General features: G+C 65.0%; 57 protein-coding genes (1 of these 57 running past the window's edge). 33 read left to right on the top strand and 24 right to left on the bottom strand.

Annotated features, from left to right (window positions below):
* The 3 genes from ACT6VE_RS18830 to ACT6VE_RS18820 all read left to right on the top strand — a co-directional run.
* Positions 1-910, top strand: partial view of an ROK family transcriptional regulator gene (locus ACT6VE_RS18830; RefSeq protein ID WP_444800051.1) — the 3' portion only. Its footprint begins 320 nt before the window's first position; only the last 910 of its 1,230 coding nucleotides appear in the window; its start codon lies beyond the left edge, outside the window; the stop codon is at positions 908-910.
* Positions 911-1,339 (top strand): RbsD/FucU family protein, encoded by a 429-nt coding sequence (locus tag ACT6VE_RS18825; RefSeq protein ID WP_444800050.1) that lies wholly within the window; start codon positions 911-913, stop codon positions 1,337-1,339.
* Between the two features lie 372 nt (positions 1,340-1,711).
* Positions 1,712-2,476, top strand: coding sequence for a type 1 glutamine amidotransferase (locus ACT6VE_RS18820; RefSeq protein ID WP_444800049.1), 765 nt, complete (start codon positions 1,712-1,714; stop codon positions 2,474-2,476).
* Here the strand turns inward: ACT6VE_RS18820 and pdxR are convergent.
* Positions 2,473-3,873 (bottom strand): MocR-like pyridoxine biosynthesis transcription factor PdxR, encoded by a 1,401-nt coding sequence (pdxR, locus tag ACT6VE_RS18815; protein ID WP_444800048.1) that lies wholly within the window; start codon positions 3,871-3,873, stop codon positions 2,473-2,475. The two genes, ACT6VE_RS18820 and pdxR, sit on opposite strands and share 4 nt — an antisense overlap.
* A 69-nt stretch (positions 3,874-3,942) precedes the next feature.
* Between pdxR and ACT6VE_RS18810 the strand changes: the two genes are divergently transcribed.
* The 5 genes from ACT6VE_RS18810 to ACT6VE_RS18790 all read left to right on the top strand — a co-directional run bounded on the left by ACT6VE_RS18810 (position 3,943) and on the right by ACT6VE_RS18790 (position 8,117).
* Positions 3,943-4,665 (top strand): pyridoxamine 5'-phosphate oxidase family protein, encoded by a 723-nt coding sequence (locus tag ACT6VE_RS18810; RefSeq protein WP_444800047.1) that lies wholly within the window; start codon positions 3,943-3,945, stop codon positions 4,663-4,665.
* A 632-nt stretch (positions 4,666-5,297) separates the two neighbouring features.
* On the top strand, positions 5,298-6,113 hold the full coding sequence (locus ACT6VE_RS18805; RefSeq protein WP_444800046.1) for a bestrophin-like domain: 816 nt from the start codon (positions 5,298-5,300) through the stop codon (positions 6,111-6,113).
* A gap of 11 nt (positions 6,114-6,124) precedes the next feature.
* Positions 6,125-6,736 carry a class I SAM-dependent methyltransferase gene (locus ACT6VE_RS18800; protein WP_444800045.1) on the top strand — a complete coding sequence of 204 codons (612 nt, stop codon included), beginning with the start codon at positions 6,125-6,127 and terminating at the stop codon, positions 6,734-6,736.
* A 291-nt stretch (positions 6,737-7,027) separates the two neighbouring features.
* Positions 7,028-7,774, top strand: a complete 747-nt coding sequence (locus tag ACT6VE_RS18795) for a F0F1 ATP synthase subunit A (protein WP_069060340.1) — start codon at positions 7,028-7,030, stop codon at positions 7,772-7,774.
* A 115-nt stretch (positions 7,775-7,889) separates the two neighbouring features.
* The gene (locus ACT6VE_RS18790) at positions 7,890-8,117 is read left to right on the top strand and encodes a flagellar basal body rod protein (protein WP_444800044.1); all 228 of its coding nucleotides are present in this window, start codon (positions 7,890-7,892) and stop codon (positions 8,115-8,117) included.
* Between the two features lie 146 nt (positions 8,118-8,263).
* On the opposite strand, the gene lepA is transcribed toward ACT6VE_RS18790, so the two are convergent.
* Both lepA and ACT6VE_RS18780 read right to left on the bottom strand, forming a co-directional pair.
* The gene (lepA, locus tag ACT6VE_RS18785; RefSeq protein WP_257949426.1) at positions 8,264-10,096 is read right to left on the bottom strand and encodes a translation elongation factor 4; all 1,833 of its coding nucleotides are present in this window, start codon (positions 10,094-10,096) and stop codon (positions 8,264-8,266) included.
* Between the two features lie 61 nt (positions 10,097-10,157).
* A complete protein-coding gene (locus ACT6VE_RS18780) occupies positions 10,158-11,408 on the bottom strand; it encodes an MFS transporter (RefSeq protein WP_444800043.1) in 1,251 nt (416 codons plus the stop codon).
* A gap of 143 nt (positions 11,409-11,551) precedes the next feature.
* Between ACT6VE_RS18780 and ACT6VE_RS18775 the strand changes: the two genes are divergently transcribed.
* Positions 11,552-12,130: a helix-turn-helix domain-containing protein gene (locus tag ACT6VE_RS18775; RefSeq protein ID WP_444800042.1), complete on the top strand. Its 579-nt coding sequence runs from the start codon at positions 11,552-11,554 to the stop codon at positions 12,128-12,130.
* A gap of 14 nt (positions 12,131-12,144) precedes the next feature.
* Positions 12,145-12,672 carry a GNAT family N-acetyltransferase gene (locus tag ACT6VE_RS18770; RefSeq protein ID WP_444800041.1) on the top strand — a complete coding sequence of 176 codons (528 nt, stop codon included), beginning with the start codon at positions 12,145-12,147 and terminating at the stop codon, positions 12,670-12,672.
* A 215-nt stretch (positions 12,673-12,887) separates the two neighbouring features.
* Here the strand turns inward: ACT6VE_RS18770 and ACT6VE_RS18765 are convergent, their stop codons facing one another.
* The gene (locus tag ACT6VE_RS18765; protein WP_069060333.1) at positions 12,888-13,874 is read right to left on the bottom strand and encodes a Gfo/Idh/MocA family protein; all 987 of its coding nucleotides are present in this window, start codon (positions 13,872-13,874) and stop codon (positions 12,888-12,890) included.
* A 160-nt stretch (positions 13,875-14,034) separates the two neighbouring features.
* On the opposite strand from ACT6VE_RS18765, the gene ACT6VE_RS18760 reads away from it, so the two are divergent.
* Both ACT6VE_RS18760 and ACT6VE_RS18755 read left to right on the top strand, forming a co-directional pair.
* A complete protein-coding gene (locus ACT6VE_RS18760; RefSeq protein ID WP_444800040.1) occupies positions 14,035-14,991 on the top strand; it encodes an aldo/keto reductase in 957 nt (318 codons plus the stop codon).
* A complete protein-coding gene (locus tag ACT6VE_RS18755) occupies positions 14,988-15,431 on the top strand; it encodes a GNAT family N-acetyltransferase (RefSeq protein ID WP_444800039.1) in 444 nt (147 codons plus the stop codon). The genes ACT6VE_RS18760 and ACT6VE_RS18755 overlap by 4 nt, the downstream gene beginning before the upstream one ends.
* Positions 15,432-15,676: 245 nt before the next feature.
* Here the strand turns inward: ACT6VE_RS18755 and ACT6VE_RS18750 are convergent, their stop codons facing one another.
* A complete protein-coding gene (locus ACT6VE_RS18750) occupies positions 15,677-16,567 on the bottom strand; it encodes a LysR substrate-binding domain-containing protein (protein ID WP_444800038.1) in 891 nt (296 codons plus the stop codon).
* Positions 16,568-16,703: 136 nt separating this feature from the next.
* Here ACT6VE_RS18750 and ACT6VE_RS18745 point away from each other — a divergent pair, with 136 nt between their 5' ends.
* Entirely contained in the window at positions 16,704-17,702 is a 999-nt protein-coding gene (locus ACT6VE_RS18745) for an aldo/keto reductase (RefSeq protein WP_444800037.1), read from the top strand.
* 242 nt (positions 17,703-17,944) lie between these two features.
* Here the strand turns inward: ACT6VE_RS18745 and ACT6VE_RS18740 are convergent, their stop codons facing one another.
* A complete protein-coding gene (locus ACT6VE_RS18740; protein ID WP_444800036.1) occupies positions 17,945-18,562 on the bottom strand; it encodes a transglutaminase-like cysteine peptidase in 618 nt (205 codons plus the stop codon).
* Between the two features lie 116 nt (positions 18,563-18,678).
* On the bottom strand, positions 18,679-19,491 hold the full coding sequence (locus tag ACT6VE_RS18735; RefSeq protein WP_444800035.1) for an alpha/beta hydrolase: 813 nt from the start codon (positions 19,489-19,491) through the stop codon (positions 18,679-18,681).
* Positions 19,492-19,713: 222 nt separating this feature from the next.
* Here ACT6VE_RS18735 and infC point away from each other — a divergent pair, with 222 nt between their 5' ends.
* The 5 genes from infC (at position 19,714) to pheT (ending at position 24,931) form a co-directional block, all read left to right on the top strand.
* Positions 19,714-20,250: a translation initiation factor IF-3 gene (gene infC, locus ACT6VE_RS18730; protein WP_444800192.1), complete on the top strand. Its 537-nt coding sequence runs from the start codon at positions 19,714-19,716 to the stop codon at positions 20,248-20,250.
* Between the two features lie 226 nt (positions 20,251-20,476).
* A complete protein-coding gene (gene rpmI / locus ACT6VE_RS18725) occupies positions 20,477-20,680 on the top strand; it encodes a 50S ribosomal protein L35 (RefSeq protein ID WP_444800034.1) in 204 nt (67 codons plus the stop codon).
* A gap of 40 nt (positions 20,681-20,720) precedes the next feature.
* Positions 20,721-21,125 (top strand): 50S ribosomal protein L20, encoded by a 405-nt coding sequence (rplT, locus tag ACT6VE_RS18720; protein ID WP_444800033.1) that lies wholly within the window; start codon positions 20,721-20,723, stop codon positions 21,123-21,125.
* A gap of 271 nt (positions 21,126-21,396) precedes the next feature.
* Complete coding sequence (gene pheS, locus ACT6VE_RS18715; RefSeq protein ID WP_444800032.1) at positions 21,397-22,482, top strand: phenylalanine--tRNA ligase subunit alpha; 1,086 nt, start codon at positions 21,397-21,399, stop codon at positions 22,480-22,482.
* 22 nt (positions 22,483-22,504) lie between these two features.
* On the top strand, positions 22,505-24,931 hold the full coding sequence (pheT, locus tag ACT6VE_RS18710; protein WP_444800031.1) for a phenylalanine--tRNA ligase subunit beta: 2,427 nt from the start codon (positions 22,505-22,507) through the stop codon (positions 24,929-24,931).
* Between the two features lie 256 nt (positions 24,932-25,187).
* Here pheT and mbfA read toward each other — a convergent pair whose 3' ends face one another.
* The gene (gene mbfA, locus ACT6VE_RS18705) at positions 25,188-26,171 is read right to left on the bottom strand and encodes an iron exporter MbfA (RefSeq protein ID WP_444800030.1); all 984 of its coding nucleotides are present in this window, start codon (positions 26,169-26,171) and stop codon (positions 25,188-25,190) included.
* A 118-nt stretch (positions 26,172-26,289) separates the two neighbouring features.
* Between mbfA and ACT6VE_RS18700 the strand changes: the two genes are divergently transcribed.
* Together ACT6VE_RS18700 and ACT6VE_RS18695 are read left to right on the top strand one after the other, a co-directional pair.
* Positions 26,290-27,114: a lipo-like protein gene (locus tag ACT6VE_RS18700; RefSeq protein ID WP_444800029.1), complete on the top strand. Its 825-nt coding sequence runs from the start codon at positions 26,290-26,292 to the stop codon at positions 27,112-27,114.
* Positions 27,115-27,184: 70 nt separating this feature from the next.
* The gene (locus ACT6VE_RS18695) at positions 27,185-27,652 is read left to right on the top strand and encodes a group III truncated hemoglobin (RefSeq protein ID WP_444800028.1); all 468 of its coding nucleotides are present in this window, start codon (positions 27,185-27,187) and stop codon (positions 27,650-27,652) included.
* 30 nt (positions 27,653-27,682) lie between these two features.
* On the opposite strand, the gene ACT6VE_RS18690 is transcribed toward ACT6VE_RS18695, so the two are convergent.
* From ACT6VE_RS18690 to ACT6VE_RS18675, 4 genes are all read right to left on the bottom strand, one after another.
* A complete protein-coding gene (locus ACT6VE_RS18690) occupies positions 27,683-28,345 on the bottom strand; it encodes an OmpA family protein (RefSeq protein WP_444800027.1) in 663 nt (220 codons plus the stop codon).
* A gap of 80 nt (positions 28,346-28,425) precedes the next feature.
* A complete protein-coding gene (locus ACT6VE_RS18685; RefSeq protein ID WP_444800026.1) occupies positions 28,426-29,316 on the bottom strand; it encodes an EamA family transporter in 891 nt (296 codons plus the stop codon).
* 256 nt (positions 29,317-29,572) lie between these two features.
* Entirely contained in the window at positions 29,573-30,598 is a 1,026-nt protein-coding gene (locus ACT6VE_RS18680) for a histone deacetylase family protein (protein ID WP_444800025.1), read from the bottom strand.
* A gap of 368 nt (positions 30,599-30,966) precedes the next feature.
* The gene (locus tag ACT6VE_RS18675; RefSeq protein WP_444800024.1) at positions 30,967-31,377 is read right to left on the bottom strand and encodes a hypothetical protein; all 411 of its coding nucleotides are present in this window, start codon (positions 31,375-31,377) and stop codon (positions 30,967-30,969) included.
* A 127-nt stretch (positions 31,378-31,504) separates the two neighbouring features.
* Here ACT6VE_RS18675 and ACT6VE_RS18670 point away from each other — a divergent pair, with 127 nt between their 5' ends.
* Entirely contained in the window at positions 31,505-32,305 is an 801-nt protein-coding gene (locus tag ACT6VE_RS18670) for an MmyB family transcriptional regulator (protein ID WP_444800023.1), read from the top strand.
* On the opposite strand, the gene ACT6VE_RS18665 is transcribed toward ACT6VE_RS18670, so the two are convergent.
* Positions 32,263-32,652, bottom strand: a complete 390-nt coding sequence (locus ACT6VE_RS18665; protein ID WP_444800022.1) for a GtrA family protein — start codon at positions 32,650-32,652, stop codon at positions 32,263-32,265. The two genes, ACT6VE_RS18670 and ACT6VE_RS18665, sit on opposite strands and share 43 nt — an antisense overlap.
* Entirely contained in the window at positions 32,649-33,647 is a 999-nt protein-coding gene (locus ACT6VE_RS18660; protein ID WP_444800021.1) for a glycosyltransferase, read from the bottom strand. Before ACT6VE_RS18660 ends, ACT6VE_RS18665 begins: the two co-directional genes overlap by 4 nt.
* 179 nt (positions 33,648-33,826) lie before the next feature.
* Between ACT6VE_RS18660 and ACT6VE_RS18655 the strand changes: the two genes are divergently transcribed.
* The 3 genes from ACT6VE_RS18655 (at position 33,827) to ACT6VE_RS18645 (ending at position 37,877) form a co-directional block, all read left to right on the top strand.
* Positions 33,827-35,593 (top strand): hypothetical protein, encoded by a 1,767-nt coding sequence (locus tag ACT6VE_RS18655; RefSeq protein ID WP_444800191.1) that lies wholly within the window; start codon positions 33,827-33,829, stop codon positions 35,591-35,593.
* A gap of 102 nt (positions 35,594-35,695) precedes the next feature.
* Positions 35,696-37,279, top strand: a complete 1,584-nt coding sequence (gene xseA, locus ACT6VE_RS18650) for an exodeoxyribonuclease VII large subunit (protein WP_444800020.1) — start codon at positions 35,696-35,698, stop codon at positions 37,277-37,279.
* Between the two features lie 7 nt (positions 37,280-37,286).
* On the top strand, positions 37,287-37,877 hold the full coding sequence (locus ACT6VE_RS18645; protein WP_444800019.1) for an NAD(P)H-dependent oxidoreductase: 591 nt from the start codon (positions 37,287-37,289) through the stop codon (positions 37,875-37,877).
* Here the strand turns inward: ACT6VE_RS18645 and ACT6VE_RS18640 are convergent, their stop codons facing one another.
* The gene (locus ACT6VE_RS18640; protein WP_444800018.1) at positions 37,878-38,360 is read right to left on the bottom strand and encodes a MarR family winged helix-turn-helix transcriptional regulator; all 483 of its coding nucleotides are present in this window, start codon (positions 38,358-38,360) and stop codon (positions 37,878-37,880) included.
* A gap of 83 nt (positions 38,361-38,443) precedes the next feature.
* Here ACT6VE_RS18640 and ACT6VE_RS18635 point away from each other — a divergent pair, with 83 nt between their 5' ends.
* Positions 38,444-39,352 carry an EamA family transporter gene (locus ACT6VE_RS18635; RefSeq protein ID WP_444800017.1) on the top strand — a complete coding sequence of 303 codons (909 nt, stop codon included), beginning with the start codon at positions 38,444-38,446 and terminating at the stop codon, positions 39,350-39,352.
* On the opposite strand, the gene ACT6VE_RS18630 is transcribed toward ACT6VE_RS18635, so the two are convergent.
* From ACT6VE_RS18630 to ACT6VE_RS18605, 6 genes are all read right to left on the bottom strand, one after another.
* Positions 39,303-40,091, bottom strand: a complete 789-nt coding sequence (locus tag ACT6VE_RS18630; protein ID WP_444800016.1) for a pyrroline-5-carboxylate reductase family protein — start codon at positions 40,089-40,091, stop codon at positions 39,303-39,305. The genes ACT6VE_RS18635 and ACT6VE_RS18630 overlap by 50 nt on opposite strands.
* Positions 40,088-41,341: an aminopeptidase gene (locus ACT6VE_RS18625; RefSeq protein ID WP_444800015.1), complete on the bottom strand. Its 1,254-nt coding sequence runs from the start codon at positions 41,339-41,341 to the stop codon at positions 40,088-40,090. The genes ACT6VE_RS18630 and ACT6VE_RS18625 overlap by 4 nt, the downstream gene beginning before the upstream one ends.
* Before the next feature lie 70 nt (positions 41,342-41,411).
* Entirely contained in the window at positions 41,412-41,885 is a 474-nt protein-coding gene (gene ybaK, locus ACT6VE_RS18620; protein WP_444800014.1) for a Cys-tRNA(Pro) deacylase, read from the bottom strand.
* 321 nt (positions 41,886-42,206) lie between these two features.
* A complete protein-coding gene (pcaF, locus tag ACT6VE_RS18615) occupies positions 42,207-43,412 on the bottom strand; it encodes a 3-oxoadipyl-CoA thiolase (RefSeq protein WP_444800013.1) in 1,206 nt (401 codons plus the stop codon).
* A gap of 71 nt (positions 43,413-43,483) precedes the next feature.
* Entirely contained in the window at positions 43,484-44,188 is a 705-nt protein-coding gene (locus ACT6VE_RS18610; protein WP_069060303.1) for a CoA transferase subunit B, read from the bottom strand.
* Entirely contained in the window at positions 44,185-44,892 is a 708-nt protein-coding gene (locus ACT6VE_RS18605; RefSeq protein WP_444800012.1) for a 3-oxoacid CoA-transferase subunit A, read from the bottom strand. Before ACT6VE_RS18605 ends, ACT6VE_RS18610 begins: the two co-directional genes overlap by 4 nt.
* A gap of 273 nt (positions 44,893-45,165) precedes the next feature.
* On the opposite strand from ACT6VE_RS18605, the gene ACT6VE_RS18600 reads away from it, so the two are divergent.
* Together ACT6VE_RS18600 and ACT6VE_RS18595 are read left to right on the top strand one after the other, a co-directional pair.
* Entirely contained in the window at positions 45,166-45,921 is a 756-nt protein-coding gene (locus ACT6VE_RS18600; RefSeq protein WP_444800011.1) for an IclR family transcriptional regulator, read from the top strand.
* Between the two features lie 60 nt (positions 45,922-45,981).
* Entirely contained in the window at positions 45,982-46,632 is a 651-nt protein-coding gene (locus ACT6VE_RS18595; protein WP_444800010.1) for a sulfite oxidase-like oxidoreductase, read from the top strand.
* Here ACT6VE_RS18595 and ACT6VE_RS18590 read toward each other — a convergent pair.
* On the bottom strand, positions 46,617-47,501 hold the full coding sequence (locus ACT6VE_RS18590; protein WP_444800009.1) for a helix-turn-helix domain-containing protein: 885 nt from the start codon (positions 47,499-47,501) through the stop codon (positions 46,617-46,619). The two genes, ACT6VE_RS18595 and ACT6VE_RS18590, sit on opposite strands and share 16 nt — an antisense overlap.
* 115 nt (positions 47,502-47,616) lie before the next feature.
* On the opposite strand from ACT6VE_RS18590, the gene pobA reads away from it, so the two are divergent.
* Complete coding sequence (gene pobA, locus ACT6VE_RS18585; RefSeq protein ID WP_444800008.1) at positions 47,617-48,789, top strand: 4-hydroxybenzoate 3-monooxygenase; 1,173 nt, start codon at positions 47,617-47,619, stop codon at positions 48,787-48,789.
* On the opposite strand, the gene ACT6VE_RS18580 is transcribed toward pobA, so the two are convergent.
* The gene (locus ACT6VE_RS18580) at positions 48,783-49,646 is read right to left on the bottom strand and encodes a phosphotransferase family protein (protein ID WP_444800007.1); all 864 of its coding nucleotides are present in this window, start codon (positions 49,644-49,646) and stop codon (positions 48,783-48,785) included. The two genes, pobA and ACT6VE_RS18580, sit on opposite strands and share 7 nt — an antisense overlap.
* Positions 49,647-49,748: 102 nt before the next feature.
* Here ACT6VE_RS18580 and ACT6VE_RS18575 point away from each other — a divergent pair, with 102 nt between their 5' ends.
* Positions 49,749-50,150 (top strand): OsmC family protein, encoded by a 402-nt coding sequence (locus ACT6VE_RS18575; protein WP_444800006.1) that lies wholly within the window; start codon positions 49,749-49,751, stop codon positions 50,148-50,150.
* On the opposite strand, the gene pcaQ is transcribed toward ACT6VE_RS18575, so the two are convergent.
* Positions 50,151-51,077: a pca operon transcription factor PcaQ gene (pcaQ, locus tag ACT6VE_RS18570; RefSeq protein ID WP_444800005.1), complete on the bottom strand. Its 927-nt coding sequence runs from the start codon at positions 51,075-51,077 to the stop codon at positions 50,151-50,153.
* Between the two features lie 95 nt (positions 51,078-51,172).
* On the opposite strand from pcaQ, the gene pcaD reads away from it, so the two are divergent.
* The 4 genes from pcaD to pcaG are packed head-to-tail and all read left to right on the top strand — an operon-like array spanning position 51,173 to position 53,753.
* Positions 51,173-51,985: a 3-oxoadipate enol-lactonase gene (gene pcaD, locus ACT6VE_RS18565; RefSeq protein ID WP_444800004.1), complete on the top strand. Its 813-nt coding sequence runs from the start codon at positions 51,173-51,175 to the stop codon at positions 51,983-51,985.
* Positions 51,978-52,382, top strand: a complete 405-nt coding sequence (gene pcaC / locus ACT6VE_RS18560; protein ID WP_069060293.1) for a 4-carboxymuconolactone decarboxylase — start codon at positions 51,978-51,980, stop codon at positions 52,380-52,382. Before pcaD ends, pcaC begins: the two co-directional genes overlap by 8 nt.
* 7 nt (positions 52,383-52,389) lie before the next feature.
* Positions 52,390-53,139 carry a protocatechuate 3,4-dioxygenase subunit beta gene (gene pcaH, locus ACT6VE_RS18555; protein WP_261003806.1) on the top strand — a complete coding sequence of 250 codons (750 nt, stop codon included), beginning with the start codon at positions 52,390-52,392 and terminating at the stop codon, positions 53,137-53,139.
* The gene (gene pcaG, locus ACT6VE_RS18550) at positions 53,139-53,753 is read left to right on the top strand and encodes a protocatechuate 3,4-dioxygenase subunit alpha (protein WP_444800003.1); all 615 of its coding nucleotides are present in this window, start codon (positions 53,139-53,141) and stop codon (positions 53,751-53,753) included. Before pcaH ends, pcaG begins: the two co-directional genes overlap by 1 nt.
* Positions 53,754-53,906: the final 153 nt, after the last annotated feature.

Here is a 53,906-nt window from a genome sequence, read left to right as displayed (position 1 = left end):
CCGCAGCGCCGACCTTGTCATGATGGATTTCGTCGGCGGCATCCGCCGGCAGGTCCGCCGTACCTATGCCTATCCGATGCCCGGCCCGCTGCTTGCCTTCGTCGAGGAGGGGCTTGCCGAACTGGAAGCGGCGATCACGCCGGAGGAGCGCGCCCGCATCGCCGGCTTCGGCGTTGCAGCCCCCTTCGAACTGTGGAGCTGGGCGGGGGAGGTGGGGGCGCCGCAGGCCGACATGGACCAGTGGCGCGGCGTCGATCTCGAAGCGGAGATCGCCAGGTGCGTGCCCTATCCGGTCGCGCTGCAGAACGATGCGACCAGCGCCTGCGCCGCCGAACTCGTCTTCGGCCTCGGCCCGCAATATCCGGACTTTCTCTATCTGTTCATCGGCTCCTTCATCGGTGGCGGCGTGGTGCTGAATTCCGCGCTGTTCACCGGCCGCACCGGCACGGCTGGCGCGATCGGCCCGCTGCCCGTGCAGGGCCGCGACGGCGAGACGGTGCAGCTTCTGAAGATCGCCTCGATCTACCGTCTCGAAAATCTTCTGCGCGAACATGGCATCGACCCGAAGCCGTTGTGGTATTCGCCCGATGGCTGGATCGACTTCGGCCCGCCGCTGGAAATCTGGATCGACGACATGGCGGCAGCGCTTGCCCAGGCGGTCGTCGCCTCCGCCTCGGTCATCGACTTTTCCGCCGTCATCATCGATGGCGGTTTTCCGGCCTGGGTGCGGGAGCGGGTCGTGGTGGCGACGAAGGCCGCCGTCGCCCGGCTCGACCTGCAAGGCGTCACCATGCCCGAGATCGTCGAAGGCGCCGTCGGCAGCCACGCCCGCTCGGTCGGCGGCGCCAGCCTGCCGCTGTTCTCGCGGTATCTTCCCGACCACAATGTCCTCTTCAAGGAGCTTGCCTGAATGCTGAAAGGTATCGACCCCATCCTGAGCCCGGAATTGCTCGCCACGCTGCGCGCCATGGGCCACGGCGACGAGATCGCCATCGTCGACGGCAATTATCCGGGCGTCGAACATGCCCGCCGGCTGATCCGCCTCGACGGCGTGCCGCTGATCCCGGCGCTCAACGCCGTGCTCTCGGTGATGCCGATCGACGATTTCGTCGAGGACGCGATCTTCCGCTCGACCTTCCGCCAGGAGCGCGACACGCTGGAGCCGGTGCACCACGACATCATCGCCTGCTGCGCCGGCCACGAACCGGCCCGCACGGTCGTGCCCCTCGTCGGCGCCGATTTCTACAATCGCGTCCGCGCCGCCCACACGCTGGTGCAGACCGGCGAGCCGCGGCTCTATGCCAATGTCATCCTGCGCAAGGGTGTGATTTATCCGTAGGGTTTTTTGTCCTGTTCCATGCGGAACAGCGCGGGGCGGGGCGATATGGGACAGTCCGGTCACTGGATGAGAGAGGCTCATCCCCAACCAGAGATCAGGAGACACCCCATGCGCAAGTTCATCCTTTCCGCCACCGTCGCCGTCGTTGCAGCCGTGTCCTTCGCAGCGCCCTCGCAGGCCGGTTATTACAGCTACAGCTACGAGCACGATTGCTCCTCAAGCCGGTAAAACCCTGCGATCGCTACGGCAATGTCTTCATCAAGAAGATCCGCATCTGCCGCCGATTTTCCCCTTCGCTGATCCTCCCCGCCTCGCCCGGCTCGAAAGAGCCGGGTTCTTTCTGTTCGAAGTCCTTGAACGAAGCACGAGGGCATGATTGTCTCGCGCGATATCGATGAGCAGGAGTATCGCATGCGGGTGTTGGTGGTGGAAAACGACAAGGTGACGTTGCTGGGCCAGATCGGCGTGGCGCTCGAGGAGGCAGGCGCCGAGATCGACATCTGCCGGCCGCATGCCGGCGACGCCATCCCCGCGGACGAGACCGGCCACGACGCCATCGTCGTCATGGGCGGCCCGCAGAATGCCCGCGACGACGAGCGGCACGGCTATCTGCCGGCACTCGCCGCCCTGATGCGCCGTTTCGGCGACGCCGGCAAATCGGTGCTCGGCGTGTGTCTCGGCAGCCAGCTGCTTGCCCGGGCCTATGGGGCGGAGAACCGCATCGGCGCGGCGCCGGAATTCGGCTGGTGCACCGTGGCGCTGACGGCAGACGGGGCCGGCGATCCGGTGCTCTCCGCCGCCAGCGGTTCGTTCCCGATCTTCCAGTGGCACAGCGACACGTTCACGCTGCCGGAAGGGGCGGTGCGGCTTGCCAGCAATGGCGCTGCCGAAAACCAGGCGTTTCGCATCGGCCGCGCCGTCTACGGCACGCAGTTCCATTTCGAGGCGAGCCGCGCGGTGGTGGATGGCTGGGCCGAGACCTTCCCGGACCTCATCGAGACGCTGCAGCCCGGCTGGCTTGCGAAACGGGCGGCCATTGCCGCCGAAAACGGCCCGAGCGCCGACGCCACGGGCCTCGCGATCGCCCGTGCCTGGGTGGCGACGATCACCGCCGCCGAGGCCCGCCGCGTCGCTTAAAATCCCGACAGCGCCGCTGCAAATCGTGTCGCGGCGGCGTGCAGGACCGCGGGCGCAAAGCCGGAAAAGCCGACGACCAGGCCCTGCTTCGGCGGGTTGGTGACGGCCATGGACGAAAGCGCCCGCACGCCGAGCCCGGCATGCCGCGCGATCTCCACCGCATCCGTATCGATGAGTGACGCGGGCAGGCCGGCGACGAGGTGCAGGCCCTGGTCCGGCACGTCGAGCGAGAGATTTTCTGCCGCCGAAAGCCCTGCCACCAGCGCATCGCGCGCCGCCTGTGCCTGGCGCCGGGCGCGACGAAGATGCGCGGCGAAATGGCCCTCGCGCAGGAGGTCGGTCAGGGCGGCTTCCGCCAGCGTCGGCGGGCTGCGGTCGGTGCGACTGCGCAGGGTCATGACGGTGTCGAGCAGCGGATCCGGGATGACGGCGTAGCCGAGGCGCAGGCCGGGAAACAGCACCTTGGAGAAAGTGCCGAGATAGATCACGCGGCCGCTGTCATCCATGCCTTGCATGGCGGCGAGCGGCGGGCCGGCATAGCGGAACTCGCTGTCGTAATCGTCCTCGATGATCCAGCCGCCCGTCTCGCGTGCCCAGTCGATGAGGGCAAGGCGGCGGCGCATGCTCATGGTCACGCCGAGCGGGAACTGGTGCGATGGCGTGACATAGACCGCGCGGGCGCCGGGGGCTGCAAGCGCGATGTCGGCGCCCTCCGCATCGACGGCGAGGCCGGAGAGATCGAACCCGTTTCCGGAAAAGGCGGCCCGGGCGCTGGGGTAGCAGGGGTCCTCGATCATCACCCGGTCGCCCGGCGAAAGCGCTGCGCGGATGACGAGGTCGATGCCCTGCTGCGTGCCGGTGGTGATGACGATCGAGCGGGCCTCGCAGCGCACGCCGCGCGCCTGCCGGAGATAGGCGGCGACCGCCTGGCGCAGCGCCTCGCCGCCGCGTGGATCGCCGTAATAGAAGTGCTCCGGGCCGGGGCGGGTGAGATGGCGCGACAGCAGCGTGCGGAAGATTTTTAGCGTGCGGGCATCGGCCATGGCGACGCCGAGCGTGCCGGGCAACGGCATTTTCGGATCGGCGCTTTTTGTTTCGAGGGCGACCACCGGCTTTACCGTCGGCACCCGATCGGCGACGAAGGTGCCGGCGCCCGTACGCGCCACGGCGTAGCCTTCGGCGATCAGCGTCTCGAAGGCGGCGACGACGCTGCTGCGCGCCGTCTTCAGCCGCTGCGCCAGATCGCGCGACGGCGGCAGCTTGCTGCCGGCCGGAATGGCACCCGCCTCGATCAGCCGGCGCAGCTCGCGATACAGTGCGGGTGTGCGCTTTCCGGTCGCCGGCAGGACGGGAATGAGCGACGACCAGTCCGGCAGATTGGCCTGATTTTTTTGCATAGGATTGGTACTTTTTCGATCCAATGGCATGGCGCACCATGGCGGCATCATTCCTGAAAGGCAAGATGCATGACCGCCGAGACCGAGACTGCCACCTATCCCGTCACCCCGCGCAACCGCGTCAAGCGCCTGCACGAACGCGGCAGCTACGACCGCGCCGCCGTGCACGCCATTCTCGATGCGGCCATGCTCTGTCACGTCGCCTATGTCATCGACGGCCAGCCCTATACGACGCCGACGCTGTTCTGGCGCAAGGGCGATACGCTCTACTGGCACGGCTCGTCGGCGAGCCGCATGCTGCGCCACCTCAAGACCGGCACGCCCGCCTGCCTCACCGTTGCCCATCTCGACGGGCTGGTGCTGGCGCGCTCCGGCTTCAACCATTCGGCCAATTACCGTTCCGCCATGTGCTTCGGCACCGCCCGTCTCGTCGAGGACCCGGAGGAGAAGATCGAGGCGATGCGCGATGTCGTCGACCGCTTCTACCCCGAGCGAAGCGCGCTGCTCCGCCCCATCACCACTCAGGAGGCCAAGGCCACGACGATCATCGCCATGCCGATCGACGAGGCGGCTGCCAAGGTGCGCGCCAAGGGCGTCGGCGACGACGAAGAGGATTTTGCGCTGCCCATCTGGGCCGGCGTCATCCCCGTGACGACGGTGCTCGGTCAAGCGCAGACCTGTCCCCGGCTGGTGGCGGGCGTCGACAAGCCCGAGGCGCTGTCGATCTTCCCCGACGGCGGCCGGCTGGATGAGGCGCTGAAGACCGGGCAGCGGATCTACGAGGACGGCTGACCGGCACAGCGCGCACGCCCAATGCCGACATCCACGCGGCGGAATCTTCGCCCGTGGGGTTTCAAGGAGCATCGGACGGGGCGCTGGAAGCTGCCTCGTAAAAGTGAGTGTATGTGGCACCTTTCAGCGCCCCGTTCAGCGGTTTTTGCCTGCGCTCCGGTCCCTCTGCAAAGGCCGGTGCCGGCGGATGTCTGCCGTCGGTTTCCGGGATGGGCCGTTCCGATTTTTCGCCGCACAAGACCTCACCTTGAGGACATTGTAGGCGGAAAGGGGTTTGCCCCTTCCGGACTGCTGCCATTCCGGCGGACGATGCCGACGCATCCGCCAGACCGAACCTCCTTGCGTGCCGCACAGGCACATCCGGCGCGCCGTTCGGGGCGTGAAACGACAGGGGTGGTCCGATGCCCTGCCGTTTCCCCCGTGTCGCCGGAGGGAGACCATTTTCCGCAGGCCCTTCCGGTGAAGGTTCACGTCCTTCCCGCACCGCAAGCGCCGACCCCGCCTGACTGCCACGCCTGGCAGCGTATCCTCTAGCGGGATGCACTGAGTATGGCGCAGCTGGCGACAGCGGGGAAAATTGCGTCGCGCGCAAGAACGATTGCGGGCGCCTCCGGCTTGATTCTTCAGGGGTCGTGACGAATGGTGCGTCGATGGAAGATCTCGCCGACGTCCTCTCGTCTCTGCTGTCCGGTTCCGCCGTCGTTGTGGCGACGGTCGTGCTGGTGCTGGGGTCCTATTTCCTGGCGCGCCGGTTGATCCATCCGGGGCAGGAGGGCGACAGAACGCTGGAGGTGGCGGGAAACGTCGCCGTGCGCGTGGCCACGCTGCACAGCCTTATCCTCGGGCTCGTCTATGCGCAGGAACTGGACGACTACAAGGGCGTGCGCGCGACGCTGGTCGACGAGGCCATTGCGATCTCCGACGTCTTCAACGATGCGGGCCGCTATGGCGGGGCGATTGCGCTGCCAATCCAGCAGGGGCTGGCGCGCTATGTCGTCATCGTCGTCGACGAGGAGTGGGAGCGGCTCGGCCATCGCGAGGGGCTGTCGCCCCGTGCCTGGGAGGAGTGGAATGCCGTTTACACGCGGGTGCTGGATCTTGCACCGGCCACCGAGCGCGAGCGCTATCTGAGCGGCCACATGAAGGAGAAGACCGCGGCGATCGCAAGGTTCCGCCAGTTGCGCGAGGCGGCCTCGGCCGGCCGCTTCTCCGGCCTGTTCTGGGGACCGGCGATCATCGGCCTCATCATCATTTCGGCGGCCTTCTACGTCTACCGGCCGACCAAGACGCATCTCGTCCTGCTGTCGTTCTTCGGCGCCTATTCCGGCGTCATCCTGTTTTTCATCTTCGCCTTCTCCAATCCCTATGCCAATCCCGGAAAGCTGCCGCCGCGGCCGTTCCAGCACCTGCTGAGCGGCGACGTCGGCAAGATGCTTCCGCCGTCCTGACGGGCAGCACCATGAACGACATTCTGGACGGCTATGCCGCCGCCGCGACGCCAGAGCTGATCGAGCGCTACGAGGCCTTCGATCCGGCGGCGCTCTACGCACCCGTGCTCGACCTGCTGCCGCAGACACCCGGCCGCGTCGCCGATATCGGTACCGGCACGGGGCGGGATGCGGCGTGGTTTGCCGGCCAAGGGCACCGGGTTCTGGCGGTCGAGCCGGTCCGGGCGCTGCGCGAGGCCGGGATGGCGCGGCATGGCGACAAGGGCCTCACCTGGCTAAACGACACCCTGCCGGAGCTGGCGGCAACGCGACAGCATGGACCGTTCGATCTCGTGACGCTGAACGGCGTGTGGCAGCATATCGACGATGCGGCACGCGCCATTGCTTTGCCGGTGCTGGCGGGAATGCTCGCGCCCGGCGGACGCCTCGTTCTTGCGCTGCGCCACGGTGCCGGGGCTGCCGGCCGGCCCGCGTTCCCGATTTGCGACGACGACACGATTGCGGCCGCCGCCGGCTGCGGCCTCGCTTTGCTGCGGTGCCGGGAGGCAGGATCGCACCAGGCGGCGAACCGGGCGCTCGGTGTCCGCTGGACCTGGATGGTGTTCGAGCGGCCATCGGCGTGATCTGCTGCTGGGCGGGCCGGCCTGCGCCGAATTGCCGGGTGCGGTTGCTTTCGATGGTCCTTGCCATCGGCCGATGCAGCGGCTAAACAGCCTTCGCGCTGGACGACCAGCGCCTTGTTCGTTCCGGGGACGGCCCCTCATCTCGCAATCGAGAGAGAATGCCGCGACCCATGAACCCTTCACTCCCGTTCGTTCTGAAATCTGCCGCGCGGCCCGCGCGTGCCCTGCATCGCTGCGTCGCGATCACGGCGCGCGCCCTTGTCGTGCGCCTTGCCTTTCCGAGGATATCCGATGGCCGGACCCATTGAGCAATTCGAGATCAAGCCGCTAGTCCCGTTCGAAATCGGCGGACTGGACCTCAGTTTCACCAATTCCTCCGCCTATATGGTGGCGACCGTCGTGCTCGCGAGCGCCTTCCTGCTTCTGGCAACGGGCCGGCGCGGCCTAGTGCCCGGCCGTTGGCAATCGGGCGCGGAAATCGTCTACGAATTCGTCGCGACGACGCTCAGGGCCAATGCCGGCGAACAGGGCATGCGCTTCTTCCCGCTGGTGTTCTCGCTCTTCATGTTCATTCTGGTGGCAAACCTCGTCGGCATGTTCCCCTATGCCTTCACGGTGACGAGCCATCTCATCGTCACCTTCGCGCTCGCCATGCTGGTCTTCGCGACCGTGACGCTCTACGGTCTGTTCCGGCATGGCGCCGGTTTCCTGAAACTCTTCGTGCCGGACGGTGTGCCGCTGATCCTGACGCCGATCATCGTGCCGATCGAGGTGATCTCCTATCTCTCCCGCCCCGTCAGCCATTCCGTGCGTCTCTTCGCCGTCATGCTGGCAGGGCACATCACGCTCAAGGTGTTTGCCGGCTTCGTCGTCTCGATGGGCGAACTCGGCACGCTCGGCCTTCTGGGCGCGGTGCTGCCGCTCGCCATGACGGTGGCGCTGACGGCGCTGGAACTGCTGATGGCGATCATCCAGGCCTACGTCTTCACGATGCTGACCTGCATGTATCTGAACGACGCCCTGCATCCTGGGCACTGAGGCTTCCCGATCCTGTGCCGAATCAACACAGGATCGAGCATCCGGCCGGCTTTGCCGTTCACGCGATGGAAAGTGCCGTCGCGTAGAACGTCAAGGGATCAACGAGGCCACCGCAATGCAGATAGCCGGCATCCTGAACACGGCCCTCCAGGGCATGGCGAGCGAGACGGCGCGGGCCGAGAAAATCGCCCGCAGCATCGCCGGCGGGGCCTCACCCACGAGCGATCCGGCCATGGACATGCTGGACCTCGTCTCCGCCGAAACCGGCTTCCGCGCCAACGCCGCCGTGTTCGAGACCGGTGCGGACCTCTGGGAGGTTCTGGCGAGTATCAAGCGGGATTGACCCTTGCCCCCGTTACCCTCGGGCTGGCCCCGAGGATCCAAGTGAGAGCGCGGGGCATGGATGGTCGGGTCAAGCCCGACCATGACGAAGGAGGGGGCGACTTCGTCGCCGCGAAAAAAAGGGAGGCAGCGCCTCCCTTTTTCGTCTTATTCGTCGCCCATCTTGAGCGCTGCGATGAACGCTTCCTGCGGAATTTCGACCTTGCCGAACTGGCGCATGCGCTTCTTGCCGGCCTTCTGCTTGTCGAGCAGCTTGCGCTTGCGGGTGGCGTCGCCGCCGTAGCACTTGGCGGTCACGTCCTTGCGCAGCGCCGAGATGGTCTCGCGGGCGATCACGTTGCCGCCGATGGCGGCCTGGATCGGGATCTTGAACATGTGCTTCGGGATCAGCTCCTTGAGCTTCTCGCACATGTCACGGCCGCGCTTTTCGGCGGCCATGCGGTGCACCATCATGGAGAGCGCATCGACCGGCTCGCCGTTGACGAGGATCGACATCTTTACCAGATGGCCTTCCTGGTGGTTGGTGATCTGGTAGTCGAAGGAGGCATAGCCCTTGGAAATCGACTTCAGCCGGTCGTAGAAATCGAAGACAACTTCGTTGAGCGGCAGGTCGTAGGTCAGCATCGCGCGGGTGCCGACATAGGTGAGTTCCACCTGGATGCCGCGGCGGTCCTGGCAAAGCTTGAGGATGCCGCCGAGATAATCGTCCGGCGTCAGGATGGTGGCGCGGATCCACGGCTCGTGGATTTCCTTGATCCTCACGACATCCGGCATGTCGGCCGGGTTGTGCAGCTCGCGCTCCGTACCATCGTTCATGAACAGCTTGTAGACGACCGACGGCGCCGTCGCGATCAGGTCGAGGTCGAATTCGCGCTCCAGGCGTTCCTGGACGATTTCGAGATGCAGCAGCCCGAGGAAGCCGCAGCGGAAACCGAAGCCGAGCGCGGCGGACGATTCCATTTCGAAGGAGAAGGACGCGTCGTTGAGGCGCAGCTTGCCCATGGCGGCACGCAGGTCCTCGAAGTCGGCGGCGTCGACCGGGAACAGGCCGCAGAACACCACCGGCTGCGCCGGCTTGAAGCCCGGCAGCATGTTGGCGGTCGGGCGCTTGTCCTCGGTGATCGTATCGCCGACGCGGGTATCGGCCACTTCCTTGATGGAGGCGGTGATGAAGCCGATCTCGCCGGGGCCGAGCGCCTCGACGGTGACCATCTTCGGCGTGATGACGCCGACGCGTTCCACCTGGTATTTCGCGTCCGTGCCCATCATGCGGATGGTCTGGCCCTTTTTCAGCACGCCATCGAGAATGCGCACGAGCACGATGACGCCGAGATAGGTGTCGTACCACGAATCGACGAGCAGCGCCTTCAGCGGCGCGGTCTCGCCGCCCTCGCTCTTCGGCGCGGGCAACTGGTGGACGATGGCTTCCAGCACGTCGGGAATGCCAAGGCCGGTCTTGGCCGAAATCAGCACGGCCTGCGAGGCGTCGATGCCGATGACTTCCTCGATCTGCTCGCGGATGCGGTCGGGCTCGGCCGCCGGCAGGTCGATCTTGTTGAGGACGGTGACGATCTCGTGGTTGTTGTCGATCGCCTGGTAGACGTTGGCGAGCGTCTGCGCCTCGACGCCCTGCGACGCATCGACCACGAGCAGCGAGCCCTCGCAGGCCGACAGCGAACGCGACACCTCATAGGCGAAGTCGACGTGGCCGGGCGTGTCGATGAGGTTGAGGACGTAGGTCTCGCCATTGTTGGCGACATAGTGCAGGCGCACGGTCTGCGCCTTGATGGTGATGCCGCGCTCCTTCTCGATATCCATGTTATCGAGGACCTGTTCCGACATTTCGCGCGCGGCAAGGCCGCCGGTCGACTGGATCAGCCGGTCGGCGAGCGTCGACTTGCCGTGGTCGATATGGGCCACGATCGAGAAATTGCGGATATGGTCGAGGGGCGTCGAATTATTGGTGCTCATGCGCGCCATATATCAGTGAGCACGACTCGCGCAAAGCGGTAAATGAACCGTTTCTGCGCCGGAAGCGCCGCTATTCCAAGGCATTCTGGCCTTCGACGAGCGCGCCGGCATTCGGCACCTGGGCGCTGCGGATCTCAAAACTCTCCCGCGCCTCTACCGGCACGGTCTCGCGACGGCGCAGGCGATGGGTGACGAAGGCGGCGTAGAGGACCGCGACAGCCATCGCGGCATAGATGAACGTCTTGGGGCCGTAGATGGGGGTAAGCGCCGTGACCGCCAGCGGAACGAGCGTCGCCGAAGCCGACCAGGCGACGAGCAGCGTCGAGGCGAGCGGCACGAAATCCTCCGGATCCGTGCGGTCGTTGGCATGTGCATTGGCGATTGAATAGACGCTCTCAACCGCCCCCGCCCAGAGTGCGAAGACCAGAATGAGGATGGCGAAGGCCTGGAATGAGACGAAGAGGGCGGCGACCGCTGTGCCTGAAATCAGCAGGCAAGTGAAGATCAGCACGATGCGCCGGTCGATACGGTCGGACAGGGTGCCGAGCGGATATTGCACGAAGAGCAGGCCGAACTGCATGACGAACATCAGCAGCGCCACATCGGTCTGGCTGACATTGTTGGTGGCGGCGTAGATCGGCGTAAAGCCCTGCACGACCATGGAGAGGCCGCCGGCGGCGAGCACGCCGATGAGGGCGACGGGGGAATTGCGCCAGGCCATGGCGAAATCGACGCTGACGCGGGCGGGCGCCGGCGGCGTCGGCAGCCGGGTGAGGCCGATCGGCAAAAGGGCGATGGTGGTGACGAAGATGGTGACGAGGGGAGCGAGATTGCCGTCGGCCGGCATCTGCCCGAACAGCCAGGCGCCGACGCCCAGCCCCAGCACATAGGCCATGTAGAAGAACGACATGGCCTTGCCGCGCCAGCGGTTGTCGGCCGCGTGGTTCAGCCAGCTCTGCGCGATGATGAAATTGGAATTGCCCGCCGCGCCATAAATGCCGCGCGCCAAAATCCAGACAAGCGGATTGACGCCGAGCGCCACGAGGAAGGCGGCGATGAGGACCAGCGCCATGGAGCACGAGAAGGCGCGCGCATGGCCGACGCGGCGGATGACCGGCCCGGCGAGAATGCAGCCGAGCAGGCCGCCGAAGGCGATGGCCGTGACCGCCGCACCCGGCGTCCACGAGGGCGCATCGGCACGTGACAGCACATAGGGCACATAGGCGAGCATGATGCCGTTGCCGATGGCCACGAAGGTCATCGAGACGACGATGGCGGTGATGGAAAAGAGCGAGGATTCCCGCTGCGTCTCACCTGTCATCTGTCCGCCCTCCCTGATTCTAGCGGCGTCACCATATCCGGGTGATCGATGTCGCATTGTCGCTGGAGCGGCATGGCGGAGAATTATTTTCAGATGGGTTGATGTCCGTTGACTCCACTATAAGAGGCAATTATTCCATAATAATGGAAAGCGAAACGGATCCCCTGGAAAGCGCGATTGGCGAGCGCGTGCGGCTGCTGCGCACTGCGAGGAACCAGACGCTCGACGATCTCGCAAGCGCGTCCGGCGTCAGCCGGGCGATGATCTCGCGCATCGAGCGCGGTGAGGCGAGCCCGACGGCGCAGCTTTTGTCGCGGCTCTGCGCGGCCCTCGACCTGACGCTGTCGGCCTTCTTCGCCTTTTCGCAGGAGGACGGCGATCCGCTGTCGCGACGGGAAAAGCAGACGGTCTGGCGCGATCCGGAAACCGGCTACCAGCGCCGCGCCATCTCGGCGCCGAACACGGTTTCGCGTGTTGAAGTGATCGAGGTGGAGTTCCCGGCTGGTGCGCGCATGGCCTATCCGCCGGAAACGGCGAAGGCGGGCATGACGCAGCATGTCTGGCTGTTTTCCGGCGAACTGCGCATGACGATCAAGGACGTCGTGCACGACCTTCGCCCCGGCGATTGTCTCTACATGAGCATCACCGAGGGCCATATTTTCGAAAACCCCGGCAGTGAACCGGCCCACTATGCCGTGGTGCTGGACCGCGGCCGCACCTGACCCTTGAGGAAGCGATGAGCGATATCAGACTGCTCGACCCTGCCGAAACCCGCGCCCGGCTGGGTGAACTTGCCGACGTGCTGGCCGATTGCGTGACCGGCGGCGCCTCCGTCGGCTTCATGGCGCCCTATGGACCTGATGATGCGCTGCCCTTTTGGGAAGGGGTCGCAACGGCGGTCGGCGAGGATGCGACGCTGCTCTTCGCCGTCGAACGGGAGGGTCGCATCGTCGGCACGGTGCAGGTCGGCATTCGCCAGATGCCGAACCAGCCGCACCGGGCGGACGTCAAGAAGCTGCTGGTCATGGAAAGCGAGCGCGGCCGCGGCCTCGCCCGCGCGCTGATGGCGGCGGCGGAAGCAGAAGCTGTCAGGCGCGGCAAGACCGTGCTGGTGCTCGACACCGCCACCGGCAGCCCCGCCGAGGCCGTCTACGAACGGCTCGGCTGGCAACGCGCCGGCGTCATTCCGGACTACGCGCTCTATCCGGACGGGCGCTATTGCGCGACGACGTTCTTCTACAAGCGCATCGGCGACGGGGCGTAGGCCGCCCGGTCATCAGGACGCATGCCGTGCCGCGTGGATCCTCGGGTCGAACCCGAGGATGACGGGGGAGGAGAAGTTTTGCCGCTCGCCGACGGTGCGGAGCGATGGTGCGGCATGTGGTGCCGGCAATTTGGCCGACGAACATTCCTTCTGTCGTCATCCTCGGGCTTGGACCGAGGATCCACCCTGCACGCTCCCTCTCTGGAGAGGAGCGGTTACACCGCTTCCCAGCCATCCTTCTCGCTGGCGCGGTAGATGGCGTCGATGAGCTTCTGGTTGTTGACCGAGCTTTCGAGCGTCACGATCTCCTCGTTTTCCCCGAGTGCTGCCCGCGTAAAAGCTTCGGCTTCGCGCTTGTACTGGCGGGCGTCCTGGAAGCGGAAGAGCTGGCTTTCGGTATGGCTCTGGTTGGTGAGTTCGAGTTCTTCCGCGCCGTAACGATCGGCGTTGAACGGCGATTTCACCTCGATGAAGCCCTTGTCGCCGTGGAAGACCATGACCTGGCGCTGGGCGAGCTGGGTGGAGACGTAGAAGGACAGTTCGAAATCGCCGAAATCGGCACGCACGCTGGAATAGATGTCGGTGCCGAATTCCGGGTCACGGTCGGTGGTGGCCTGGACGCGGAGCGCTTCCTTGCCGGTGGTGAAGCGCGTGGTGATCGTCGGGTAGACGCCGATATCCGGCAGGCCGCCGCCGCCGAGAGCCGGCACGTTGCGCATGTTGCCGGGATCGCGGTTGTAATAGGTGAAAGCGCCCTGGACGTGGCGCAGCTTGCCGATCGCGCCTTCCGCCAGAAGCGAGCGGACCTTGCGCCAGACGGGGCTGTAGGTGACCATGTAGGCTTCGGAAATCAGCACCTTGTTGCGGTCGCGTGCTTCGATCAGCGCTGCGATCTCGCCGGCATTCAGCGCAATCGGCTTCTCGCACAGCACATGTTTGCCGGCATCCGCCGCCTTGATCGACCATTCGACATGCTGCGCGGTCGGTAGCGGAATGTAGACGGCGTCGATCGTGTCGGATGCGAGCATTTCCTCATAGGAGCCGAAGGCGTGCGGCACGGAAAACCGGTCGGCCATGGCGCGGGCCTTCGCAAGGTCGCGGCTGGCAATGGCGGTGATGACGCAGTTTTCCGCATCCTGGATGGCGGGCACGACAAGTTCGCGGCCGATCTTGGCGGTCGACAGGATTCCGAAACGCAGCATGATGATCTCTCCCTGATTGCGGCGAGAGACTAGTCGCGAGGTACGTTCCTCGCAAGCCGCGAGGCGTTCAAAAAATCGCAGCGGTGCAGCGTGCAATAGGCGCCGCACCGTCCTATGTTCCCTTCGACACTTTTCAGCACGAACCCTTTGGAGGACCTCCATGCAGCATCGCACCCTCGGCAAGACCGGCCTTTCGATCGCGCCCCTCGTCTTCGGCGGCAATGTCTTCGGCTGGACGGCCGACGAAAAGACCTCCTTCGACCTGCTGGATGCCTTCACCGGCGCCGGCTTCAATGCCATCGACACGGCGGATGTCTATTCCCGCTGGGTGCCGGGCAATGAAGGCGGTGAATCGGAGACGATCATCGGCAAGTGGCTGAAGCGCTCCGGTCTTTCCCGCGACAAGGTCGTCGTCATCACCAAGGTCGGCTCCGACATGGGGCAGGGCCGGCGGGACCTGCGCAGGTCGTGGATCATCGAGGCCGTGGAGAAATCTCTGAAGCGGCTGCAGACCGATCATATCGACCTCTACCTCTCGCATTGGCCGGACCCGGAAACGCCCTATGAGGAAACGCTGGAGGCCCATGCCAGCCTCGTGAAAGCGGGCAAGGTGCGGGCCTTCGGCGCCTCGAACCTCGATGCCGGCCAGTTGCAGGCCTCGTTCGAGGCGGCCGACACCGCAGGCCTGCCGCGCTACGGCGCGCTTCAGCCGGAATACAATCTCTACGACCGCGCAGGCTTCGAGGGCGCACTGGCAGGCCTCTGCCAGAGAGAGGAGATCGGCGTTATCACCTATTACAGCCTGGCCTCCGGCTTCCTGACCGGAAAATATCGCACGAAGGCCGATACCGAGGGCAGGGCGCGCGGCGAGGACGTGGCGCACTATTTGGACGACAAGGGCCTGCGCATTCTGGCAGTTCTCGATGAGGTCGCGGCAAAAACCGGCGCAAAGCCGGCGGAAGTCGCGCTGGCCTGGCTGATGGCAAAGCCGGCGGTGACAGCGCCGATCGCCAGCGCCACCAGCCTTGCCCAGCTAGCCAGCCTGACGAAGGCGGCCTCGCTTTCCCTCTCCGCCGAACAGGTTTCGGCACTCGACACGGCAGGAGCCGCATCATGACGCTGACCATCCGCGATCCCATTGAAAGCGACGAAGCGGCCTGGAGGAAACTCTGGGCCGGCTATCTCACCTTCTACAAGACCGAGGTGCCGGAGGAGGTGACGGCCTTCACCTGGGCACGCATTCTCGACGCGGGTTCCCGGGTCTCGATGCGTGTCGCCGTGGAGGACGGCGAAATGCTCGGTTTCGCCATCCATCACTATCACGATTCCACCTGGGACATCGCGCCGGAAGGTTATCTCGAGGACCTTTATGTCGACGAGACGACGCGCGGCAAGGGCGTCGGGCGGGCGCTGGTGGATGACCTTGTCGTGATCTCCAAGCGCAACGGCTGGCGCGGCATCTACTGGCACACCAACGAGGACAATGCCCGCGCCCGCAAGCTCTACGACAGCTATGTCAAGTCGGACGGGCACATCCGCTATCGGCTGCGGACCTGACCTTCAAGGCCATCGCCATGGATTGAGAGGGCGCGTCTTGCCCCTTGTTCAAGGCGGGCAATCGCTTGTGGCACAACGTTGCCGCTTTTCCCTTCTCCCCCGCGGGGAGAAGGTGGCCCGAAGGGTCGGATGAGGGGGCCTGCACGCCGCCTGCCGTTTGCTCCGCCCCCTCATCCCGCTGCCGCGACCTTCTCCCCGCGGGGGAGAAGGGGCTGGTGGCACCGCCTCGCCTCGATAGGCCCGACCTAACTTCTGTAGCGGAAGAAATCGACGAAAGCCCGGAGTGCCGGGCGCATCTGCCGGCGGGACGGGTAGTAGATAGAAAAGCCGTCGAAGGCCGGGCACCAGTCCTCCAGCACGGGGATGAGCCGGCCGGCGCGGATATCCTCGTCGACACGCTGGTCGAAGACATAGGCGAGGCCAGCGCCATCCATCGCCGCGCCGCGCATCAGGCGCTGGTCGGAGACGATCAGTGGTCCCGTGACGTCGACCGTCACCAGCCGTCCATCCTTTTCCAGCTCCCATCGATAGAGCCGGCCGCTCGAAAAGCGCCGGCGGATGCAGCGGTGCTGCATGAGATCGCGCGGCTGCACGGGTTTCGGATGCGTTTCGAAATAGGCGGGTGCGCCGACGATCAGGCCGCGCCACGGGCCGCTCGCCCTGACGGCGATCATATCCGCCTCCAGATGCTCGCCGAGGCGGAAGCCGGCATCGAAACCCTTTTCGACGATGTCCTCGAAGCGGTCGTCGGTGCGCAAATCCAGTTCGATATCCGGATAGGCCGCGAGAAAGGCCGCGAGCCGTGGCATGACGATGTCTTCGGCGGCGATCAGCGGCATGGTGATGCGCAACGGACCGGCCGGGCGGCTTTGCCGGTCGGCAAGTCCCTCCATGACGGCGCCGATATCGGCCAGCGCAGGCGCCAGCGTCTCCAGCAGCAGGCGGCCTTCCTCGGTCGGCGCCACGCTGCGGGTGGTGCGGGCGATGAGGCGCACGCCGAGGCTCGCCTCCAGTGCCGACACCGCGTGGCTGACGGCGGAGGGCGCAATGGCGAGTTCGGCCGCGGCCTTGCGGAAGGAGCGCGCTTCCGCGACGATGGCGAGCACGGCGAGTTGGGAAAGCTGGGTTCGGTTCATTGTTCCAACAGATAGAACAAGCCGTTGGCCTTTGCAGCAATTTTCAGATGAAGCGCCGCACCCTAGATTGGTGTTGTCCGGATGACGGCGGCCGGCCCAACGGCCTGCTTCCCGGTGCCACGAAAAGGATTTTGCCATGAAACACAGAAAACTCGGCCCCCTCGATGTTTCCGCCCTCGGCCTCGGCTGCATGGGCATGAGCCATGCCTACGGCCCTGCCCAGGATGAGACGGCGGCCATCGACACGCTGCACCGTGCCGTCGATCTCGGCGTCACGCTGTTCGACACCGCCGAGGTCTACGGCCCCTACAAGAACGAAATCCTTGTCGGCAAGGCGCTGAAGCCGGTGCGCGACAAGGTGGTGATCGCCACCAAGTTCGGCTTCAGCATCGATCCGAGCAAGCCGGCCGCGCAGATGATGACCGGCACCGACAGCCGGCCGGAAAACGTCAAGGCCGTCGCCGAGGCCTCGCTGAAGCGGCTCGGCATCGAGGTCATCGACCTGTTCTACCAGCACCGCGTCGATCCTGCCGTGCCGATCGAGGAGACGGTGGGCGCCATGGCGGAGCTGGTGCGCGAAGGCAAGGTGAGGGCGCTCGGGCTTTCCGAAGCGGGCGCCGAGACGATCCGCCGGGCACATGCCGTGCATCCGATCGCAGCCCTTCAGAGCGAATACTCGCTGTGGACGCGCGATCCGGAGGAAAACGGCGTGCTGGAAACCTGCCGGGATCTCGGCATCGGCTTCGTGCCCTTCAGCCCGCTCGGCCGCGGTGTTCTGACCGGCGCGCTGAAGAAGCTCGACGGCCTGTCCGCCGATGATTTCCGCCGTTCGCTGCCGCGCTTCGAGGCGGAGAATTTCGATGCCAACCTGGCGCTTGTGGCAGCCCTTGAAGAGATGGCGACGGAGAAGGGCGTGGCCCCGGCACAGCTGGCGCTTGCCTGGGTGCTGGCACAGGGCGACTTCATCGTGCCGATCCCCGGCGCCAGCAAGGTGCCGCACCTCGAGCAGAACGTCGCCGCCGCCGATGTGGTGCTGACCGCTGACGAGGCGGTCCGCCTCGGCGACATGCTGTCGCCGGCGAAGGTGTCCGGCGGGCGCTATTCGCAGCGCATGGCCTCGATGGCCAATCGGTAGGAGACACCGGCTCGGCTTTCCGCGCGCCCCGATCCTCTCCATCGTCATGGTCGGGCCTGACCTGACCATCCACGCCTCGCCCGCGGCATGGATCCTCGGGTCAAGCCCGAGGATGACGGAGGAGAGGTGGTGCGCATTCGGGCGTTGCCGCAGGAGAGAGGTGGAGGTGATGCATCGCACTCCGCCAAGCAAAAAGGCCGCAGAGCGATCCGCGGCCTTTTCAAATCTTTCGGGTGGCCTGCTTACTGGCCGACCGACGATACCATGACGGCGTCGCCGTTTTCGATCGAGACCCAGCGGCCGGCGTGGAACGAGGCCTGGCGCTTCAGGTAGCGGTAGGGCGTCGTCGTCCAGGGTTTTACTTCGTTGTTGAGGTTGTCGAGGATGAAATCACCCTCGGTGGTGCGCACCGTCAGCACGGCGTGGCCTTCGCCGTCCGGCTTGCGCACGACGGTGATCAAGAGGTCGCCGGGGGCAAAACCCTTCTGCATCAGCTTCTTGCGCTTCAGGAGAACGAAATCCTCGCAGTCGCCGGCGCCGTCCGGATAGGACCAGTATTCGTCCTTGCCGTGCAGTTCCTTGTCGGTCATCGGGGTGATGTCGCGATTGACGCTGGCATTGATCTGGCGAATGGCCGACCAGCCGACCTTCGTTACCTTGGCCGGTGCCTGGTTGCGCACGCCGGCGCGGCATTCGGACTTGTAGGTCTGACAGAACTCGTAGTGGCCGATCGGTTGGGAGGTCACGCCGCCGGTCTTCATGGAAAGCGAAGATGCCGGAGCCGTGAAAGCCGAGGAAGAAGAAACGAGGAGCGCAAAAAACGCCGCAGCCCCAGCCTTCGCACCAATCATTCGTGCCATGAAACGTCCCCTAATCGTTAACAAAGAGTTAACGGTCAGGGGGGCGTCTCGTCAATCATCAGAATTGACGATCCGGCAATATGGTTAAAATGCGACCGCCGGAATGCGCAAAAGCCTCATTCCGCGCGGGCGAGCGTTTCCGCCGCTTCCAGGATCTTGGCGATATCCTGCGGGCGTGAAAGGCGGTGATCGCCGTCGCGGATCATGGTCAGAACCACATCGTCGCCGGAAAGGTGCTCCATCAGGCGCACGGCATGGGTATAGGGCACGTCCGGATCCGCCATGCCCTGCAAAATGTGCACCGGGCAGCCGGTCTCGATGACGCCGGTCAGAACACGGTTGTCGCGGCCGTCCTCGATGAGCTTCAGCGTGTAGATGTTCGGATCCGGGCCGTAGGGCGTCGGCTCCTCGAACTGGCCGCGCTCGGTGAGCGCCGTGCGCTCGGCATCCGTCAGGTTCGGCTCGATCAGTTCGGAGGTGAAATCGGGTGCGGGGGCGATGAGAACGAGGCCGGCGACCGCGATGTCCTGGCGCTTGGCCAGTTCGGCGACGGCGCGCAGCGCGATCCAGCCGCCCATGGAGGAGCCGACGAGGACGACGCGGCGCGTGCCGAGGGCCTTTGCGGCATGGTCGATCACGGCGAGCGATTCCTCCAGCCAGCGCGAGATCGTGCCGTCGACGAAGGCGCCGCCCGAGGCGCCGTGGCCGGAATAGTCGAAGCGCACGCAGGCTGTGCCGAGGCGGGCGGCGAGCGCTGCAAGCTCTACCGCCTTGGTGCCGGTCATGTCCGAGCGGTAGCCGCCGAGCCAGACGAAATGGGCAAGCGCATTGCCGGCGGCGGCCGGCTGGAGCGCGATCGCGATCTGCCGGGCATCGTCGCCCCTGCCGACCGCAATGAAGTCTGCCCCGTTGTCCTTCGTCGCCGTCATACCTATCTCCTATCTGCGTCCCGGCCCCGAAAAGCCGGTCTTTTGCCGAAACCTAGACCAGATTCGCGCGTGCAAGGACAGGTGGTGATTTTTTCCACGGGCCGTGCTATTGACTTCGCAAGCGTGATCAACACATTGCCGGAAAACGCCGAAAGGCGGGCAAACGGCCCGGTTGACGCACCTAATTCATACCTGTCGAAACAGTTCGAGGAGAACACGACCATTCGCAGACCTTTTAAAGCGGAAGCTCCCGTCAAGGACGGCCCGCGCTCCAACAAGGAAATCCGGATTCCCCGGGTTCAGCTTATTGACGCCGACGGCAACAACCACGGCACCGTCCCCACCGATCAGGCGCTCCGCATGGCGGAAGAAGCCGGCCTCGATCTCGTTGAGATCTCGCCGAACTCCGAGCCCCCGGTCGTCAAGATCCTTGACCTCGGCAAGCTGAAATACGCCAACCAGAAGAAGGCGGCCGAAGCGCGCAAGAAGCAGAAGATCGTCGAAATCAAAGAAATCAAGATGCGCCCGAACATCGACACCCATGACTATGAGGTGAAGATGAAGGCGATGAACCGCTTCTTTGAAGAGGGCGACAAGGTCAAGGTGACGCTGAAGTTCCGTGGCCGCGAAATGGCCCACCAGGAACTCGGCATGAAGCTCCTGATGCAGGTCAAGGAAGACACGCTGACCATCGCCAAGGTCGAAGCCGAGCCGAAGCTCGAAGGCCGCCAGATGATGATGGTGCTCGCTCCGAAGTGAGCCCCTCTCTCGCGCGTCTACGGACCGCACGGATCGAAGCCGCCTTACGGGGCGGCTTTTCCTTTTTGCACCGGAAACACCAAAACAAGGATTCCGGTTGCGCTTTCGAAGGACTTCGGTTACAAGCCGCCGTCCGAACGGTCCGGCAGGGCATGCCGTGGCCGTTCTTTACGCTGGAGCCGTGCATCGTCACGCGGCTCGAATTCAAAAAGAATGGAGTAGCAAAATGCCCAAGATGAAGACGAAGTCCTCCGCCAAGAAGCGGTTCAAGATCACCGCGACCGGCAAGGTCATTGCGGCTGCCGCCGGCAAGCGCCACGGCATGATCAAGCGTAGCAACAAGTTCATTCGCGACGCGCGCGGCACCATGGTGCTGGCCGAAGCTGATGGCAAGAAAGTCATCAAGAACTACCTGCCCAACGGTCTCTGAGACTATCTGGCACTTTTGATACGTTTAAGGAGATCATGACATGGCACGTGTAAAACGCGGCGTAACTTCCCACGCCAAGCACAAGAAGACACTGAAGGCAGCCAAGGGCTTCTACGGCCGCCGCAAGAACACCATCCGCGCCGCCAAGGCCGCGGTTGACCGTTCGAAGCAGTTCGCCTACCGCGACCGCAAGGTCAACAAGCGCAATTTCCGCGCGCTCTGGATCCAGCGCATCAACGCTGCCGTCCGCGAGCATGGCCTGACCTATGGCCGCTTCGTCGATGGCCTGAACAAGGCCGGCATCGAAGTGGACCGCAAGGTGCTGTCCGACATGGCGATCCATGAGACCGAAGCTTTCGGCGCGCTCGTCGCTGCCTCCAAGAAGGCTCTCGAATACCTCAAGGACGCTGGCACGAAGAACGAGTTTGAAACCGCCGTAAAGTAACCGGCGCTTCCACAACCCAACCTTCGTTTCGTTGTGAAACCCGCGCCGGGGAACCGGTGCGGGTTTTTGCTTGATGGCCACCGCCGAAAACGGGTTCGCACCGTTTCAAAGCACCGTCTTCCGGCGGCGGTCCTCGCCAAGTTTTTATGGCGCACCCGATTGATCGGGCGCGTGCACATGGGTAGTGATCTGCGGCGCTTTCCCGTCGCAACCCGCTATCTGTCGCAGGTTCTCTTGGCCCGCCCGGCCGACGCAAGCAAAGCAGGTAAAGATGACTGAACTCGACACACTGGAACAGCAGCTCCTCGCCGACATTGCCGCGGCCTCCGACGAAGCGGCGATCGAAGCCGTGCGCGTGGGCGCGCTTGGCAAGAAGGGCTCCGTCTCCGACCTTTTGAAGACGCTCGGCACCATGTCGCCGGAAGAGCGCCAGACGCGCGGTGCGGCGATCAACGCGCTGAAGACCCGCGTGACCGACGCGATCGGCGAGCGCAAGACGGCGCTGCGCGACGCGGCGATCGATGCCCGCCTCAAGGCCGAGACGGTCGATGTCAGCCTGCCGGTCCGCTCCTCGCCGGCCGAGCGCGGCCGTATCCACCCGATCAGCCAGATCGTCGACGAAATCACCGCGATCTTCGCCGATATGGGTTTTTCCATTGCCGAAGGTCCGGATATCGAGACGGACTATTATAACTTCACGGCGCTGAATTTCCCCGAAGGCCACCCCGCCCGCGAGATGCACGACACGTTCTTCTTCCCGGCGGACGAGAACGGTGGACGCAAGGTGCTGCGCACGCACACCTCGCCCGTGCAGATCCGCACGATGGAAGCGCAAAAGCCGCCGATCCGTATCATCATTCCCGGCAAGACCTACCGCCAGGACAGTGACGCCACCCATTCGCCGATGTTCCACCAGGTCGAAGGCCTCGTGGTCGACAAGAAGGCGAATGTCGCCAACATGCGCTGGGTGCTGGAAGAGTTCTGCAAGGCCTTCTTCGAGGTCGACAGCGTCACCATGCGCTTCCGCCCGTCGTTCTTCCCGTTCACCGAGCCGTCCTTCGAGGTCGACATCCAGTGCGATCGTTCGTCCGGCCCGATCGTCAAGTTCGGCGAGGGCACCGACTGGATGGAAATCCTCGGCTGCGGCATGGTTCACCCGAACGTCCTGCGCGCCGGCGGGCTCGATCCCGACGAATACCAGGGCTTTGCCTGGGGCATGGGCCTCGACCGCATCGCCATGCTGAAATACGGCATGCCGGACCTGCGCGACTTCTTCAACGCCGACGTCCGCTGGCTCAGCCACTACGGCTTCCGTCCGCTCGACATGCCGACCCTGTTCGGCGGCCTCAGCGCGTAACCGGCATCCAAGGAGAAACATCATGAAATTCACGCTCTCCTGGCTGAAGGATCATCTCGACACCGACGCGTCGCTGGAAGACATCTGTGCGAAGCTGACGGCGATCGGGCTTGAAGTGGAAGAGGTCGACGACAAGGCGGCGTTCAAGCCCTTCGTCATCGCCAGGGTCATCTCGGCCGAACAGCATCCGAATGCCGACAAGCTGCGCGTGCTGATGGTCGATACCGGCAAGGGTGATCCGATCCAGGTCGTCTGCGGCGCGCCGAATGCGCGTACCGGCCTCGTCGGCGCCTTTGCGGCGCCCGGCACTTACGTGCCCGGCATCGACGTGACGCTCGCCGTCGGCACGATCCGCGGCGTCGAGAGCCGCGGCATGATGTGCTCGGAGAAGGAACTGGAAATCTCCGACAACCATGACGGCATCATCGACCTGCCGGCCGATGCGCCGGTCGGTGAGAGCTATGCCGCCTATGCCGGCCTCGACGATCCGGTCATCGAGATCAACCTGACGCCGAACCGTCCGGACTGCACGAGCATTTTTGGTATTGCCCGCGACCTCGCCGCTTCCGGCCTCGGCACGCTCAAGGCACCGAAGGCGCCGTCCTTCGCGGTCGAAGGCGAGACGCCGGTCAAGGTAAAGCTCGATCTCGGCGCTGACGAGCATCTCTGCCCGGGCTTCGCGCTGCGCCTCGTGCGTGGCGTCAAGAACGGCCCGAGCCCGCGCTGGATGCAGCAGCGGCTGCTGGCGATCGGCCTTCGCCCGATCAACGCGCTCGTCGATATTACCAACTACATGACCTTCGATCAGGGCCGTCCGCTGCACGTGTTCGACGCGGCCAAGGTGAAGGGCAATCTCGTCGTGCGCCGCGCGACGGAAGGCGAAAAGGTGCTGGCGCTCGATACGCGCGAATACACGCTGAACCCGGGCAACGTCGTCATCGCCGATGACAATGGCGTGGAATCGATCGGCGGCATCATGGGCGGCGAGCATTCGGGCTGCGACGCGGACACCACGGATGTGCTGATCGAATCGGCACTGTGGGACCCGATGAATGTCGCCAAGACCGGCCGGTCGCAGGGCATCATCACCGATGCGCGCTACCGCTTCGAGCGTGGCGTCGATCCGCAATACATGGTGCCGGGCCTCGAGCGCGCCACCGAACTGGTGCTGGAGCTGTGCGGTGGCACGCCGGCGAAGACCGACGTCGTTGGCTACAAGGGCTATGACGCCAAGGTCGTCGATTTCCCATTCACGGAAGTCAAGCGCCTGACGGGCCTCGAAGTTTCCTCGGAAGAGAGCGTGGACATACTGACCCGCCTCGGCTTCACGGTCACGGGCTCCGGCGAGCGCGTCTCCGTCGCGGTTCCTTCCTGGCGCCCGGATGTCGATGGCAAGGCCGACCTCGTCGAAGAGGTCATGCGCATCCACGGCGTCGACAATATCAAGCCGGCGCCGCTCGAAAGCCATGGCGCGGTGAACGGCCGCATCCTGACCACGCTGCAGATCCGCTCGCGCCTTGCCAAGCGCGCGCTTGCCTCGCGCGGCATGATGGAGGCCGTCACCTGGTCGTTCATCCCGAAGGCCCATGCCGAACTCTTCGGCGGCGGGGCGGCTTCGCTTGCACTCTCGAACCCGATTGCGGCTGACATGTCCGACATGCGGCCCTCGCTGCTGCCGGGCCTGCTGGCGGCTGCCCAGCGCAATGCCGACAAGGGCTTTGGCGACGTTGCGCTCTTCGAGGTCTCCGGCACCTACGAAAACGACAGGCCGGAAGGCCAGCGTCGCGTCGCCGGCGGTATCCGTCGTGGCACGGCCTCGCTCGCCGGCTCCGGTCGTCTGTGGTCGAATGCCGCCAAGGGCGGTGGCAAGGCAGTCGATATCTATGACGCCAAGGCCGATGCGCTCGCGGTGATCGAGGCCTGCGGCCTGCCGATGGGCAATGTGCAGATCGAGGCCGGTGCGCCGGCCTGGTACCATCCGGGCCGCTCCGGCACGATCAAGATAGGCCCGAAGATCGTTCTCGGCTATTTTGGCGAGTTCCACCCGAAGGCGCTCGGCGCGCTCGACGTGTCCGGTGCGCTCGCCGGCTTCGAGATCTATGTCGATGCCATGCCGGAGCCGAAGAAGAAGGCGACCCGCACCAAGCCGGCGCTCGAGCTCTCGCCCTTCCAGGCCGTGAAGCGCGACTTTGCCTTCGTCGTCGACAAGACGGTGGATGCGGGCGCGATCGTGCGCGCGGCGACGGGTGCCGACCGCAAGCTGATTTCGACCGTCAGCGTCTTCGACGTGTTCGAGGGCGCGTCCGTCGGTGAGGGCAAGAAGTCGATCGCCATCGAGGTCGTCATCCAGCCGACCGACAAGACCCTGACCGACGAGGATTTCGAGGCGCTGACCGCCAAGATCGTCGGCAATGTCGTCAAGACCACGGGCGGCGCATTGCGCGCCTGATCGATTGGAGAGCGGGGCGGAAACGCCCCGCTTTACGGCTTTGTGAGCGACGGTCGCATTTTGTGAACGTACCGTAATCGCTTTCCTGCTTGAAGATTGGTTAGCGAGATCTTAATTATTCCCAAGGGAGGACATTGAGGTCGAAATGGATTCTATTGCCAATCTTCTGCCCCTCGCCATCATGGGCGGCGGCGTTTATCTGTTCTTTCGCTGGGTCGTGCGCGACATGAACCGCCCGACCGGGCGCTAGCCTTTCTCACGCATTGCCGATCAGCACACCCGCCGCCAGCACGAGGCTGCCGCCGAGCACGACCTGCATTGCAGCGCGCAGGAACGGCGTCTCCATGTAGCGGTTCTGGATGAAGGCGATCGCCCAGAGTTCAATGAACACGACGACGATGGCGATGGTCGTCGCCAGCATGAAATTCGGGATCAGATAGGGCAGCGCGTGGCCGAGGCCGCCGAGCGCCGTCATGATGCCGGAGGCGAGGCCGCGTTTGACCGGCGAACCGCGGCCGGACAGCTTGCCATCGTCGTGTGCCGCCTCCGTGAAGCCCATCGAGATGCCGGCGCCCACCGAGGCCGACAGGCCGACCAGAAACGTCTGCCAGGTATCCTGCGTGGCGAAGGCTGCGGCGAAGATCGGCGCGAGCGTCGAGACCGAGCCGTCCATCAGGCCGGCAAGGCCCGGCTGCACATAGGTCAATACGAATTGCCGCCGGGACGTCTGGTCCTCCTCGGCCTTCACGTTTACAGGCGTGTGTTCCTCGCCAAGCCGGCGGGCGAGCGTTTCATGTGACTTTTCCGCCAGCGCCAGGTCGCCGAGCAGTTTTCGGGTCGCGGCATCCTGCGTGCGCGACGCAGCTTCCAGGTAGAAGCGGTGCGCCGCCTCTTCCATCGCCTCGGCCTGGTCGCGGATCTTTTCGATCGGCATGTTGTGGATTAGCCAGTCGGGCTTGCGCTCCGGGAAGTCGCGCACAAATTCCCGCCGGACCAGCGGGATGCGATCGCCAAAGCGCGCGATGTGCCGGTCGATCAGCATCTGGCGATGCTGGCTTTCCTCCGCCGCCATCTCTTCGAAGACACGGGCGGAGTGCGGATAGGCATCGCGCAGCGCATCCGCATAGGCGAGGTAGATGCGACCGTCGTCCTCCTCGGAGGAAATCGCGAGCGCCAGGATTTCCTGTTCGCTCAAGGATTCGAGGCTGCGTTTGCCGGGGCGGAGAAGGCGTGAGAGCATCTGCAAGTATCCAGTTTAGAATTATTCTAAATATAAGACATGGAGCCTTTTGGTCAAGCTCGACAGGATGCCGCGGCTGCGGCTAGAGTGGCGGATATGAGACTGTGAAGGACGAGATGTGACTGCTGCCTTGAAGCCGCTTTCCCTAGGCCGCGACACGCTGCTCGACCGCCTCGGCCGTCGCGTTGCCGACCGGCTGCAAAGCCAGACCTCCGGCTACGAGCCCTACACGCCCTCCGACCCGGAAACGCTGGCGCGCACGCTCAGGCCCGGCGATATCCTGCTCGTCGAGGGCAACCAGAAGGTCTCGGCGGTGATCAAGTATCTGACGCAGTCCACCTGGTCGCATGCAGCCCTCTTCGTCGGCGACGAGACCCCGCTGACGCTCGACCAGGCGACCTTGACCTCGGTGGAGCGCCCACAGCTCATCGAGGTCAATCTCGGCGAGGGCTGCATCGCCGTGCCGCTCACCAAATACCGCACCTACAACACGCGCATCTGCCGACCGGTCGGGCTGACGCCGGAGGACCGCAATGCGCTGGTCTCGTTCATGGTCTCGCGCCTCGGCCTCAAATACGACCTGAAGAATATCACGGATATGCTGCGATACTTCATGCCGGCACCGCCTGTGCCTGTACGCTGGCGCCGCCGCATGCTGGCCTTCGGCTCGGGTGACCCGACGCGGGCGATCTGCTCGACGCTGATCGCCGAGGGCTTCGAACGCATCCGCTATCCGATCCTGCCGGAAATCACCCGCGCCCCCGGCCATGCGGCCGCTACCTCGACCTATTCGCGCGAGGAAATCCTGCATATCCGCCATCACTCGCTCTATACGCCGCGCGACTTCGACCTCTCGCCCTATTTCGAGATCGTCAAGCCGACGCTGGAATACGGGTTCGACTACAAGCGGCTGGAATGGGCGCCGGGGCGAGAAGGGCCTTAATTCACTCCAGTCCGGCCCTGCGGCGATCGGCCAGATTGTACCGGCACGGAAAGCTTCCTATCTTCCGTCCATGAGCGAAACCGATCCAGACCGTCTTTCCCACTTCGCCGCCATGCGCGTCCGCGCGCAGGCCGAGATGCAGGCGATCGGCGTCACCGCCGATTTCATTCCGCTGCTGGTGGAGACGTTTTACGGTCGGGTGCGGGCGCATCCGGAGCTTGGCCCGGTCTTCGACGGCCGGCTGAACGGTCGCTGGCCCGAGCATATGGAAAAGATGAACCGCTTCTGGTCCGCCGTCGCCTTCAAGGACGGCAGCTATGGCGGCAAGCCGGTCATGGCGCATCAGGGTGTTCAGGGCATGAACCCGCCGCTGTTTACGACCTGGCTCGGCCTGTTTTCCGATACCCTCGACGATATTGCGCCTTCACCGGAAGCAAAGGCGTGGTTCATGGCGACGGCCGAGCGAATCGCGAAGAGCCTGGTGCTCTCCCTCTTCTACAACCCGGCCGACGACGACCCGCGGCTCAAGCGGGCCTGAAGCCCGCTTGAGCACCTTTCTGGATTTTCTTTAGTTCTTGAGCGGCGAGATGGCGATTTCGACGCGGCGGTTCTGCGCGCGGCCGGCCTCGGTCGCGTTGGAGGCGATCGGGCGCTCCAGACCGTAACCGATCGCCGACATGCGCCGCGGATCGACACCGCGCGATGCCAGATAGTTGGCGACCGAATTGGCGCGGCGGTTGGAGAGATCCAGGTTGTAGCCGGCATTGCCGACCGAGTCGGTGTGGCCGTCGACATCGATCAGCGTCCTGTCGAACTTGCGCAGCACGATCGCGACGGAATCAAGCGTCGGGTAGAATGGCGGGATCACCTGGTCCTGACCCGTAGCGAACGTGACGTTCGACGGCATGTTGAGGATGATGCGGTCGCCGTCGCGGGTGACCGAGATGCCGGTGCCCTGAAGCTGCGCGCGCAGCTCGGATTCCTGCGTGTCCATGTAATTGCCGATGGCGCCACCGGCGAGCGCGCCGATGCCCGCACCGATCAGCGCGGCGTTGCGGCGCTGCACCGGGTTGTTGCCGATGAGCAGGCCGGCGACCGCGCCCATGCCAGCGCCGATCGCGGCGCCGCCTGCAGTGTTCGAGACCTTCCGCTCGCCCGTATAGGGATCGGTGGTCGTGCAGCCAGTAAGATAGACCGCGGCAAGCGCGACAATTGCGTATTTCTTGTACATTGAGGCGTCCCCGAGAATTCGATGATTCTGCTTGAACCTACCGATTGCGGCAGGAACATGAAAGGGGGCGGTCCTTTTGCCTAGGCTTCACCGCCGCCGCTCGAGGTCACGCCGGCGCTGGCCGCGACCACAAGTGCCGTGCCGAGCATCTGGAAGGGCGTCATCGGCTGGCTGAGCACGAGGAAGCCGGCCAGCGCGCCGAGCGCCGGCTCGAGGCTCATCAGGATGCCGAAGGCCGCCATCGGCATGCGCCGCAGTGCCGTCATTTCCAGCGCGTAGGGGATCAGCGGCACGAGAAGGGCAAGGCCAAGCATCATGCCGAGCCCTTCCGGGCTCATCGCCTCATGCGCCCGCGGCAGGCCGAAGGGTGCTGCGACCATGGCGGCTACGATCAGCGACATGGACAGCCCTTCGAGCCCCTTGAAGAGCTTGCCGGACTTTTTCATCAGGATGATGTAGGTGCCCCAGCCGACGCCGGCACCACAGGCGAAGAGCATGCCGACGGGGTCACCGACCCAGCCGCTGCCATCATGCGAGAGCAGCACCACGCCGATGAAGGCCGCGAGCGGCCAGATCAGCCGCCAGCCGCCGCCAAGCCCCCATGTCGCAACGGCAAGCGGCCCGAGAAACTCGATCGCCACGGCAAGCCCGAGCGGAATGCGCCCGATTGCCGCGAAGAAGCAGAGCGTCATCGCGGCCATGGTGGCGCCGAGCGCCAGCGCGCTCTTCCATTGCTGGCGGCTGTAGGAGCGCATCGGCGGGCGCACGATGGCGGCGAGGATCGCCGCCGCCATGACGAGGCGCAGGAAGGTCGTGGCGAACGGCCCGAAATCGGCGATCGCCGTCGCGGAAAAGGCCGCGCCGAACTGGATGCACGACATGGAGGCGAAACAGAGCAGGATGCCTGTGATGAGCCCCGCATTTCCCGAGCCCGAAAGCCCGCCGCCTGCCGCTACCTGTTGATCTGCCATGTTGAAACCTTCCCGGCACGCGCCATGCTATCGTCACGGGAAAGCCCCCTCATCCGACCCTTTGGGCCACCTTCTCCCCGCTGGGGAGAAGGGAAACGCGGCGCCGTATATCTTCCCCTTCTCCCCAGCGGGGAGAAGGTGCCGGCAGGCGGATGAGGGGGGCTTCACATGAACCGTCCCTCACTCCTAGAGGAGGGTCTGCCATCCGACAAATGGATAATCGTGACGTCTTGCTTCAGGAAAATTGATGCTGGTCTCAGCCGGCAATGCCCTTCAGCGTGTTGGCGACATTGAGGCCGATCTCCGGCACGCCGTAACCGCCTTCCATGACGACGAGCACCGGCACGCCGCTGGCGGCGACCGCGCGGCCCATCGTGATGTAGTCAGCCGAGACGAGCTTGAAGAAGGAGATCGGGTCTTTTTCGAACGTGTCGACGCCGAGCGACAGGACGATCGCTTCCGCGCCGAAAGCGGCGATGCGCTTCAGCGCGTCGTGAAGGGCGGCCTCCCAGACGGAGTAGGGCGTGCCGGGCGGCATCGGATAGTTTTGCGTCGTGCCAACACCTGCGCCCTTGCCGGTCTCTTCCGCGTAGCCGAGGAAATGCGGAAAGGCCTCGGCCGGATCGCCGTGCAGCGAGGCGAAATAGACGTCGCCGCGCTCGTAGAAAATGTCCTGCGTGCCGTTGCCGTGGTGGAAATCGACGTCGAGCACGGCGACCTTCTTGGCGCCCTTGTCGAGGACGCGCTGGGCGGCGACGGCGGCGTTGTTGATGAAGCAGTAGCCGCCGAAACTGTCGATGCCGGCATGGTGGCCGGGCGGACGGCAGAGCGCGAAGGCGGCCTTTTCACCGCCCGCCACGATATCGGTCGCCGTCAGCGCGGTCTGCATGGAGGAGACGGCTGCCTCCCAGGTGCCGGGCGAGATCGCCGTTTCGGCGGCGTTGCAATAGTAGCCGAGCAGGCCGTCGATCTGGGTCGGGATGCGCGGCGAGGTGCGGCGCACGGGAAACGACGTGGCGATCGCCTCGCCGTTATAGCCCGCCGCCTTCCACTGGTCCCAGGCGGTTTCGAGGAAGGAAAGGTAGCCGGCATCGTGTACCTTCAGCGCGGTCTCGAGCCCGTGGCGTTCCGGTGCTGCAATGTCGGTAAAGCCGGCATCCTTGACCGCGGCCAGAATCCATTCCGCCCGGAACGGCGCCTCGAACGGCGGCACGAGTTCGCCGCCGTAAAGTTCGCTGCGGGCGTTCCTGAGCTTGTGGTCCTCGGAAAAGATAACGCGCATGAAAGGCTCCCATTGTCATTCGGGCGCGACGGTAGTGCATTTTGCGAGAGAGGGGAATCTCTCCTGCGGGGTAGGTTTCTGCTTTGTTGCCGGGCCGCAAACGGCCTTCGCCCCCGCTTGCGGCGAGGGCAATCCTACCGGGTTGAAGAGCGGTTCCTTCCTCCCCTTCTCCCCAGCGGGGAGAAGGTGCCGGCAGGCGGATGAGGGGGCCAAGCGGATGATGGTTTTGGTTTTCGTGCCTTCGGCAACCCCCTCATCCCGCTGCCGCGACCTTCTCCCCGCTGGGGAGAAGGGGTTTTGGGCTGCTGTATAGTCCTATTGGCAATTGTTGCGCTTGCGGCGAGGTCGAAAGCAGACGCGTGGCTCCGTCAGGCGAGGATGGCGCGCTGCTGCCGGCCAAGGCCGATCTGCTTGAGGAGCAGGATATCGGCGACGGCAACGGCAGCGACCGCGATGAGGCCGATGCCGGTCAGCGTCAGGCCGTCGCGGGCGACGAGGAGGACGGCGATGCTGCCGAGTATCCACAGCGCGTCACCGATGATGGCAAAGCGCACCGCGGCGGGCGAGGGCCGCTCCTGCCGGCCGACGGCGAGGTGGAAGGCGCCCCAGAGCAGGAAGAAGGCGGCGAAGCCGTTGACGATGGCGGGCGTCGCATGGGGGCCGACAAGGGCACTGACCGGGCCGGAAAAGGCGAAGAGGCCGGCGGCGGTGACGACAGAGAACACGCCGTCGAAGAGCATGATGGACTTCAGCAGATTGCGGTTGAGGGTGGCGAACATGATGGGCTCCTTTCGTTTCGATGGGCCAATCCTGCCGGGAGCCGTGCGGCAAACCAATTACCTTTGAGGTAATGGAAATCATGCCGTGCCTCATGTTTAGTGCGCGGGACATGGGAGGAGTGAAGCAATGGAATTCGGAGACCATCTCAAGGAGTGGCGCGGCCACCGGCGCATGAGCCAGCTGGAGCTGGCGACCGAGGCCGGCATTTCGTCGCGCCACCTGTCCTTTCTGGAGACCGGCCGCTCGCGCCCGTCCGAGGGCATGATCCTCAGGCTTTCCGCCGTACTCGACATTCCGGCACGCGACCAGGGCATGCTGTTTTCCGCCGCCGGGTTTCGCCCGCGCTTCGCGACGACGCCGGCCGCCAGCCTTGCGGCCTTCCCGCCGGCGGTGGCGGAAGCGATCGGCCTCATCCTGGGGCGGCACGATCCCTATCCCGGTGTCGTCTTCGACCACGAATACAATGTGCTGACCGCCAACCAGGCGTTTCTCGGGCTTGCCGGCATGGCGGGCATTGCGGTGTCGCCGGGCGACAATTTTCTCGATGCCTATCTCGGCGCAACGCCGCTGCGCTCCATCGTCGTCAACTGGGCGCAGTCGGCGGCCGATCTGGTGCATCGCATCAGGGCGGAAGCCTGGTTGCAGGGGCCGCGCAGCCCGCTCTCCAAGCGCATCGAGCGACTGGCGGCGGCGGCGGATATTCAGGCTGCGCTCCAGGCGTTCCCGGAAACCGACCGGCTGCCCATCCTGCCAATTGAAATGAAGATCGGCGCGAAGCGCTTCAACTGGATCACCACGCTCACTTCTTTCGGCTCGGTGCAGGATGCGCTGGTGCAGGGCGTGCTGATCGAGAGCTTTTTCCCGGCGGATGCCGAGACGCGGGCTCATTTCGAGGGCGAGGAGGCGCCGAAGACGAAGCGGGAATAGCCGAGGAACGACCAGACCATCGCGACGAGCGAGGCGACGGCGACGGCAAGAACCGGCCAGAGCGTCGGGAAGGCGAGCACGAGCGCCGAATAGACGGCGTAGTTCAGCACCGCTGCGCTGATACCGACGCCGCCATAGCGCGCGCCTTCCGCGGCGAGGCTACGGTCGCTGCGTCCGAAGGTGAAGGTGCGGTTCAGCCAGAAGGTGAAGAGCATGGCGGCCGCGATGGCAAAGAGCCGCGCGACGAGCGGCCCGAGCGGCGTCGCCCAGAGAAGAAGGGCAAGGATGCCCGCATCGACGAGGAAGCCGGCGGCGCCGGCAACCGCGAAGAGCAGGACGCGTTTCATGCGGCGCGGGACCGCGTTGCCGGTGCCTCCACCGGCCGGGCGCGGCGGCGGTGACCGCTCTGGATGGCGGGCAGGCCCATATAGTGGATGCGCAATTGCTCGGCGCGGGCGCGGGCAAGCGAATCGAGGATCATGCCGGCCGAGAAGACCAGGAAGGACATCATCATCAGCACCAGCGAGAACACCCAGGTCGGCATGCGGTCGACGAGGCCGGTGCGGAAATAATCGGCAAGGACCGGCGCCATGAAGGTGAGGCTCGCCAGCATGAAGAGGCCGCTGATCGCGCCGAAGAAGGCAAAGGGCCGCGTCTCCTTCATCAGCATGGCGAACATCCAGAGAATTTTTGCGCCGTCGCGGAAGGTCGAGAGTTTCGAATGCGAGCCTTCCGGCCGGCGACCGTAATCGAGTTCCAGTTCGGCGATCGGCAGGCGCAGGCGCGAAGCATGCACCGACATTTCCGTCTCGATCTCGAAACCGCCGGAGACGGCGGGAAAACTCTTGGCGAAGCGGCGCGAGAAGGCGCGGTAACCCGAAAAAATGTCGGAGAAATCGTTGCCGAACAGCGAGCGGAACAGCGTGTTGAAGATGCGGTTGCCGAAGGCGTGGCCCTGGCGTCCGGCATCGGCGCGCACGTTGCGGCGCGTGCCGACGACCATGTCCGCGCCCTCGGTGATCAGCGTGCGGACGAGTTCCGGCGCATCGGATGCGGCATAGGTGCCGTCGCCGTCGGCCATGAGGTAGATGTCCGCGTCGATATCGGAGAACATGCGGCGTACCACATTGCCCTTGCCCTGGCGGCGCTCGCGCACGACGGTGGCACCAGCAAGGGCTGCGCGGAGCGCCGTCGAATCGGTGGAATTGTTGTCGTAGACATAGACGCGGGCGGACGGCAGGGCGGCGCGGAAGGCCGTCACGACGTCGCCGATGGTCTGTGCCTCGTTGTAGCAGGGCAGCAGAACGGCAATCTCGAGGTCTTCCAGCAAGGCTTCCGTCATGACGACGCGTTCTCCCGTCCGGCCGCCTCATGCGACCGCTGGTTTTACTATTTCTTGAGAAGGTTAAGGCTAGGTTTCGCACACGGTTCCAATGGTGGACGAAGGGGCGAAACGTGCTGAAAAACCTGCCTGCGGCCCTGTCGCTCGCAAGCCCCGAGGCGCCATCGCGCCGCGAGGGCATGACGCTGGGCGTGCTCGCGGCCTATTCCCTCCTTACGATCGTTCTGCTGCTGGCGATAACGCTGCCCTTTGCGACCGACTATGTCGGCCCCGACAATGACGACACGATGCGGCTCGTGATGGTGCGCGATCTGATCGCCGGCCAGAACTGGTTCGACACGACCCAGTACCGCCTCGGCCTCGACGGCGGCACCACGATGCACTGGTCGCGGTTCGTCGACCTGCCGATCGCCAACCTCATCGGCTTCTTCTCGCTGTTCACCGGGCCGGAGCGGGCGGAAGCGCTGGCGCTCGCCGTGTGGCCGGCGTTCCTCGTCGTGCCGACGTTCTTCGGCATGGGGCTCGCGGCCTATCGCCTCGGCGGCACTGTTGCCATGCATGCGACGCTGGTGCTGACGACGATCTTCATTCTCTCGGTTAACCGCTTCCAGCCCGGCGCGATCGACCATCACAATCTCCAGATCGCGCTCATTGCCTGCATCGCCGCCATGCTGCTCGACCCTGCAAAACAGGCCCGCGATCATGCCATCGCCGGGGCGCTTTCCGGTTTCGCCATTGCCATCGGCGCGGAAACGACGCCGCTGATCGGCGCCGTCTGCATCGTGGTGGCGCTGCGCTGGGTCTGGCATGGGCAGGCCTTTCGCGAGGCTGCGGCCGCTTTCGGCCTCGCCCTGGCCTTGACGGTAACCATCGCCTTCTTTTCGACCGTCGCGCCGTCGCACTATGGACAGGTTACCTGCGACAGCCTTTCCTACGGCTTCTACGCGCTCGCCACCTTCGGCGGCGGCATACTTTTCCTGACGGTGTCGCTCACCAGCGCCTGGTCACTTGCCGGACGGGTCGGCGCGCTCGCTGGTGCCGGGGTGGTGGTGGCCGCCGCGGTCCTGCTGATTGCGCCAGGCTGCCTTGCCAACCCGCTGGACACGCTCGATCCGCTGCTGAAAACCTTCTGGCTTGCCGGCGTGATCGAAGCGCAATCGCTGTTTGCCCAGTTCCGCCTCGATCCGGGCTCCATTGGCGGCTTTTATGCGGTGGGCCTCTTTGCGATCCTGGTCTGCCTGTGGCGGATCCGGCGCGGCGACCGCGTGGAAGCCCATCTGGTGCTGCTCACGCTGCTTGTCGTCGCCTATGCCGTGACGCTTATCCAGATCCGCGGCGCGATCTTCTCCAACCTGCTGTCCGCCTTGCCGCTTGGCCTGCTGATTGCCGATCTGCGCCACGCCTCCCATGTCGATCCGAAGAACCTGAAACGCGGGCTTGTTTTCGTCGCTGCGACGCTTGCCGCCGTGCCGGCGAGCTGGGCGCTGGCGGGCGCACTGCTGCCTGGCCGGTCGCAGGACATCCTGGCGGCCGAAATCTCCGAGGATGCGGCGCCGCGGCAAGCCTGCAACGACCAGGCGGCGATGGCACCGCTTGCCGGCGAGCCGACCGGCGTGGTCGCGGCGGCGTCCGATCTTGGCGCATCGACCCTGCGCTTTACGCGCCACCGCGTTCTGTCGGCGCCCTATCACCGCAACCAGGGCGGAATGCTGACGGAACTGCATATCGGCCTGTCCAATCCGCACCAGGCCGAGGCCTTTCTGCGCGGTGCGAAGGTGACGCTCGTCGCCTTCTGCGAAACCGACACGCAGACCCACAACATTGCCGGCGCCGAACCCGAAGGCCTCTATGCCAATCTCCTCAAGGGCCGGGTGCCGGCCTATCTGGAGCCGGTCGCGGGCACGGAGACGGCGGCGTTGCGGCTCTACCGGGTGCGGCCGGAATAGAGGGCCGGCCCGTTCCGGGACGCGGCGCCTGACAACCAAGTGTGCTGGGGATGCGGCCTTTGCGGGCCTGTCATCGGCAAGCAAACGCACTACACTTCTGCCATGAGCTTCTTTTCGGACACTGATTCGCCCAGCAACCTTGCCGAATATTCGGTGTCGGAACTCTCCGGCTCCATCAAGCGCACCGTCGAACAGGCCTTTGACCAGGTGCGCGTGCGCGGCGAGATTTCCGGCTATCGCGGGCCGCATTCCTCCGGCCACGCCTATTTCTCGCTGAAGGACGACCGGGCGCGCATCGACGCGGTGATCTGGAAGGGCAGTTTTTCAAAGCTGCGTTTCAAGCCGGAAGAGGGCATGGAGGTGATCGCCACCGGCAAGATCACCACCTTCCCGGGCTCGTCGAAATACCAGATTGTCATCGAAACCCTGGAGCCGGCCGGGGCAGGGGCGCTGATGGCGCTGCTCGAGGAGCGCCGGCGCAAGCTTGCCGCCGAAGGACTGTTCGACCAGGAGCGAAAGAAGCCGCTGCCCTTCCTGCCGAAGGTGATCGGCGTCGTCACCTCGCCGACCGGCGCGGTCATCCGCGATATTCTGCACCGTATCGCCGATCGCTTTCCGGTGCATGTCATCGTCTGGCCGGTCAAGGTGCAGGGTGACGGCTCTGGGCAGGAGGTGGCCGCGGCGATCGAGGGGTTTAACGTCTTCGAGCCCGGCGGGCCGATGCCACGGCCTGATGTGCTGATCGTTGCGCGCGGCGGCGGCAGCCTCGAAGACCTCTGGAGTTTCAACGACGAGATCGTCGTGCGGGCCGCGGCCGCGTCAAAAATCCCGCTCATCTCCGCCGTCGGCCACGAGACGGACTGGACGCTGATCGATCACGCCGCCGATCGGCGCGCACCGACGCCGACGGGGGCGGCGGAAATGGCCGTGCCGGTGAAGGCCGATCTCGACGCGGAGGCCGCCTCGCTCGGCGCGCGGCTCAGCGGCGCCGTGCTGCGCCAGATGGACAACCGCCGCCAAGGGGTTCGCGCGCTCGCCCGCGCGCTTCCGTCGCTCGACCAGCTTCTCGCCCTGCCGCGTCGCCGTTTCGATGAAGCGGCCGCCGGCCTCGGCCGCGGCTTGCAGATGAACACGGTGAACAAGCGCCGCGCCTTCGAGCGTACGGCGGCGCATCTGAGGCCCGACGTGCTTCTCACCCGCATTGCCGAGCGCCGCCAGCGTGTCGCCGATCGCGTGCAACGGGCCGAACGCATCGTCGAGCGCCGGCTCGACCAGTTCCGCGCCCGGCTTTCGGCCTTCGATGTCTCGCTGCGGGCGACGCCGGCGCGTATCGCTGCCTACATCGGGCGGGCGCGCGATCGGCTTACCGGCCTTGCGCTGCGCGGTGAAAGTGCGCTTGCCGGCGACCTCGCCCGCCGCCGCGCGCTGCTTCAGGCGCAGGACCGGATGCTGCAATCACTGTCCTATCGTAACGTGCTGAAGCGCGGTTATGCGCTGGTGCGCGACGAGGAAGGCGCGCCGGTGAATGGGGCAGCCAACCTCGGCCCCGGCCGTGCGATCGCCATCGAGTTCGCCGATGGCACGGTGGATGCCGTCACCGGCTCGGGTGGCGGGACGCCGCGCAGGAAGGCGAAGGCAGATGCGGAGGCGGAAAAACCCGCAGCCCGCCAAGGCTCGCTGTTCTGAGGCCGCCATGCGCATCCTGCTCGTACTCGCCCATCCGCTGGAGGAAAGTTTTGCCGCAAGCGTCGCCGAGACGGTGCGGCAGAAGCTGACGGCGAACGGGCATACGGTCGATCTGCTCGATCTCTACCGCGAAGGCTTCGATCCACGTCTGACGCCCGACGAACGGGCGCGCTATTTTGAGCCGGCTTACGATCCATCTTCCGTCGAACCCTTCATCTCCCGGCTGAAGCAGGCGGACGGGCTGGTGCTGGTCTTTCCGCAATGGTGGTTCAATTTCCCGGCCATCCTGAAAGGCTTCTTCGACCGGGTCTTTGCGCCCGGCGTTGCTTTCGAGAACGACCCGGCCGGTGGGCGCATCCAGCCGCGGCTCGGCAATATCCACCTGTTCTGGGCTTTCACCACCACCGGCTCGCCCTGGTGGGTGGTCAATCTCTATATGGGAAACCCGGTGAAGCGGCTTTTGAAGCGCGGCATCGCCGCCTTCTGCGCCAAGGGGCTCGATTTCAGGCTCACCAATCTCTACGACATGGACCGGGTGAGCGCGGAAAAGCGCAAGGCGCACATCGCGCGGGTCGAAAAACTGGTCGACCGGATCTGACTATTCGAAGTCGACGAGAAATTTTCGAAGCAGGCCATCCAGTGCCGCGCGCTCGTCCGCGCTGAGGTTTTCCAGCAGCCGGTGCTGGTTGGCGACATGCGATGTCACGGCCTCGTCCACCAGTGCAAAACCCTTCGGCGTCAGCGCGATGATGACGCTGCGGCGGTCGTCCGGATTGTGCGAGCGCTCGATAAGGCCAGCCTTTTCCAGTTGATCGAGCCGGTTGGTCATCGTTCCGGAACTGACCATCGTCGTCGCGATGAGATCGCCCGGCGATAGCCGGTAGGGCGGGCCGGAGCGGCGCAGCGTCGCCAGCACGTCGAAGCTCGCCGAATTCAGCCCGTGACCGGCGAGCGCCTTTTCGATCTCGCGGGCAAGATGCGTGCGCAGCCGCGCCAGGCGGCCGAGCAGGCCCATCGGCTCGACATCGAGGTCGGGCCGTTCGCGGTTCCATTGGGCGAGAATTCTATCGACGTGATCCATGCTCCGACTTAACGAAGAGATTCTCTTGACGTCAAGATAAAATGAGATATCTTGAATTCAAGATTCTTTGAGTGGAGATAATTATGTCCCGCGCCACCGATGTCCTTCTCACCGCCGCCGCGCCCGCCGTCTGGGGCAGCACCTATATCGTCACGACCGAGCTGCTGCCGGCAGGCTATCCGCTGACCGTCGCCATGCTGCGCGCACTTCCCGCGGGGCTGCTCCTGCTGCTCCTCGTCCGGCAATTGCCGCAGGGCATCTGGTGGGGCCGGACCTTTCTGCTCGGCGCACTGAACTTCTCGTTCTTCTGGGCGATGCTGTTCGTCTCGGCCTATCGCCTGCCGGGCGGTGTGGCGGCGACGGTCGGCGCCATCCAGCCGCTGATTGTGCTGGGTCTGTCCCGCGCGGTGATGGGAACGACGGTGCAGCCGCTGTCGATCGTCGCCGGACTTGCCGGTATCGGAGGCGTCGCCCTCCTCGTGCTGACGCCGTCCGCCAGCCTCGACCCGATCGGCATCGCCGCCGGTCTTGCCGGCGCGGTCTCGATGGCGTTCGGCACGGTGCTCTCGCGCCACTGGCAGCCGCCGGTGCCGCCGCTCACCTTCACCGCCTGGCAGTTGACGGCGGGCGGCCTGCTGCTCGTGCCCGTCGCGCTGTTCTTCGAACCGGCCCTGCCGGTGCCGACGACACAGAACCTCATCGGCTTCCTCTATCTCGGCCTGATCGGCGCAGCGCTCACCTACATCGTCTGGTTCCGTGGCCTCGCGAAGCTCGGTCCGGCGGCGATCTCGCCGCTCGGTTTCCTCAGCCCGCTCGTCGCCGTCGTGCTCGGCTGGGCGATGCTCGGGCAGGATTTGAGCTGGCTACAGATCGCGGGCATGGTCGTCGTGCTGGCGAGCGTCTGGCTCAGCCAGTGGGCGCAGGCATCGCGGCCGGCGCCGGTCAGCTCCCGCTCTGCGCCGCCTTTCGCCGCGCCGCGGTCAGGCCGTTGAAGATGGCGTGCTCGATATTGGCTTCCATCATGGCGGAAAGGCCGGCGGCCGTGGTGCCGCGGTACTCCATGAAGAGCTCCACGATGTCGGCCGGCGTGTCGGAAATCCGCGCCATCTGCGTGGCGGCACCGAGAAAGAGCTGGCGAACCGCGAGGTCCGCCGTATCGGGGTCGATGCCGGCCTCGACGGCATGGCGGATCATGACATCCGCCACAAGTGCCGGGAACGCGGCGCCCGATCCGGTCAGCGCGGTGAAGTAGTCGAGGTCCTGCTCGTTGGTGATGAGATGCGCCCGGCCCGACGCAGAGAAGAAGCGTTGTGCGAAATCCGTTTCCGATCGGCGCACGTCGTCCGTCGCAAACCACGGCGTGAACGAGAGGCGCTGCTCGGCGCAGGCATTGGGCATCGCCCGCACGATGCGACGGGCGCCATAACGCTCGCCGATTTCCTCGACCGTCACCCCCGCCATGACCGAGATGACGAAGCGCCCACGAAGATCGAGTTCTATGGCGTCGAGATCCTCCGGCCGGACGGAGAAGAAGATGACGTCGGAGGCGTCGACAAGAATCGCATTGTCCGTCGTCATATGCACGCTCGGCCAGGATTCGAAACCGGAGATCTGGCCGGAGCGCGAGGAAAGAACAAGGTCGGCGGGCCGGATGACGCGGTCGGCAAGTGCCGGCCGGAGCAGCGCCCCGGCCAACCATCCGCCGCCACCGATCACGCCGAGATTGGTCATGCCCACTCGCCGGCGCGCATGACGGGCGTGCGGCTACCGTCATTGCGGATGCCGTCGACATCAACCTTGTCGGAGCCGATCATCCAGTCGATGTGGATGAGGCTTTCATTGCCGCCCTGAGTGCGGATCTGCTCCGGCGTCAGGCTCGCGCCGTCGAGGAAGCACTTGGAATAGCACTGGCCGAGCGCGATGTGGCAGGAGGCGTTCTCGTCGAACAGCGTGTTGTAGAACAGGATGCCGCTCGCCGAGATCGGCGAGGAATGCGGCACCAGCGCCACTTCGCCGAGCCGGCGCGCGCCCTCGTCCGTATCCAGCACCTTGTTCAGCACCGCTTCGCCCTTCGACGCCTTCGCCTCGACGATGCGGCCGCCCTCGAAGCGCACCTGGATATCGTCGATCAGCGTGCCCTGGTGGGAAAGCGGCTTGGTCGACGAGACGTGGCCTTCGACGCGCAGCGCGTGCGGCGTGGTGAAGACTTCCTCCGTCGGGATGTTCGGATTGCAGGTGATGCCGTTCTTGGCGGTGGATGCACCGCCGTGCCATTCGTGGCCGTCGGCGAGGCCCACCGTCAGGTCCGTGCCCGGTCCTCTGAAGTGAAGGGCTGCAAAGCGTTCGCCATTGAGCCACGCGGAACGCTTGGCAAGAGCCGCGTTGTGCTCCTTCCAGGCGGCGACCGGGTCGGCAACGTCGACGCGCGAGGCGGCGAAGATGGCGTTGGCGAGTTTTTCGACCGCCACGTCTTCCGGATCGTTCGGAAAGACCTGCTTGGCCCAGGACGGGTTCGGATAGGAGATGATGTTCCAGTTGATGTCGAAATTGGCGATCTTTTCCAGCGCCGGCTTGTAGGCGGTGGAATTGGCCTTGTTGGCGCGGGCGACCTTGGTGGGGTCTTCGGCCGACAGCAGCATCGGGTTGTCGCCGGCAATGGCGAGACGTGCCGCGCCGTTGGCATAGGCCTTGGCCATGCCTTCGTAGAGCCAGTCGCTTGCGCGATCGAAACTCTCGTCCGGCGCGTGGTGGTAACGGGCAAGCGTCGCCTCTTCGTCGGCATAGAAGGTGCTGACGAGGCCGGCGCCGGCCATATAGGCGTGTTTGGTGATCAGGCGGGCGAGTGGCAGTGCAGCAATCGGCGCCGTCATCACGAGATCCTGCCCCCTCTGGAGCTGCAGGCCGATGCGCACGGCGACTTCGGCGAGCTTGTCGAGTTTTGCCGCATCGACGGCAGGGGCGGAATTGGCGGGATAGATCATGGCATGCCTGTCTGTTTCTGAAAGGGACGGAAGAAACTTAGTGTGCTTGTTGCCGGATGAGAAGGCGCAATCAGGCGATGACCGGCGCCGAAATCGCTTTCAGCGCGACAAGCACGTCGCCGGGCGCCAGCCGGACCTGAAGTCCACGCTGCCCGCCATTCATGTAAACCGCCGCGTGTACCAGCGCCGCCTCCTCGATTGCCGTGGGGACCTGCTTCTTCTGGCCGAACGGGCTGATGCCGCCGACGACATAACCCGTCAGCCGCTCGGCATCGGCCGGCTTCATCATGCTCGCCGACTTGCCCTTGAAGGCGCTTGCCAGCTTCTTCATGCTGACCTCGCAGTCTGACGGGACGATGACACAGACCGGCTTGCCATCCACCTCCGCCATCAGCGTCTTCAGCACGCGCGACGGGTCTTCCCCCAGCGCCTCGGCCGCCTGCATGCCGACGCGCTCGGCATTCGGATCGTAGTCGTAGGTATGGGCGGTGAAGGAAATACCGGCCTTGGCTAGGGCCTGGGTGGCGCGGGTGGTCTTTGACATGGCGGGCCGTCATCGAAGCGAGGATATCGGTCCGCATGGGTGCCGGAGGGCAGGGCGGGTGTCAATGCACCCCGTTTCTCTGCGCATGTTGAGGGCAGGCCGTTTTGGAAACTCCCCTTCTCCCCCACGGGGAGAAGGTGCCGGCAGGCGGATGAGGGGGATGTCGCAGGCAGAAATTCCAAGAGGTACCGTTCGTCGGCCCCCTCATCCGACCCTTCGGGCCACCTTCTCCCCGTGGGGGAGAAGGGGAATTTCTGCGGCGCCTTATCCAATCGCAGGAGAGGCGCTTGCGCTTTCTTCCGTCTATCGAGCCAGAGGCCGTCAAGCCCGCTCCAGCGCCACCGCAATGCCCTGGCCGACGCCGATGCACATGGTGGAGAGCGAGCGCTTCTTGCCGTTGAGCTGCAATTCCAGCGCCGCCGTGCCGGTGATGCGGGCGCCTGACATGCCGAGCGGATGGCCGAGCGCGATGGCGCCGCCGTTCGGGTTGACGTGATCGGCATCGTCGGCAATGCCGAGTTCGCGCAGCGTCGCGAGGCCCTGGGAGGCGAAGGCCTCGTTCAATTCGATGACATCGAAGTCGGACGGTTTCAGGCCGAGCCGTGCGCAGAGGCGCTGCGTGGCATAGACCGGGCCGATGCCCATGATACGCGGCGGAACGCCGGCCATGGCACCGCCCAAAATGCGGGCGATCGGCGTCAGGCCGTATTTCTTGATGGCCGCTTCCGAGGCGATGATCAGGGCTGCCGCTCCATCATTGACGCCGGAGGCATTGCCGGCGGTTACGGTACCGCCTTCTTTCTTGAAGGGCGTGCCGAGCTTGGCGAGCGCTTCCAGCGTGGTTGCGCGCGGATGCTCATCCGTCTCGACGACAATGGGGTCGCCCTTCCTCTGCGGGATGGTGACGGGCGTGATTTCCTTGGCCAGGCGGCCGTTTGCCTGCGCCTCAGCGGCTTTCGCCTGCGAGCGCACGGCGAAGGCGTCCTGGTCCGCGCGCGACACCTTGAAGTCCTCGGCGACGTTCTCGCCGGTCTCCGGCATGGAATCGACGCCGTACTGTTTTTTCATCAGGGGGTTGATAAAGCGCCAGCCGATAGTCGTGTCGTAGATTTCCGCATTGCGCGAAAAGGCGCTGTCCGCCTTGGGCAGCACGAAGGGCGCGCGGCTCATGCTTTCGACACCGCCGGCAACGACCAGTTCCGCCTCGCCGGCCTTGATGGCGCGGGCGGCGGCGATGACGGCATCCATGCCGGAACCGCAGAGCCGGTTGATCGTGGTGCCGGAGACAGAAACGGGCAAGCCGGCCAGCAGCGAGGACATGCGCGCGACGTTGCGGTTGTCCTCGCCGGCCTGGTTGGCGCAGCCGAAGATGACGTCGTCGACGGCTTCCCAGTCGATGCCGGTGTTTTTCGCCATCAGCGCCTTCAGCGGGATGGCGCCGAGATCATCGGCGCGCACGGCGGAAAGCGAGCCGCCGAAGCGGCCGATGGGCGTGCGGATATAGTCGCAGATATAGGCGTCAGACATGGCTTTTCCTTTCATGCAATTCCAGCAAAAGTGCGCAGCGGTTTTGCGTGCGGAACTGCGTAAACAACGTTCTAGAGTTCCGGCACGACGAGATCGGCAACGGGGCCGTCGACATGGAGTTTTGCGCCTGTCATAGCCTGCAATTCCTCGATCGTCATACCGGCCAGTTTTTCACGCAGCACGAAGCGGCCACCGGATACGTCGATCACCGCATGGCTGGTATAGATGCGGGTGATGCAGCCGACACCGGTGAGCGGGAAGGTGCAGGCTTCGACGAGCTTCGGCTCGCCGTTCTTGGTGACATGCTCGGTGATGACGACGACCTGCTTGGCGCCGTGCACGAGGTCCATTGCCCCACCCACTGCCGGCACGCCCTTGGAGCCGACACGCCAGTTGGCGAGGTCACCGTTCTCCGCCACCTGATAGGCGCCGAGGATGGCGACGTCGAGATGGCCGCCGCGCACCATGGCAAAACTGTCGGCATGGTGGAAGAAGGCGGAGCCAGGCTTCAGCGTGACGGCCTTCTTGCCGGCATTGATCAGGTCCCAGTCCTCCTCGCCGGCCGGCGGCGCCTCGCCGAAATCCAGGATGCCGTTTTCCGTATGGAAGATCGCTTCGCGGCCTTCCGGCTGGTAGCGGGCGACCATTTCGGGAAAGCCGATGCCGAGATTGACATAGGCGCCGTCCTCGATGTCCTGCGCCGCGCGCCAGGCGATCTGCGCGTTGGAGAGTTTTATGTCTTCGCGTGTATCGATTTCGCTCGTAACGGGGCTCATGCGTAAACCACTCCTGCGCGGATGAGATCTTCTTCCTGCCTGGGCGCGGAAACTTCCACGACGCCATCGACGAAGATGCCGGGGGTGATGACCTGTTCCGGGTCGATGCCGCCCGGCTTCACCAGTTTCGAGACCTGCACGATGGTCTTTGCCGCGGCCATGCACATCAGCGGGCTGAAGTTGCGGGCGGCCTTGTTGTAGGTGAGGTTGCCGTGCGTGTCGCCGACATGCGCCTTGATCAGCGCGACATCCGCCTTCAGCCAGCGTTCCTGCACATACATGCGGCCGTCGAATTCGGCGGTGGGCTTGCCCTTCGCCAGCTCCGTGCCAAAGCTCGTCGGCGTGTAGAAGGCCGGAATGCCGGCGCCGCCGGCGCGGATGCGCTCGGCGAGCGTGCCCTGCGGCACCAGTTCCAGCTCGATCTTGCCGGCGAGATAGCTGTCGGTGAAGGCGCGTGGATCGCTCGAGCGCGGGAACGAGCAGATCATCTTGCGGATCAGCCCCGCATCGATCATCGCCGCAATGCCGATGCGGCCGTTGCCGGCATTGTTGTTGATGACGGTGAGGTCCCTGGCACCCGTATCGATGAGCGCGTGGATCAGCTCGATCGGGGCGCCTGAACCGCCGAAGCCGCCGATCATCACCGTCGCGCCATCACCGATACCCGCCACGGCCTCCGCCAGACTTCCGATGGTCTTGTCCATGCAAAATCTCCCGTTGTGGCCCTAGAGGTAAATCCGAAGTGGGAAACGGGCAATCCACTTTGTGCGATAATTGACTTTTGTTCAATTATCGCACAAAGTGGATACGACCAAGGCGATGGGGAAACATACGCTTCGCCCTCCACCGTTATCCTCGGCCTTGAGCCGAGGTTCCATGCCGGCAACCGAAGCCTGGATGCTCGGGTCAAGCCCGAGCATGACGAAGGAGAGGTATTAAGCGGATGAAACAGGCAAGCCAGCGTTCTGGAGGGACACATGCGGGAAACGGATTTCATCGGCGGGTTTGCCAAGGGCCTGAAGGTCATCGAAGCCTTCGACGAGGCAAAGCCGCGGCTCACCATCAGCGACGTCTCGAAGGAAACCGGTCTCGACCGGGCGACGGCGCGGCGCTGCCTGCTGACGCTCGCCGAACTTGGCTATGCGGCCTATGACGGAAAGTTCTTCCAGCTGACGCCCAAAATCCTGCGGCTCGGCCATGCCTACCTGTCGGCCACACCGCTGCCGCGGCTGGTGCAGCCCTATCTCGACCAGCTTTCGGACAAGGTCGGGCAAAGCGCCTCCGCCTCCGTGCTCGACGGAACGGAAATCGTCTATGTGGCACGGGCGGCGCAGAAACGGGTCATGTCGATCAACCTCACGCCCGGCTCGCGTCTGCCGGCCTACTGCGCCTCGATGGGACGGGTACTGCTTGCCGCCCTTCCAGACGCGGAGGCGCGCGCCATTCTGGAGGCATCGGACCGCAGGGCGAACACGCCCTTCACCAAGACCGATCCCGACGTGCTGATGGAAGAGTTCGCCCGCGTGCGCCGGCAGGGGTTTGCGGTGATCGACCAGGAGCTGGAAATCGGCCTCTGCTCCATCGCGTTGCCGCTGGAAAATGCCCGCGGCCGGGTGGTGGCGGCGCTCAATATCGGCGCACCGGCGGCCCATGCGGCGGCAGGCGAGATGGTCGAGCGCTACCTGCCGGCGATGCGCGAGGTGCAGGCGGCACTCCGGCAGGTGCTGGCCTGAGCCGACCTTGACAGACGACAGGCGGCGATCCCACCTATTGCACTGCAGCAGGAGACCGCCATGCGCGACGACGACAGCAAGCTTACCCGCACGAAACGCCAATGGGCGGACCAGGGAAAATTCCTGACAGGCCGCATGTCGAGGCCGGAAACCGACCGCCTGCCGCCCGGCCAGCACCTGGTCAAGAACTGGCCGGTGCTCGATCTCGGCCAGCAACCGGTGATCCGTCCGGAAAGTTGGCGGCTCGACGTGAAGGGTGGCGCGGAAAACCCGATGTCCTTTGGCTGGGCGGATTTTCTGGCGCTGCCGCAAAGCCAAAAGCTGTCCGACATTCATTGCGTGACGACCTGGTCGCGCTACGACAACCGCTGGGAGGGCGTTGCCACCCGCGATCTGCTCGATCTCGTCATGCCGCGGTCGCAAGCGAATTTCGTCATGCTGACGAGCTATGACGGCTATACGACGAACCTGCCGCTGGCCGATTTCGCCGTCGAGGACGCCATTCTCGCCACCCATTGGGAAGGCCAGCCGCTGACGGCCGAGCATGGCGGCCCGATGCGCCTCGTCGTGCCGCATCTGTATTTCTGGAAGAGCGCCAAGTGGCTGACGCGCATCGATTTCCTGCCCGGCGACCAGGCCGGCTTCTGGGAGCGCAATGGTTATCACATGCGCGGCGATCCCTGGATGGAAGAGCGTTACGCCGACGACTGAGCGGCGAGCCGCGCCCGTTCGGCGAGCCGCCAGGCGCGCGGCGTCTCGCCGGTCTCGCGCAGGAAGAAACGTGAGAAATACGCCGGATCGGCAAAGCCGAGGCGCAGGCCGATCTCCTGCGCCGGCCTTTCGGTGAAGACGAGCTCGCGCTTCGCCTCGTCGACCAGTTTTCGGCCGATATAGGCGTGCGCCGTCAGGCCCGTCGCGGCCTTGACGATGCGGTTGAGATGCGTCGACGACACACCAAGCTGCTGGGCGTAGAAATTCGCTGGCTTCTGGCTGCGGAAATGCTGCTGGATCAGGCCGTTGAGATGCTCCATGCGGCGCACCGTCTCGCCGATGCCCTCGGTCGGATTGTCGCAGGCCCACAGCCGCGCCGTCAGCGTCAGCGTCGAAACGAGATAGGCCTCCATCAGATCCGTGCGCCCGCTGCGCCGGCTCGCCCACTCTGCTGCCAGCCGCTCCAGCGTCGCGATCAGGAAGGCGCCGTCCGGATCGGCGGCGTCGAGCGCGGTGACGCGCGGTTCCGCGGCAAAACGCGCCGCCTCGCCGGCAAGCCGCCCGTGTGAGGCGAGCATGGTGAAGACATAGCCGTCGATATCGGGAGAAAAGCGGAACCCGTGGTTGACGGCCGGCGGCACGGAGACGATGGCCGGCGGGCGCAATGTCAGCCGCCTGGCCCCGAACAGCGCATCGCCCGATCCGGCGGAAATGTACAGGATCTGGAAAAAACTCTCGTGCCGGTGCAGGCCGATTTCGTAGCGATGCAGGCTGCTGCGCGACGGGATCGTTTCGCAGTGCAACCAGAAATCCGGCGGATTTCCCGTTCTTTCGCCGTAGAGATCATAGGTCGGAACGGGCCTGTTCATGTCGGTGCCGCCGGTTTGCAATGTTTGATTTGTACAAGTCGAGGGCTGATCCGTCCATTGCCCGGAACCACCCATCTCGCCGACACTTTGCGAAATGCCAGTTTCGGAGGACAGCATGCGCGTTCAGGTCGTCATCATCGGTTCGGGGCCGTCGGGTCTGCTGCTTGGCCAGCTGCTCGGCAATGCCGGCATCGAGACCGTCATCCTCGACCGATCGAGTCGCGTGCACATCCTCGGCCGCGTGCGGGCCGGCGTGCTGGAGGAGGGCACGGTGGGTCTGATGGACAGGGCGGGCGTCGGCGCGCGCATGCATGCCGAGGGCCTGCCGCATGACGGCTTTTCGCTCGCCTTCGATGGCCGCGATCATCGCATCGACCTCTTCGATCTCACCGGCGGAAAACGCGTGATGGTCTATGGCCAGACCGAGCTGACACGTGACCTCATGGAGCAGCGCCAAGCCGACAGCCGGCTAACGATCTTCGAGGCTGCAAACGTGACGCCGCACGGCTTCGATGGCGCAACACCCTATGTCACTTACGACAAGGACGGTGTGACGCACCGCATCGACTGCGATTTCATCGCCGGCTGCGACGGCTTTCACGGCGCAAGCCGCAAGGCGGTGCCGGATGGCGCGATCCGCACCTTCGAAAAGATCTATCCCTTCGGTTGGCTTGGCCTTCTCTGCGAGGTGCCGCCGGTCAGCGACGAACTGATCTACGCCAACCATCCGCGCGGTTTCGCGCTCTGTTCCATGCGCTCGCCGACCCGCAGCCGCTACTATATCCAGTGCGCGCTGGACGAAAAGATCGAGGACTGGTCCGACGAGCGCTTCTGGGACGAGCTGCGCCGCCGGCTTCCCGCCCACCATGCGCAGGCGATGGTGACCGGGCCGAGCTTCGAGAAGTCGATAGCACCGCTGCGCTCCTTCGTCGCCGAGCCGATGCGCTTCGGCCGGCTGTTCCTCGTCGGCGATGCCGCCCATATCGTGCCGCCGACCGGGGCCAAGGGGCTCAACCTGGCGGCAAGCGACGTGCATTACCTGTTCTCCGGCCTGCTGGAGCACTATCAGGACCGCTCGAATGGCGGGCTCGACGGCTATTCGGCAAAGGCGCTCGCCCGTGTCTGGAAGGCGGTGCGTTTCTCCTGGTGGATGACGAGCATGCTGCACCGGTTTCCGCAGACCAACGATTTCGACCAGAAGATCCAGGAAGCCGAACTCGACTATCTTACCCATTCCCGCGCCGCGGAAACGGTGCTGGCGGAAAACTACGTCGGCCTGCCCTACTGACGGCGGGCCCAGGCGGCGATCGAATCAATCATCGTCGCGTGATGCTCCGGTGCTTCGGCCAACGCCGCGAGTTCCCACAGGCGATGCACGCCGGTCAGCAGATGGATGCGGGCACGGTTGAGCGTGCGACCCGTGATGCGCTCGTAGCCATCGGCGATCCGTGCGGTCAGGTCCGGGCTGATGAAGTTGGAATAGATGAAATCCTGGTGCAGCGGCCCGAAGCCGGAATCGGCGAAGTCATAGATGCCGTTGAGGTGTCCGGCGACATGATCGAAGGCCATGTTCCAGCCGTGGCCATCGAAGAAACCGTAGGTCTCGCCATGGGGATCGGGCGGCAGGGCACGCCAGCCGGCAAGGGTGTCCTCCGCGAAGACATGCAGGTCCCGCGGCAGAAGCGGCAGGGCCTTGGCCGCAATCGTATCGGCATCAAGCCAATGCTCGATGGGCCTGGCACCGGCAGTGGCCATGGTGGCGCGGTCGAGCGCGTGCAACTCGGCATAGAAGCGGGCGAGATTCGTGCCCAGCGCCTGCCGCGCCGGCTCCGACAGGGCCTCGTAATGTACCGTTTCCAGATGCTCCCCGGGGACGATCCGGTGTTCGGAGAAGAGGGGCGTCCCCTCGTGCAGGCGAAGGTTGGGGACCGTCATGGTGACGTGCGGGCGCACAGCGGCGAGGATCGACGCCTCGCGCCGCAACGCGCTTTCCGCCTGTTCTCCCTGCGGGAACTTGAAGACGAGGCGTCCATCGACCTCGAAAGCCTTTGAATGCCACCCGCCGGGCAGCGGCCGGATGCGCGCATCGGCGAGGTCGGGGGCGGCGTGGGCGATGATGGCGCGGTATGAATCGAGTTCGGACATGCGCAAAAACTACCCGCCCTGCGGAGCCGGTTCAACGGGGCGCTTGCCCTGCGGGCTGTCCGTCTTAAACTGGCGCAGGGTTGTTTGCCCATGGAGGGGGATATGGTCGCTGTTGCGGTAGAATTGCGCAATGTCGAAGGAACCGAAGCCGCAATGGGTTGGGCAGGCGGCCACACGATCGTCGTCGACCGCCCGGAAGGCAAGGCCGGCGGCGCGGGGCTCGGCTTCAACGGCGCTCAGCTGCTTGCGTTGGCGCTCGGCGGCTGCTTTTGCAACGATCTGCGATACGCATCCCACGAGATCGGCGTGCCGCTCGGGCGTATCGCGGTTACCGTGACAGTCGAACTTGGCGGCACGCCTCTCGTTGCAATGTCGGCGGCGATGCGCGTGGATTGCGAGACGCTGGATGGGTCGGACCCGCGGCCTGTCATCGAGAAGGCGAAGGCCGTCTGTACCGTCGCGCATTCGCTGCGAAACGGCCTGCCGGTATCCATCGACGGCTGATCAATGTCCCTGCGACACCGCCCCGGCCACTTCGCGGATCGTCTGCATGAGGATGGCGAGCGGCATGGAGGGCACGGCGTCGGTGCGCATGGTGAGGCCGACCGGGCCTTTCGTGCCGCTGGTATCGATTGGCAAGGCGGCCAGCTTGCCCTCCGCGATGTCGGCCGCGACGACCCCTTCGGAGATGATCCAGATCGCATCGCTTTCGCGCACGAAGGCGCGGCCGAAGGCGTCGGAGACGGTCTCGATCTGGTTCGGCAGCCCGGCAATGCCGTTGGTGATCAGGAAGCTCTCGACAAAGGGGCGGATGATCGAGGCGCGGGTCGGCATCAGCACCGGATAGGCGTCCAGTCCAGCGAAGATCGCGTTGCCGCTAGACAGCAGCGGGTGGCCGGCGCGCACGCAAAAAACCACCTGTTCGGAATAGAGATGCTCGAAGGAAAACCCCGTCATTTTTTCCGGTGCCGTCAAACGGCCGACGACGAGGTCCAGATCGCCGACGCGCAGCTGTTCGAGCAACACGGCATTTTCGCCGGTGACGATCTTGATCCGCGCGCCTGTCCCCTCGGCGAGGAAAAGCCGCATCGCCTTCGGCATGATGCGCGTCGAGACGGTCGGTAGTGCCCCGATGCGGATCGGTGTCGCGTCGCCAGACAGCGCCTGCGAGACGGAATCGAAGCCTTGTCGCAGCGCCGTCAGCGCAGCACCTGCATGTTTGAGGAAAACCTCGCCGTAGCGGGTGATTTTTATGCCGCGGCCGTCGCGCTCGAAGACCGCGACGCCCAGAACCTCCTCCAGCTCGCGGATCGTCTTGGTCACAGCAGGCTGGCTGACATGCAGAAGGTCCGCCGCCTTCATCACGCTCTTCTGGCGCGCCACCTCGACAAAGGTTTGCAGATGACGGAACTTGATACGGCTGTCGATCATGGCTTTCATAACCCTGAAGTTAACGAAATGGCATGAAATATCATTTTACATAACCAGATCAAGCGATCAATCTGGAAAGACGGGAGGAGAAAGCCGTGCAATTCGCAACCGTCAACGACGTCATCCTGCATCACCAGCTGATCGGCGGCCCGGCCGGGCGGCCGGTGATCGTCTTTTCCAATTCGCTCGGCACCGATTTCCGCATCTGGCGCGACGTCGTGGTCCGGCTTGCCGGTGATTTCCCGATCGTCACCTATGACAAGCGCGGCCACGGCCTGTCCGATCTCGGCCAGGTGCCCTATTCGATCGACGATCATGTGCTCGATCTCGCCGCCCTGCTCGATCGGCTCGACGTCAGGAAAGCCATCATCTGCGGCCTCTCGGTCGGCGGCATGATCGCGCAGGGGCTTGCAGCCAAGCGGCCGGATCTCGTGAAGGCGCTCATCCTCTGCGACACGGCGCACAAGATCGGCACGGCCGAGATGTGGAACGCCCGCATCGAAAGCGTCGAGACGAAGGGCATCGAAAGCCTGGCCGATTCTGTCATGGAGCGCTGGTTCACGCCGGCCTTCCGCCGCCCGGAAAATGCCGCCTATCACGGCTACCGCACCATGCTGACCCGCCAGTCCGCGGTCGGCTATGCCGCGACCTGTGCCGCCCTGCGCGATGCCGACCTCACCCAGTCCACCAAGAACATTTCCGTGCCGACGCTGTGCGTCGTCGGCGACCAGGACGGCTCGACACCGCCGGATGTCGTGCTGTCGATGGCCAAGCTCATTGCCGGCGCGCGCTACGAGGTCATCAAGGATGCCGGGCATATTCCCTGCGTCGAGCAGCCGGAAATCCTCACCGAGATGATCCGCGCCTTCATCGCCACCCTACCTGCCGGAGACGAGCCCCATGGCTGATGCCCATACCTTTTCCGATCGCTATCGCCAGGGCATGGTTACCCGTCGCGCGGTGCTCGGCGACAACCATGTCGACCGCGCCTCCTCCGCCGCGACGGACTTCGACCAGCCGTTTCAGGAGCTGATCACGGAAGGCGCCTGGGGCACGGTCTGGTCGCGGCCGGGCTGGACGAAGCGCGAGCGCTCCATGGTGACGATCGCGCTGCTCGCCGCACTCGGCCATGACGAGGAGGTGGCGATGCATGTGCGCGCCACGGTCAACACCGGGGCGAGCCGCGACGACATCGCCGAGGCGCTGCTGCATGTGGCGATCTATGCCGGCGTGCCGGCCGCCAACCGGGCGATCAAGGTCGCCAAGCAGGTCTTCGAACAGTTGGACGCGGAAAAGGCGGCTTGAGGCAGAGATGACGGACCTTTCCAATCGCAAGCCCGAAACGGGCGCCTTCTTCTCGCGGGATCGGCTGTGGCATCCGCCCGGTCTCACCCCCGGTTACAAGACCTCCGTGCTGCGCTCGCCGCAGAAGGCGCTGCTGTCGCTCGACGGCACGGTGTCGGAAATCACCGGGCCGGTCTTCGGCCATTCGATCCTCGGCGAACTGGACAACGACCTGATCCACAATTTCGCGAAAGCCGGCGAAAGCGCCATCGGCGAGCGCATCATCGTGCATGGTCGGGTGCTCGACGAGCGGGCGCGGCCGGTGGCCGGCGCGCTGCTGGAGTTCTGGCAGGCCAATGCCGGCGGGCGCTACCGCCACAAGAAGGAAAGCTATCTCGCACCGCTCGACCCGAATTTCGGTGGCTGCGGCCGCACCATCACCGATGCGGACGGCTACTATGCTTTCCGCACCATCAAGCCCGGCCCCTATCCCTGGCCGAACGGCGTCAACGACTGGCGCCCGGCGCATATCCACTTCTCCGTCTTCGGCCATGGATTTGCCCAGCGGCTGATCACGCAGATGTATTTCGAAGGCGACCCGATGATCTGGAAATGTCCCATCGTGCAGACGATCCCGGACAAGGCGGCAATCGAGCAACTGGTCGCGGCGCTCGACTGGGGCAACACGATCCCGATGGATGCGCGCGCCTACAAGTTCGACATCGTGCTGCGCGGCCGCCGCTCGACGCTCTTTGAAAACCGCATGGAGGGCAACTGATGGTCCAGCCGCTCGGGTATCTCAAGGAAAGCGCCTCGCAGACGGCGGGGCCTTACGTCCATATCGGCCTGACGCCCAATTTCTCCGGCATCGGCGGCGTCTACGGGAGCGATCTCGGCGCCACCATGGTGAACGACAAGACGCTCGGCCGGCGCATCACCATCACCGGTCGCGTGCTCGACGGCACCGGCACGCCGCTGAAGGATGCGTTGCTCGAAATCTGGCAGGCGGATGCCGCAGGCCTCTACAACAGCCCGTCGGAACTGCGCGGCAGCGCCGATCCGAATTTTGCCGGCTGGGGCCGCTGTGCGACCGACGGCGTGACGGGGGAATACCGTTTCGAGACGATCAAGCCCGGCCGCGTGCCGTTCAAGGACGGCCGTCCGATGGCGCCGCACATTTCGGTCTGGATCGTCGCGCGCGGCATCAATCTCGGCCTCAATACGCGCCTGTATTTTGGCGACGAGGAGGCGGCCAATGCCGAAGACCCGGTACTGGCCCGCATCGAGCACCGCGTGCGCGTGCCGACCTTGATCGCCGTGGCGGATGGGGACGAGTACCGCTTCGACATCCATCTGCAGGGCGAGAAGGAAACGGTGTTCTTCGATATTTGAGGCAGCGTTTGCGCGGCAATCGCCTATAATGTGTTTTCCGCCGGGGCGTGGATCGTCGGGTCGAGCCCGAGGATGACGAAAGAAGGGAAGCCTGGGCATATCGAACGGTGCTGCAGGCCGCGCCGCCCAGGAATCCGGCAAACTATCCTCCCC

Source organism: Shinella sp. (assembly GCF_052438155.1).
Classification (GTDB): Bacteria; Pseudomonadota; Alphaproteobacteria; order Rhizobiales; family Rhizobiaceae; genus Shinella.
This window is presented reverse-complemented; position numbering and strand designations above follow the sequence as displayed.

Coding starts and splice junctions, on each gene's coding strand:
- ACT6VE_RS18825 (WP_444800050.1), top strand. CDS start 911: ATGCTGAAAGGTATCGACCCCATCCTGAGCCCGGAATTGCTCGCCACG.
- ACT6VE_RS18820 (WP_444800049.1), top strand. CDS start 1,712: ATGATTGTCTCGCGCGATATCGATGAGCAGGAGTATCGCATGCGGGTG.
- pdxR (WP_444800048.1), bottom strand. CDS start 3,873: ATGCAAAAAAATCAGGCCAATCTGCCGGACTGGTCGTCGCTCATTCCC.
- ACT6VE_RS18810 (WP_444800047.1), top strand. CDS start 3,943: ATGACCGCCGAGACCGAGACTGCCACCTATCCCGTCACCCCGCGCAAC.
- ACT6VE_RS18800 (WP_444800045.1), top strand. CDS start 6,125: ATGAACGACATTCTGGACGGCTATGCCGCCGCCGCGACGCCAGAGCTG.
- ACT6VE_RS18795 (WP_069060340.1), top strand. CDS start 7,028: ATGGCCGGACCCATTGAGCAATTCGAGATCAAGCCGCTAGTCCCGTTC.
- ACT6VE_RS18790 (WP_444800044.1), top strand. CDS start 7,890: ATGCAGATAGCCGGCATCCTGAACACGGCCCTCCAGGGCATGGCGAGC.
- lepA (WP_257949426.1), bottom strand. CDS start 10,096: ATGGCGCGCATGAGCACCAATAATTCGACGCCCCTCGACCATATCCGC.
- ACT6VE_RS18780 (WP_444800043.1), bottom strand. CDS start 11,408: ATGACAGGTGAGACGCAGCGGGAATCCTCGCTCTTTTCCATCACCGCC.
- ACT6VE_RS18775 (WP_444800042.1), top strand. CDS start 11,552: ATGGAAAGCGAAACGGATCCCCTGGAAAGCGCGATTGGCGAGCGCGTG.
- ACT6VE_RS18770 (WP_444800041.1), top strand. CDS start 12,145: ATGAGCGATATCAGACTGCTCGACCCTGCCGAAACCCGCGCCCGGCTG.
- ACT6VE_RS18765 (WP_069060333.1), bottom strand. CDS start 13,874: ATGCTGCGTTTCGGAATCCTGTCGACCGCCAAGATCGGCCGCGAACTT.
- ACT6VE_RS18760 (WP_444800040.1), top strand. CDS start 14,035: ATGCAGCATCGCACCCTCGGCAAGACCGGCCTTTCGATCGCGCCCCTC.
- ACT6VE_RS18755 (WP_444800039.1), top strand. CDS start 14,988: ATGACGCTGACCATCCGCGATCCCATTGAAAGCGACGAAGCGGCCTGG.
- ACT6VE_RS18750 (WP_444800038.1), bottom strand. CDS start 16,567: ATGAACCGAACCCAGCTTTCCCAACTCGCCGTGCTCGCCATCGTCGCG.
- ACT6VE_RS18745 (WP_444800037.1), top strand. CDS start 16,704: ATGAAACACAGAAAACTCGGCCCCCTCGATGTTTCCGCCCTCGGCCTC.
- ACT6VE_RS18740 (WP_444800036.1), bottom strand. CDS start 18,562: ATGGCACGAATGATTGGTGCGAAGGCTGGGGCTGCGGCGTTTTTTGCG.
- ACT6VE_RS18735 (WP_444800035.1), bottom strand. CDS start 19,491: ATGACGGCGACGAAGGACAACGGGGCAGACTTCATTGCGGTCGGCAGG.
- rpmI (WP_444800034.1), top strand. CDS start 20,477: ATGCCCAAGATGAAGACGAAGTCCTCCGCCAAGAAGCGGTTCAAGATC.
- rplT (WP_444800033.1), top strand. CDS start 20,721: ATGGCACGTGTAAAACGCGGCGTAACTTCCCACGCCAAGCACAAGAAG.
- pheS (WP_444800032.1), top strand. CDS start 21,397: ATGACTGAACTCGACACACTGGAACAGCAGCTCCTCGCCGACATTGCC.
- pheT (WP_444800031.1), top strand. CDS start 22,505: ATGAAATTCACGCTCTCCTGGCTGAAGGATCATCTCGACACCGACGCG.
- mbfA (WP_444800030.1), bottom strand. CDS start 26,171: ATGCTCTCACGCCTTCTCCGCCCCGGCAAACGCAGCCTCGAATCCTTG.
- ACT6VE_RS18695 (WP_444800028.1), top strand. CDS start 27,185: ATGAGCGAAACCGATCCAGACCGTCTTTCCCACTTCGCCGCCATGCGC.
- ACT6VE_RS18690 (WP_444800027.1), bottom strand. CDS start 28,345: ATGTACAAGAAATACGCAATTGTCGCGCTTGCCGCGGTCTATCTTACT.
- ACT6VE_RS18685 (WP_444800026.1), bottom strand. CDS start 29,316: ATGGCAGATCAACAGGTAGCGGCAGGCGGCGGGCTTTCGGGCTCGGGA.
- ACT6VE_RS18680 (WP_444800025.1), bottom strand. CDS start 30,598: ATGCGCGTTATCTTTTCCGAGGACCACAAGCTCAGGAACGCCCGCAGC.
- ACT6VE_RS18675 (WP_444800024.1), bottom strand. CDS start 31,377: ATGTTCGCCACCCTCAACCGCAATCTGCTGAAGTCCATCATGCTCTTC.
- ACT6VE_RS18670 (WP_444800023.1), top strand. CDS start 31,505: ATGGAATTCGGAGACCATCTCAAGGAGTGGCGCGGCCACCGGCGCATG.
- ACT6VE_RS18665 (WP_444800022.1), bottom strand. CDS start 32,652: ATGAAACGCGTCCTGCTCTTCGCGGTTGCCGGCGCCGCCGGCTTCCTC.
- ACT6VE_RS18660 (WP_444800021.1), bottom strand. CDS start 33,647: ATGACGGAAGCCTTGCTGGAAGACCTCGAGATTGCCGTTCTGCTGCCC.
- ACT6VE_RS18655 (WP_444800191.1), top strand. CDS start 33,827: ATGACGCTGGGCGTGCTCGCGGCCTATTCCCTCCTTACGATCGTTCTG.
- xseA (WP_444800020.1), top strand. CDS start 35,696: ATGAGCTTCTTTTCGGACACTGATTCGCCCAGCAACCTTGCCGAATAT.
- ACT6VE_RS18645 (WP_444800019.1), top strand. CDS start 37,287: ATGCGCATCCTGCTCGTACTCGCCCATCCGCTGGAGGAAAGTTTTGCC.
- ACT6VE_RS18640 (WP_444800018.1), bottom strand. CDS start 38,360: ATGGATCACGTCGATAGAATTCTCGCCCAATGGAACCGCGAACGGCCC.
- ACT6VE_RS18635 (WP_444800017.1), top strand. CDS start 38,444: ATGTCCCGCGCCACCGATGTCCTTCTCACCGCCGCCGCGCCCGCCGTC.
- ACT6VE_RS18630 (WP_444800016.1), bottom strand. CDS start 40,091: ATGACCAATCTCGGCGTGATCGGTGGCGGCGGATGGTTGGCCGGGGCG.
- ACT6VE_RS18625 (WP_444800015.1), bottom strand. CDS start 41,341: ATGATCTATCCCGCCAATTCCGCCCCTGCCGTCGATGCGGCAAAACTC.
- ybaK (WP_444800014.1), bottom strand. CDS start 41,885: ATGTCAAAGACCACCCGCGCCACCCAGGCCCTAGCCAAGGCCGGTATT.
- pcaF (WP_444800013.1), bottom strand. CDS start 43,412: ATGTCTGACGCCTATATCTGCGACTATATCCGCACGCCCATCGGCCGC.
- ACT6VE_RS18610 (WP_069060303.1), bottom strand. CDS start 44,188: ATGAGCCCCGTTACGAGCGAAATCGATACACGCGAAGACATAAAACTC.
- ACT6VE_RS18605 (WP_444800012.1), bottom strand. CDS start 44,892: ATGGACAAGACCATCGGAAGTCTGGCGGAGGCCGTGGCGGGTATCGGT.
- ACT6VE_RS18600 (WP_444800011.1), top strand. CDS start 45,166: ATGCGGGAAACGGATTTCATCGGCGGGTTTGCCAAGGGCCTGAAGGTC.
- ACT6VE_RS18595 (WP_444800010.1), top strand. CDS start 45,982: ATGCGCGACGACGACAGCAAGCTTACCCGCACGAAACGCCAATGGGCG.
- ACT6VE_RS18590 (WP_444800009.1), bottom strand. CDS start 47,501: ATGAACAGGCCCGTTCCGACCTATGATCTCTACGGCGAAAGAACGGGA.
- pobA (WP_444800008.1), top strand. CDS start 47,617: ATGCGCGTTCAGGTCGTCATCATCGGTTCGGGGCCGTCGGGTCTGCTG.
- ACT6VE_RS18580 (WP_444800007.1), bottom strand. CDS start 49,646: ATGTCCGAACTCGATTCATACCGCGCCATCATCGCCCACGCCGCCCCC.
- ACT6VE_RS18575 (WP_444800006.1), top strand. CDS start 49,749: ATGGTCGCTGTTGCGGTAGAATTGCGCAATGTCGAAGGAACCGAAGCC.
- pcaQ (WP_444800005.1), bottom strand. CDS start 51,077: ATGATCGACAGCCGTATCAAGTTCCGTCATCTGCAAACCTTTGTCGAG.
- pcaC (WP_069060293.1), top strand. CDS start 51,978: ATGGCTGATGCCCATACCTTTTCCGATCGCTATCGCCAGGGCATGGTT.
- pcaH (WP_261003806.1), top strand. CDS start 52,390: ATGACGGACCTTTCCAATCGCAAGCCCGAAACGGGCGCCTTCTTCTCG.
- pcaG (WP_444800003.1), top strand. CDS start 53,139: ATGGTCCAGCCGCTCGGGTATCTCAAGGAAAGCGCCTCGCAGACGGCG.